Below are 53,908 nucleotides of genomic sequence, written 5' to 3'. Positions count from 1 at the left end.
TCGCGTGCAGGAGGTGGTCGCTGATGCTTGTTTGCTGCGTGCACCGCAGCTCGGCAGTTGGCTCAAGGTGCTCAATGTCGTGCGGAACACCTGTGCTCACCACGGACGTTTCTTCAACAGGGTGCACGCCATCACCCCGAAGCTGCCGGCGGCGGGAGGACATCCGGACCTCGACGCCGTGCGTGCAGACTACAACCGCACCTTTGGCCTCCTCACGCTGATCCAGTTCCTGCTCGATCGTCTCGGTGTGGGCTCAGGCGATCTGCTCCCTGACGTGGTTGCCGCCTACCCTGACGTCCCGGCCATCCCGATCACGCACATGGGAGCACCTGGTGAATGGCGCGGAAGCAGCCGGTTGTGGAACGGCGGTCATTCGCCGGAAGTCTGACCGTGAAGAGTGGCTGCTCAAGTGACCGATCCAGTGGTGGAGCGGCGTGGTTGACCGGGCTCACGCGGCTTGCGATCCCTCCATCTGTGCTTTGACCAGCGGAGATGCTGCTCGCAGTGCCCCTATCGCGTGATGGCCGTATCCATCGGAACGCGGTGGAATTCCGCTTCAATAATTAGTTGACTAGGGATTTCAGATGCCTATCGTTGTCTCGTGGACCATCTGAACTTCGTCGAGTCGACGCTGCCGCTGGACGGGAATCGGCCTCGTTCCCAGTATCTCGACCTCGTCGTGAACGGCTCATCCCTGCGCGCTTCGATCGGTGAAGATTTGCTGGGGTGGACTTCCACTCCGTTGCGGTCTGGATGGGATCTGGAAGCCGGGATTGGCTGGATAGCGTCCTTGTCCCTAGGGCTACAGGACAGTCTTCCTGGTGGCCGGGTGGAGCTGTACGTGTGTCGCGAGTGCGGCGACCTGGGCTGTGGGGCGCTGACGGTCAACATCGAACGATCCGGGTCAGTGGTGCGATGGAGCGAGTTTGGATGGGATGACAGCCTCAGTGATGAGCCGTACGACGCCATCGGGGACCCCTTGGAACTCACCTTCCAAGCGGCGTCCTATGACGAGACACTCCGCGCCGTGGGGGAGCGGCTGCTCGCGAGGCAACGTCCGCCAGCTCCGACCGGGCCTCAGTGGCGGCGTGACCCAGGCTTCGTTGCGATCGATCTGTGACGCCTATTCCCAACGCAATGAGGTCGAATGGAGATTCAATTTGTAGAAGAGCTGGTCAGAGCTGTTGGGCGCGAGCTGGTCGGGCGGCATGGGGGAGTGTTCGCGTCAACAACTGGCCTCGCGCTTGGGTTGGGGCATGACGCCGGACTCCGGGGTGCGGAAGATCTGCCCTGTCGCGGGGAGACCCTCGACCGTCTCTGCGACAGGTTTCTTCGGAGCCCAGTGGGGATCGGGATCCGGCTCGATCGTGAGCGGGGACCACCGGAACGGCAGGCCGGCGGCCATGGCCGCTTGGGGCCGGTCCATCAGCTGGAAGTGGAGATGGGGTTCGCTGGTATTCCCGGTGTTCCCGACCGCTCCCAGGACATCGCCGGCCCGGACTTTCTGCCCGACGCACACGGCTGCAGATCCGTGCTTGAGGTGGGCGTACATGCTGAACGTGCCGTCGCTATGGTCGAGGATCACGTGATTGCCGATGATGGAGCGGTGCCCGGCCAACTCTCGACCGAAGGCCTCGAGCGACATCATGTAGATCAGGCCGGGCCAGGTGTTCCGGGCGCGATGGTCACGCTTGCCGTCATGGGCAGCGATCACGGTGCCGGAGCCCGCTGCCAGGACAGGCTCCCCGAAGCTTGGGAACTCCTGGGGCTCGGCCTGTCTCCATTGCCAGCCGGGGGCGCTTTCGCGGGGAGAGTCTGATGCCTGCAGGATGTCGACTGCGAATGCCTGACCGAGCGTGCGAACGCCGTGGCTGGGGACCTTCGTCGCCGGGCTGTTGATGGCGACCCAGCGGCCCGTCACGGGAGCATGCATGGTCTGGGGAGACTCGTCGTCTGCACGTGGAGAAGGGACTGCGATCGCCAGGCCCAGCGGCGCGAACACGAGCCACACGGGGACCTCGATGACGAAGCTCAGCGCCACGAGCAGGACGAAGGCTCGAAGGAGCCAGGGGGAAGCCGCCTTGAGCATGCGCATCATCGGCGCGCCCCCAGAAGGGTGGTGAGCAGGGGGACGACTCGTTCGGCCGGCACCGTGTGTCTGCCCCCGGAGCCCGGCCTCAACCACCCGGCCGAGGTGAGGGCGCGAAGGTGGTGATAGACCTGCCCGGTCGACCCCATGGACTCCAGTTCTGCAAGTTCGCGTGCGGTGCTGTTCTCCCCGGTGAGCACCTCTTTGAGGATGCGCAGGCGGATGGGGTGCGCCAGTGCGTCCAGCACAGCAGTGACCGTGTCCCACTCGTCGGAAAGGAGCTCGTCGGCGTGCGCTCCGATCTGCCAGGAGACGGGGCCGCTGCCCGGAAGCTCGACGGAGCCCACGAGCATGACGGTGCCGCCCTCGCTGTCATCCTCGTACTGCTTCAGGCCGCGAAGGGCCCAGAGGTGATCTTGTGTGCTTGGTGAACTGCCTTGCGCGCCGTTCGTATTTCCAGTGTCACCAGCGGCGGGGGTGGCGTGTGCCTCGACCGCGACCATCCGCTTCTCGAGTGCAGCTACTCGACTGGCCAGTGAGTCAGGTGCGTCCGGTGTCGTCATGGATACATAGTTCCAGAATTACGGAATACTGTAAAATCGCACTACGGACCTGCCGCGGGGGCGAGTAGGCGACCTCTGGGTGACGGATTTCGGTGGAGTCCGCTTCAACGTGCGAAGGTGCCTCTGCGCCCCAGGGCGGGCATGAAGGGCGAGGACGTTCTCGTAGGCAGTGCTTGACCGGGATTTCGCTCCCGCGCATTGCTGGCCTGGGTCATGGCGGTGATCCACAGGGGGTCTGTCGGGTCGGCCTTGCGGGCGGCGGGGAAACTCGTGAAGAGCTGCGAACCGCGATCATCACCTGGATCGAGCGGACCTACCGACGCCGCCGGCGGGCCCGCCTGGGTCGGTTGGCCCATCGAGTACGAGCCCCTCATGAACCCGAGCCTCAACCTAGTGGCCTAGACCCAGCTGCGCCTGCCCGTTCATTGGTCCCGTCGCGCCGATGTGCACCCAGATGGTTCTATCCATCGGAACGCGGTGGAGTTCCGGTTCAATAACTAACCTTTGGAGTTGGAATCGCATTCTGCAGGGATGCTCAATTCAAAGGCCACGAGGTCAATGCTGTCCTCCATCTCGAGGCCGGGGTAGTGCATGTCGAGGGCTTCGTGCAGGTCAGCTAATGAGGCGAAGCCGTCCCGTTGTGCATGTTCCTCAGTGAGGTCGCAGCGGCGTGTGGCAAGCACGGAGGTGACCTTCGCATCGACGGTAATGACCTCGCCGCTCTCCTTCTCGAAGACGAGCTGTGCTGGCCCAGGTCGGAAGGGGTCGTCGACGCGGATGGTCTGGCGCTTGGACCCATCTCTGATGGCCGACTCGTAGCCTTCCCACATGAAAACCTTTTGTGGGAGTTCCATGGCGCACCAGTCATAGGCATGGGGAAGGAGCTCGGAGACGCTCAGCGCTTCGAGGCCGTTGCTGCCGCGGACGACACATTGGATGGCGGGGTCGGTGTCGAACAACACTTGACGACATTTTCCGCACGGAGAAATCACTTGGCCTGTCGGGCCGTACACCGCGACGATGGCGTCGATGGGGTCTTCTGGACACGTGGCCGCGTGGTTGGCGAGGGCGGAGATCTCGCCGCATGGGCCGCCGAGGAAGTGGAAGGCGTTCAAGCCAAGCACGGTCTGGCCTGATTTGGTCAGCAATGCTGCGGCGACTGTGTGGTTGTTGTCATCATTGCACTGCTTTGCGTGGGCAGTAGCGGTCTGCACGAGCTGTCTGAGTGCGGCGGTGATCATGTCTCGACGGTATCAACCGGAGAGCAAGCCACGCCGAAGCCGGCGAATCCGTGCTTACGGGCGTGCGCCCTAGAGGTTTGGTACGTGCCTCAACCCGGTCGAGTTCAGGTTCAATGTGTAAAACCGCTGGTCAGGCGGTAGTTGCTGGGTTGGGGTGGGGGGACTCGAGTTCCGGTTCAACATCTGGTTGAGGCTGATCGGATCGACTCTCCATGTGCCGGTGAACCTTCAACGCGGCACGTGTTAGCCTAGGGCTACTAGATCCCCCACGCCTCTCCATGGAAGCGCACTTGGGGGATTTTTCTACCCAGAGGAGTGCGGATGGGGCGTCGAGTCCCACGTCAGCGGGGCGTCGGTGTCTACGACAAGTCGCCACTTGGCCACGCTGCTCTCGTGGCGCGCATGCAGGATCGTGGTTTGCTCATCCCCGATGTGGAGCGTGCGGAGCGATACGTCCGCAGCATCGGCTACTACCGGCTGTCGCCCTACATGATCCCGTTCCGGCGTGCGGGGTCGGATGACTTTCGGTCGGGCGTGGCTTTCGACGACGTCCTGGATCTCTATGTCTTTGACCGCAAGCTCCGGCTGCTGGTGCTCGATGCCTTGGAGCGTGTTGAAGTGGCGGTGCGGTCTGCATTGACCGATCACATGGCGCAGGCTCACGGGGCCTTCTGGTACGGAGATTCGATCCACTTTCGGGATGCACGGAGGCATCGAGGCTTCGTGGCGGCGGTTCGCGATGACTGTTCTCGTCAGTTGCTCGCCAAGCCCGAGCAGACGGATGGTGCACTGGTTCATCGGTCTGCGTTGGAGCACTACTTGCTGACGTACGGCAAGCCCGAGCTCCCGCCGTCGTGGATTGTCATGGAGCGTCTCACCTTGGGGCAGGTCGAGCACCTGATCGGCAACCTGAAGCGGCGCTCGGATCGGACGGCGATCGCCAAGTCTCTGGGAATCAATGAGCCACTGCTCTTGTCCTGGATGCGGACCTTCGTGCGTGTCCGGAACATCTGCGCCCACCATGGTCGGTTGTGGAACGCAGTCCTGGGCGTATCCCCGGCGCTGCCCACGTCGCTGTCGGTGACGTGGCTGGCTGATCCTACTGCGATCGCAGACAGCGCAGCGCGACGAGCACGGCTGTACCCCGTCCTGGTGGCACTGCAGTCCCTGCTGTCGACGCTGTCACCAGGCAGTAGCTGGGCGTGGCGACTGAAGGCGTTGTTCGATGAGCATCCAGACGTTCCACTCACAGCCATGGGGATGCCGCCCGGCTGGTCCGACGATCCGTTCTGGGCGCGGCGCATCGAGGCGAGGTCGCCTGGGGGGCCTGCATCCAGGTAGGGATCGCGTGGTCGGGTGGCCACCAGACGGAATCGCGTCATCGTTCGATGCGTGGGTATGCGGTGGAGTTCCGGTTCAATGTGTAGGTCTGGGTGCCCTTGGAACGGTGACAGCAGCTTCCTCTCACCTTCGAGGGGCCAGCCAATCCCGTGCGGTGTTGATGACGACGCCCAGCTGGTCCTCGAGCTCTTGGGCATGTCTGCGATACAGCACGATATCCTCGCTCGCGTGGTGTGCGGTGGCGGCACTGTGCTCTGAGTCGTGTTTCTTGACCAGCGCATCGAGGGCTTGCACGGAGGGGCCGAGTTCCCCCAGTTGTGGCAGCAGCAGTTGCAGGCGAACCAAGGCCAACCTAAGCTCTTGGGTCCGGTCGGTCTGGGGCCCGTCTTCGGTGTAGGGGTTGACGGCGATTCGGTGTAGTTCGTCCTGCATAAGCCGCATCGCCGCCTCGATACTGGATTCTCCGCGGGGGACATCAAGGGGGTCGAGGACATGCTCGGGGTGCTCCAAGAAGCGGGCGGCTGTCCTGCCAGTGATGATGAGGTCTTGCGCCATGAGGATCACTTGCTCAAGCGCGAGACGAACCTCCGTGCGCGCCGAGTCCACTCGCTGTCGTCGTGTTGCGCTGCGTTGGGACAGTGATCCGAAGGCGAAGGTCAACGTGGCGCCAATGACGACGCCGAGATAAGGCTTCAGGGCCGAGCCAGCGTCGCGAATTAGCTGCCAATCCATGGTTCAAGTGTGCCTTACATCAGTGCTTCGCAAGGTACTGTTTGACGCGCCGAAAGCCGCGCCGACCCGTAGGCAGAGTGGGTTTGCTTTGGCCGCGCGGTGGGACAACTGAGCCACGCCCAGCAAAGCTAGCCGTCAGGCCTATGTGCAAGCTAATGCGGTGGAGCTCCGATTTAACGTCTGACCCGCCATCCAGGATCGACAGCCGCTCCACGAGTAGGCAGTGATGGGATACGGGTCCCATGACTGTCACTGCTGGCGTTGACCTCGACGCGATCCGACGCGCCGCCTAGCGTCATGGGGTGGCGGAGTTGGCGCTGTTTGGATCTGTCATCACCGGGGACTTCGACGCGGACAGCGACGTCGACTTCCTTGTCGACTTCTTCCCCGGTCGGCCGGATCCGTTCGAGGACTTCTGCGCGCTGCGCGATGACCTTCGGGGAATTGTGGATCGCGATGTCGATCTCGTCGTGAAGCGAGCGATCCGCAATCCCTACTTTCGCGAGTCGGCGCTCAGCCAGGCAGAGACCGTCTATGCTGCCGACATCTAAGGCCCATCTGTGGGACGCCCATCAGGCATGCCTGACGTGGGCGCCGAGACGCTGACCGTTGCTGCTGTTTTGAGTTCCTCGGCCCGAGCCGAGTCCTCGACTGGACCAAGAACAACCTCGACGGATGCTGAGTATGGCCGGCTGCCGGTGTGGTCGGCCGTCGAGGTGTGGTCCTTCGGGGCGCTGTCCAAAGTCATCGAACGTGGGTAGCCTGCTCGCATGCCCGTCCGCACCGTGACTCTGGAGGCTCTCGCCATGCGTGAGCTTATCGAGTCGCGCCGCGACGATCTCGAGCGTCTGCTCGCGAAGTACGGTGTGACAAACCCGATGCTGTTCGGCTCCGTGGCTCGGGGCGATGCGCGTCCCGACAGTGACATTGACATACTCGTGGAGATGGATCCCGCAGACGGCAATCTGCTGATGCGCGCCTCCGGCCTCATGGAGGAAATTCGACTGCTCCTCGGCACCGATGCGGTGGACATCTTTCCGGTGCAGCTGCTGAAACGGCAGGTTTCGCAGACAGCGCTGGACGACGCGGTGCCGCTGTGAGCTGTACGTCGCCGCTCGCCGAGGCGCTGCGGGCCCACACTGCTGACGACTGACCGCCCTTCGGCGCAGCCTGCGGCTCCCTCCCCAGATGGTTCTATTCGCCGGAGCGCGGTGGAGCTCAGGTACGTGGATGTCTGCGTCCGGCTGACCGAGAGTGCTTGGATCGTGTCACAGATCCAACAACAGTCCCAGCACTTCGCGCACCTCGGCGAGCGTCACGGGTCCCACGTTGCCTTGCTTCGTCGTGAGCCGCGCGACGGAAACTGAGCGTATGTGCTGACACTGGGCTGCCGACGGGGCGCTGAGTTGATTGTCGTCATCCGGCTCGATGTAGACCTCCGCGCCGCTGGACCGGATGGTTCGAGTCAGGGGGACGACCTGCACCACGGTGGGGTCACCTCGCAGTACGCCGATGGCGGTGACGACAACGGCTGGCCGCCGCGGGACCGCCTCGCTGCCGATCGGTGTGCCGAGATCGACCTCGACGATGTCACCCGAGCTCAGCATTGAGCCAGGTCTTTTCCTCGTCGGTGAGCTTGTCGCTCAGCTCGCGCCCCATTGACAGCTGACGCAACGCACGCAGGGCCCGATCGACCGTCTGGTTGATGGTCTCGTGGCGCTGCTGGGCCAATCGCGTGACGCGGCTGTGCGTCTCCCGATTGACTCGAATGGTGGTTGTCTGGCTCATGGCTTCCCGCGCACGGCCTGCCACTGCTCCCAGGCGAGTTCGGGATCGATGTCCTCATAGCCCCTGGCGGCGGCCATGGCCTGGGCATCGGCGCGCGGTAGCGCGATCGTCACCGCATCATCGCGAATCGCCGTCACTTCAGCCTCGGTGAGTGGACGCCCGCGTGTGGTTTCAGCTGCCGTCAGCAGAGCCACGAGAGCAGGGATGAAGACCAGTACCAGGTCGTCACTCATCGCGTTGCCCGGCGCTCGGCTCACCTTCACCCACGAGGTGAAACGACGCCTCGGCTCCGAGCTTCGCAGCCGCCTCGGTCAAGGTCTGGTTGATCGACCAGCTCAGCGAATCGAGCACATCCTCGCCCCCACTGACCAGCTCGATGCTGTCGCTGTCCAGGCGGTGCAGCGCGGTACCACCGTCCAGCAGCACCTCGCCCTGCGAGGTCAGCTCTTCTGCCATGAGTCGCCACAGCTCATCGCGCAAGCCCGGCGGCTCGACGGCGACGCGCACGCCGTAGACCTGACCCTTGCGCGTTGCTCTGCGTGCCTTGTCGGACGGCTGCCACAGCTCGGCGGCCCAAGGGAATGTCATAGCCGAACCATAACCAACCGCCGTCGCATTGACCGCCCGGGGATCGGTCAGCCCACGCCCTGTGGACCACATGATCTACAATCCGGCTGATTGGCTGATGGGTATTCGGGGGCGAACCTGGTGCTGGCTCAGTCGCCCCGTCGCTCGTCGCGCAGGCCGGCCGCCGCCGCGGCCAGACCCGGGCGGTCGTCGCTGATGGTGGCCAACAGCAGGGCGCCGTCCACCTCTGGTGCGGTGGCACCCCGCAGCACGGTGGCGGCCCGTCCGGCCAGCTCGGATCCGGCCCGCCGCTCGGCGCTCGAGTAGCGCGTCGGGTCTGCGAAGGCCGTCAACACCTCCGCGGCGTGCGATCGGACCGCCGGCGAGTCACTGCTCAGGGCCTGCTCCAGAGCGTCGACGCTGGGGGCGCCGAACTCCAACAGGGCGCGCGTCAGGCCGTGGCGCAGCTCGGCGCGTTCCGAGCCCAGCTGGGAGATCAGCACGTCGAGCCCCTCCGCGGCGGCGATCCGACCCAAGGCCCACCAGGCCTTCGCGGCGACCACCGGATCGGCGTCCTCGGCAAAGGCCAGGATGGCGGGGACCGTCGCCGGATCGCCCACCTTGCTCAGCGCGTGCAGCACCGGCTCCTTCGGCAGGGCGTGCCCCAGCGCCGAGACCAGGGCGGGCGCGGCAGCCGTCGGGCGCGCGACCACGGCCCAGATCAGCGTCTCGCGCACGAAGTCATCGTCCTCCAGGGCCATCAGCGCGACGAGTTCCGGCATCACCTCCGTGGTGTCCAGCGTCCCCAGCCGCAGGGCGGCCTTCTGCCGGTCCGCAGGGTTACCGCGGTGCAGCAGGTCCAGCAGGCGGGGCAGGGCGTCGGAGGTCATGCTGTCTGAACTCCGGGCAGGGCGCGGCTATTCCGCGAGGGTTTATCCGCCTCCCGCAACTGGCGGCTGTATCCGCGAGAGACCAGTTTCGTGCGCCAGGCGGTCTGGGCGCGCGAACCGACACCTGGCTGCTGAACTCTTTGGACGCCCGGTGTCGGTTTTCGACGCCAGGCTGGCCTGGCGCGGGAAACTGGCGGGTTCCGGACCTGAGACCCAGACTCCCGAACCCAGACTCTCGGCCCGGGCCACGCCGCAAGGGTCAATGGCCCCGGCGGACCTTCTTGGGCTTCGGCTTGCGGGCCCGCGGGCGGGCCTTGGCGGGCTCGTGGCCGGTGGCGGCCCGCTGCTGCTGGGTGCGGGAGCTGTTGGCGCTGCGGCCGCGGACCACGCCGACGAACTCGTCGAGCAGCGGATTCTGGTCGTCCATTCGCCAGGCCAGGGCGACGGGGGAGGTCTCGGCGTCGGTGATGGGGCGGTACACCAGGTCTTTGCGGCTGGCCCCGCGCGCGACCGACATCGGCACCACCAACACCGCACCGGCCAGGACCCGGTCAATCGCGACGGCGTCCAGTTCGGTCAGGACGGTCTCCTCCTCGGCCAGGTCCGCCTGGGAGATCTCGTCGGCAGCGGCAAACAGGTGCTCCTTGGAGACCCAGGCCACCAGCTGCTCCTCGTAGAGCGGGATGGCGTGCAGCCCGTCGCGATCAATCGGCAGCCGGACGAAGCACATGTCCAGACTGCCGTCGCGCAGCCCGGCCAGCTGCTCGGCGTCGGGCACCTCGGTGATTTGCAGCGGGTGACGGAAACGTTCCTCCCAGGTGCGCTGCCACTTGTGCAGGACGACGCCGCGGACATGCCCGATCCGCAGGCCGGTCAGTGTCGACGGGTTCTGGCTCACGGTTGCAGGCTAGCGGTTCGACGGCCCTCACCGATTGTTCGACGGCGTCCCGGGCCACTGCGCGCCACGTCCCCGCCTCCACCTCGGCTACGCTCGCGTCGTGAGCCAAACCATGAAGCCGTCCACCGCCGCCCAGAAGCTGGGCATCCTGCTGTCCGCCGCGCCGGAGGACTTCCAGCAGAACCCGATCACCCGCGACGAGCTGGATGAACTACGCGAGAACCCGCCGGCCTGGTTGGTTGATCTGCGCAAGAACGGTCCCTTCCCGCGCGACGTGATTGCGGCCAAGCTTGGGGTGTCCAATTCCGGGCTGGCGCGCGGGGGAGTCACCGAGCCCCTGAACGCAGACCAGGTGGGTGAGCTGCTGGCCGATCCGCCGGCCTGGTTGGAGCATGAGCGGCGGGTGCACCGTCAGGTGCTGGCCGAGAACGAGCGGTTGAAGGCCCAGAAGGCCCGCGACGAGCGCTGACTGGTTCGGCTCCCCGCCGTGTGAGTTGAGTCGTGTTGTTTCCGTCTCCCAGCTGGGGTGATCACACCGCGTACCGCTCCAGATGCTTGGCGTAGGCCCTCAGATCGGCCTCGATCGTCGGGTTCTTGAAGACGTCGAGGATCGCGAACTCCGGCAGGATCTCGTAGCCGCAGAAGCGGTAGGTGGCGGTGATCTCGCTCAGGGCGTCGGCGAGGCTGCGACCCTGGAAGACCGGGTTCTGGGGGTTGTCGAAGGCTGCTGCCGGGGCATTCCAGGTGGAGGAGACCATGAACTTGCGCCCCTGCATCTTGCCGCCGGAGCCGTAGGGCCTGGCCAGGTCGCTGCGCGTGCGGCCGTCACCCGAGAGCATCGAACCGGTGCCGAGCACGTGGTTGAAGACCTCGTCGACGTACTTCTTCCACGTCCACGGGGCGCCGAACCAGTTGGCCGGGGTCTGCAGGACCACGAGGTCGGCGGCCAGGTGCTTGGCCTCCTCCTCGGCGAGGTCATAGCCCTCGTCGACGATTGTCTCGAACACCTCGTCGCCGCGCCCGGTGAAGAAGTCCTTGGCCACCTGGTGGGCGGCTCCGTTCAGCCCTCCCTCTGACCATCCGGGGTAGCCGTGGTGGGTGTTGATCAGCAAGACCTTCATGGGGTGTCCTTCGAGGGTTGGGTGGGCGGACTGCCTACGTCATACCAACCGGTCAGTTCCGCCGGGTATTCCCGAAGGTCGTCGAGCGCCCGTCCGCGTGGATCAGGGCGCTATCGTCACGGCATGCCCATTGCCGCCGTTCTGGTCCTGCTCGCCTGTCTGTTGCACGTCTACATCTGGTACCTCGAATCCTTGGCCTGGACCACCGCGGCCCGCAAGGTGTTCGGCACCTCCGTGGAGGAGGCCGAGGCCACCCGTGAGATGGCCTTCAACCAGGGCTTCTACAACCTCTTCCTCGCCATCGCCGGGCTGGCTGGCGTCGTCGCGCTGGTGCTTGGGCACACCACGGTGGCCGTGACCCTGATGGTGACCGCGGTCGGGTCCATGGCGGCCGCGGCGCTGTTGCTGCTGCTCACCTCGCCCGAGAAACGGGGTGCGGCCGTTAAGCAGGGGTTCTTCCCGGTGCTCGCCCTCGTCGCGCTGGGGCTTGCAGCGCTGGCCTGAGCGCCTTGGCGGGGCCCTGACCCGCGTCCATCACGTGGGTGGGGCCCGGCGGCGTTGGATTGCGCGGTAGCGTCCGAGCACGCCCCCGGACTCGACGAGGAGGACTCGTGTCGCACTCCGCCAGCCCCCACACTCTCGCGCCCACCCGATGGAGCCAGGCCCTGCGGATGATCGGCCCCGGTGTCGTGCTGGCGCTGGCCAGCGTCGGGGCGTCGGACATGGTGACGACGCTGAACTCCGGCGCCCAGTACGGCCTGTCCCTGGCCTGGGTCTTCGTCGTCGGACTGGTCCTGAAGTATGCCCTGAATGAGTCGATCGCCCGGCTGCAGCTCACCGGCGACAAGTCCTTCCTGTCCCACCTGACCCAGTTCGGCGGCCGCACCTTTCCCGTCATCCTGCTGGTGGCGGAGCTGCTGATCGGGCTCTTCTTCGGGGCCGGCGTGTGTTCCATCTCCACGCTGATCCTGATGGCGCTCTTCCCCGGGCTGCCCTTCGGGCTGGCCTTCGGCGCGGTGCTGGCGTCGGCCGTCGTGATGCTGTGGCTGGGCCGCTACAGCCTGGTGGAGAAGGTGATGGTGGGTTTCGCCATCCTGATGTTCTTCGGGATCGTCTACCTGGCCGTCACCTCGGCCGGCGCGGGCGACAGCGCGGCGCAGGCCCGCCAGACCCTGGTGCCCGTGCTGCCGGCCCATTCGCTGGTCACGGTGCTGTCGCTGATCGGTGGGGTCGGGGGAGCGACGGGAATCATGGCCTACACCTACTTCGTCCGGGAGAAGGGATGGAGCGGGCGGGCGTGGCGAACCATGGTGCGCACCGATCTTGCGGTGAGCTACCTGCTGATCGTCATCTTCGCCGTCGCCATGACCGCGGTGGGCGCCTTCTGGCTGTTGGCCGGCAACCACAAGATCACCTCCAACAGCGCCGTCTTCGACGTCGGCCAGATCCTGGGCCGTGAGATCGGTCCCGTCGCCCACGGGCTGTTCCTGCTGTCCTTCTTCGCCGTGACCTACTCGTCGGTGCTGGGCGGCTTCCAGGGCATCGCCTACGTGACGGGGGATTGCCTGCGCGTCGTGCGCAAGTACCCGCACCAGGACGAACCCGGTCAGGACATGTCCGCCAAGGCCCCGGAATTCCGGGCGGCGCTGGTCTGGCTCGCGGTCTGCTCGGTGCTGATCCTGCAGACCGGCAAGCCGGTCACCCTGGTGCTGATCTATTCGGCAATCAGCTCCTTTGTGCTGCCCATCCTCTCGACAGCCCTGCTGGTGATCATGAACCGCTCAACCACGCCGGCGGAGCTGCGCAATGGCTGGCTGTCCAATGTGCTGCTCGTCGCCTGTCTGGCGCTGTTCGGCTTCCTGTGCGCGCTGCAGCTGCAGGAGAGCATTACCGGTCTGACCTGATTCGACGTCCCACTGCGCACTGCGCAGCCGTTACTTGCTGGGGCAGCTGTTGCAGCAGCTGCCCCAAGCATCAACTGCTGCGCAGTGGGGGTGGGGTGACGGGATCTCGTCGCCGGTCAGGCTGGTGGGGTGTGATGGGGCTCGTCGACCGGTCGGGCGGGTGCGGGGTGACGGGGCTCGTCGCCGCTCAGGCCGCGGAGAGGTGGTTCAGCTTCTCCGACATGACCAGCCCGAACAACGCGATCAGCAGCATCGCCCAAGGCAGCAGCCACAGGCCCAGCCAGGCACCCAGCGCTCCCACCAGCGGCGGGGCCAGCGTCGATCCGGTGTAGGCCGCCGCCATCTGGATGCCGATGATCGCCTGGGAATTGCGGGCACCGAAGTTGGTGGGGGTGGAGTGGATGATCGCCGGGTAGACCGGGGCGGCGCCCAGGCCGGCGATCACCAGCCCGGCCAGCGCCAACACGTCGGTCTGAACGGGCAGGGCCATCAGCGCCACGCCGACGGCGATGGTGGTGAAGCCGCCGCGGATCAGCAGCTTGTCGCCGATCCGGTCGGCGAAGAAGCCGGCCAGGAAACGGCCGGCCGTGATGCCCATCAGGAAGAGCGACGCGAAGCGGGCGGCCGTCGCCACCGCGACGCCGCGGCCGCTGACCAGATAGGTGGAGGCCCACAGGATCGCGGTGGTCTCCACCGCGCAGTAGGCGAAGAAGGCGGCCAGCACGAAGGGCACACCGGGGATCCGCAGTGCCGTCGCCAGCGGCACGTGGCCCACCGACGCGTGCTCCGGATCCTGATGGTCCAGCTCGGAGTGCGCGCTGGGGCCCGAGGCGGCCGCCCGGCCCCACAGCGGCAGGCTGACCAGCAACGCCACGGTCAGCCCCGCCTGGATCAACCCCACCTGGCGATAGGCGCTGCCCCAACCCTGGCCGCTGCCCAGCGCATGACCCATGATGAAGGGGCTGATCGAGGCGCCCACGCCCCAGAAGCTGTGCAGCCAGTTCATGTGCCGCGCCGCATAGTGCAGGGCGACGTAGTTGTTCAGCGCCGCATCCACCGCACCGGCCCCCAGACCGTAGGGAACCGCCCACAGGCAGAGCAGCCAGAAGTGGTGCGACGTGGAGAAGCCGAACAGGGCCGCCGCGGTCATGGCGACGCTGGCCGCGGTCACCACCCCCGCTCCCAGCCGCCGGGTCAACCGCTCGGAGGCCAGGCTGGACACGATGGTCCCCAGGGCAATGATGACGGTGATGAAGCCGGCGTAGGCCACCGGGACGTCCAGGTCCCGGTGCATCGTCGGCCAGCCAGCTCCGACCAGCGAGTCGGGCAGGCCGAGGCTGATGAAGGCGAGGTAAATGATCGCCAGGAGGAGGGAGTACACGACGGGCCTTTCGGGTGGGATTGAGCGAACTCAGCCTAACTGAAACTGACCGATGTGTAAGAAGTGGGGCCGGGGTGGTTGCCGGGTCGGATGGTCTTGGGTGGTCCGGGCTGGCTTGCCGGGGCAGGCGTGGCGTCGCGACGCCGGGGTGGTTGCCCCGGGCGCTCGGCGCCCACGATCCACTGCGCAGCCGCTCCTTGTTGGGGCAGCTGCTGCAACAGCTGCCCCAGACATCAACGGCTGCGCAGTGGAGGGGGGGGGGTCAGCGCGCGCCCCGGTCGGGCAGGATACCGACGCTCAGTGGTCCGCGGCTGCTCGCAGGTTGTCCTCGGCCGCGGGGGCCCCGGCCGGCGCCACGTCCAGCAGGTCCAGCGGCACCGGCTTGACCCGGGCGCCGGTGATCGGGTCCTCGTCGGGGTGCTCGGCCGCCCAGCGCGGCGGCACGTAGCTGCACGTCGGGTCCGACGCCAGCATGTCCCGGGTCACCGCGAAGGCGTGCGAGCGGGAACCGCCGCAGACCTGGTTGAAGGGGCAAACCCCGCACTTGCCGTGGAAGGCGTCGGGTCGGCGCAGCGAGAGCATGATCGGGGAATTGCGGTAGATCCCGCGGAAGGACTCGTCCTTCACATTGCCGCACCGGTAGGGCAGGAAGCCCGACGGGTAGACGTCGCCCACATGATCGATGAAGACGAAGCCGCGGCCGGAATTGGTGGCCAGTGGCGGGCGCGGGCGGCGGTTCACCAGGTCCTCGGCGCTGACCAGCTCCAGGGTGCGGGCCATCAGTCGGTCATAGAGCTCGCCATGCGGTGGGGCATCGTTGGTGGCGCGCTGCATGGCCACTCGTCGATAGGCCTGCGCCTCGGTGGTCTTGATGGCGATGTAGCCGCTGACGTCGTGCGCCCACTGCAGCACGTCCTCGTTCTCCTCGGCGGTCAGGGCCTGCAGCGCCTGACCGCGGCCCGTCGGCACCAGGAAGAAGAGGGACCACAGGTGCGCGCCCAGCCCCTTGACCTGCACCATCAGGTCCGGCAGCTCGGTCACGGTGCGACGGGTCACCGTCGAGTTGATCTGCAGCCGGAAACCGGCGTCGGTGGTGATCCTGGCGGCCGCCAGGGTCTTGTCATAGGTGCCCTGGAAGCCACGGAAGGCGTCGTGGGTCTCGGCGCGACAGCCGTCCATGGACAGCGAGACCGCCTTGCCACCCGCCTCACGCAGCGACGCGAGACGCTCCGGGGTGAAGTTGGCGGTGACCGAGGGGGAGAGCGCCACCGAAAGGCCGAGCCCGGTGCCGTGGGCGACGAGATCCTCCAGGTCCGTGCGCTCAAAGGGGTCCCCGCCGGTCAGGATGACAATCGGGGTGGGCTTCCCGAACTGCGCGATGTCGTCCAGCAGCGCCTTGCCATGCTCCAGGGTGAGCTGGTCCGGGTGGAAACGCTGCTGCGCGTCGGCCCGGCAGTGGGCGCAGGCCAGCTGGCAGGCGCGGGTGACCTCCCAGATCACGATGAAGGGGCGATCGTCCGGGTCATGCCGCAGCTCGCGCACCGCGGCGCGCTGCTGGCGGATCTCGGCGGGCACGTGGTCCGGGCGGTGGTGACCCGCGTCGGTGAGATCGGGGCGGGTACCAGGTTCGGTGAGCATTGCGTGGGGCTCCTGGGTAGTGCTTGCGGCGGTCAGTGGAAGGCGACGGGGATGGCCGGGGTGGCGGCCAGTGCGGTGGTGAGGGTGGCCCTGGCCTGGCTCCAGGCGTCGTGCAGCGCACAGGTCTGGCCCTGGCCGCAGGGCAGGTGGTGGGCGACGCACTGGCCATTGGCGGTGGGGCCGTCGACGGCCTCGATCACCTGCAGCACACTGACCCGGTGGGCTTCGGGGGTCAGGGTGTAGCCGCCCGTCGGGCCTGGGATGGAGGCCACCCATCCGGCCTTGACCAGCGGGCCCACCACCTGCGGCACGAATCCCCGGGTGGCCTGCAGGGCGTCGGCCAGTTCGGGTGCCTTGAGCCGCTTGCCGACGGGTGCCAGCAGGGCCATGGCCTGCACGGCCAGCTCCGCCCGACGGGTAACCTCAAGTCGCATAGTGGGAGACTACACGATTTGGCCTGCGGGATTGCGCGGGACGCCCGCTCTGGCTACTGCCGGGGGTCAGGGTGCGCGTCGGCCGCCAGGGGAGCGTGCTGGAGTGCGGGCCCGTGCCTGGCTGACATGCGGAGTGGATCGCCGCCAGATCAATCTCCGGACAGGGGGCTCGTACTGCGCTTCGATGACCGGGCCACCCGTCACTACGCCGATGTGGTCGCCACCCGCACCCGGCTGGAGCTGCCCATCACCACTCCTGACGGCCAGATCCCCGCGATCTGTCGGGCGCAGGCGTGACGTTGGTCACCCGCAATGTCCGCGACTTCGACGGGTGGGCGGGGTCGATGATGTGCAGGTGCGCGTCGAAGAGCCGCGGGCGGGCGCCCTCGGTGCCCGTGATTGGGCTCACTGCTTGGCTTCCCGGCCGGCCAGCTTGCCCTCGAACCGCTCCTTGTTGACGACGCCCCGCTGGTGGGTGCCGGTGCTGATGGTGGCGTGCTCGTCGCGGGCCTCGACGTCGAAGCTCAGCGCCCGGCCCTCGACGCCGGTCAGGGTGACCTGGATGGTCACCGTCGAGCCCGGCGTGGTGGGCGCGTCATGGGACAGGTCGACGTGGGTGCCCAGGCTGACCTCGCCGTCATCCAGGTGGGACTGGACCGCCTGCATGCAGGCCCACTCGATGATCCCCACCATGTAGCCGGTGGCTAGCACCTGCGGCATCACCGTGAACTCCGGCGCCTCGGGCAGCAGGTTGGGCACGGTTCGCTCGGCCGGCACCTGGTAGTGCATGGTGTGGGTCAGGCCGGGGGTCAGGGTGTCCTTCACGAGGTGCTCCTTCGGTGTCTGCGGCGACGAATTGTGAGAAATCTAACACCCAATGATCGCCTGCGGGCACTCAGACGCCGATCGACCAGGTCTCCAGCAGGCCCCGCGCATAGGCGGCCTGGCCCAGGTGCACCGCCGCGTCGTCGATGATGCTGACCAGCCGCACGCCCCGGCTGACCGGCGGATCCCAGGAGTCGTCGATGATCTGGTCCAGGTCCTCTTCCGAGAGGGTCTGGAGGTATCCGACGAAGGCGTCGATGCAGGCGGCCAGATGGGCCTGCAGCAGGTCCGGATCCGTCACCCGCAGCGCGGCGACGGCGTCCGGGCTGTCGCCCAGGCCGAAGTCATCGGCTCCGCGGTTGATGCCCAGCTTCTCGGCCCAGCCGTCGCGCTCCCAGACGGTGGGCTGGCCGGTGAGATCCGCCAGCTGGACGTCCATCTGGCGGGCGGCGTGCCAGACCAGCCAGGCGATCGAGTTGGCGCTGCCCGCGGGCTGGGCGTTCAGGTGCTCCGCGTCCAGGCCCCGCAGCACGACGGCGGCGGTGTCCAGCGGACGCTTGGCGGCGTCGGTCAAGAGGTCACGATGATCCATGCGCCCAGTCTGCCTCGCCCGGCCAGCGTCGGCGGTTAACTCGCCCGGCCGGCGTCAGCGGTTGAGGGAAGCGGGTGCGGTGCCTTCAGCCCCCCGGAGGCCGAAGAGCTTGCCAAAGTTGGCAGCCTGGTGGACACAGAAAATTCTTGGCAGGTTCAAGACGTCAAATTGCTGCCAACTTTGGCGAGCCTTCCGGGGCCCAGGCCGTCATCACGGGCTCCGAGCGTTGGGCCGCCGATTGGTTCCGCCGCCCGCCCATCGGAGGGGTCCCGCCGCCCGCCCATTGGACGGCTCGCGTAGCCAGGCTCAGCCATCTGAAGGCCGGGCCCTGTGCAGCTCCTCGCCATTCGGGGCAAGAAGTGTGTGTATGGGGGTGTGTATGCACACCGAATGTGAGCGGTGTCTCCAGGAGGAATCCGCCCAGGGCCTGGACAAGCTCGGCCGCCGTGGCCGGGTCGGGCTTGGCCGCCGCGGTTGGGTTGGGCACTCACAGCGGCTTGTCGGCGGCTTCGTCTTCTCGAGTCAGTGGTAGCTTGCTCTCACGTGGAGTTCGGGGCGCCGTGAACACTCGCCCTTGAAGGATCCACCCATGAAGAAGTTTCTCGCCGGGATGACGGCGACCCTCCTGGTGTTTGCTGCGGTCTTGCTTGGCCTGCCGCGACTGGGAGTGAACCCCCTTGGCTTCACGGCCAGCCGTCGCAATGTCCAGGTGATCGATGCCGTCACCAAGGAGGAACAGGTTGTCCTGTTGAGCCTGGGGATCCAGGGGATCATCTCTGAGGAGTCCAAGGCAAAGATCTTGGGCGTCGAGGTCCCCGGCACGGGACGCGCCCAGTTCGTCCAGTACAGCTACGCCGCAAACTTGGCATCGACGCCCAGCAGGTGAAGATCAAGCAGACTACGCCGACGTCATATGTGATCACGCTGCCGGAGTTCATCTTCATCGGTCACGACAAGGAAGAATTCAAGCTCGCTGTTGAGAAGAACGGGATCCTGAGCTGGGTGAGCCCTGATGTTGACACAGCTGACTTGATCACCGAAGTCTTGGGCGCCGATGCGCAGCAGGAGCAGATTTCCCGGAACCGGCAGGCGCTGGAGGAGCAGGCAAGGGCCTTCTATGTCGGCATCGTCAAGGGCGTCCAGCCCGATGCCACGGTGGAGCTTCGGTTCTCACCGTCGGCCTAGATCTAACCGCTGCGGGCCTCGACAAGCTGGGGTGTCGTGGTCGAGCGGGGTTGGGTGTCGCGGTGTGGTGGTCAGTCCCGATGGGGTGGGGCTGGGCCGCTGTGGCTGGGTGGGCACAATGGGCGCATGAGGATTCTGGTGACCGGCTTCGACCCCTTCGGCGGGGAAAACATCAATCCAGCGTGGGAAGCGGTGCGGGCGCTTCCCGACCAGATCGCCCGGGCCCAGATCCGCACCCTCCAGGTGCCGACGGTCTTCGGGGACGCGGTGCGCGTGGTGGGGGAAGCCATTGACCAGCACCAGCCCGACGCCGTGCTGTGCGTCGGTCAGGCGGGCGGCCGGAGCGCCATCACGGTGGAGCGGGTGGCCATCAACGTCGACGACGCCAGCATCGCGGACAATGCCGGCAACCGGCCCATCGACGAACCCGTCGTCCCCGATGGCCCCGACGCCTACCTCGCCACCCTGCCGATCAAGGCCATGGTGCAGGCCATCCGGGAGGCCGGTCTGCCGGCCTCGGTCTCCAACAGCGCGGGCACCTTTGTCTGCAACCACCTGATGTACGGCGTGCTGCACCACCTGGCCAGCCGGGGCACGTCAGCCCGGGGTGGTTTCATCCACGTCCCCTACATCCCGCAGCAGACCACGGACAAGCCCGGCATGCCGTCGATGTCGGCGACGGACATCACGCGCGCCCTGACCGCCGCCCTGGAGGCGATGGTCACCCATGACGCGGACATTCGGTTGGGCGACGGCGCCACCCACTGAACCTGAGGCTCACACCAGGGCATTGCCTGGATCGTCGGTCACCGGGTCCATTGTGGCCAAGCCCAAGTCATGGCTCACGGCCTGCATGGTTCGGTCATGAGTGCAGATGATGACGCCGTCCCTGCCGCTGCGTAGCGCCGAAGCAAGATGGATCGCGTCGAGTGTCTTGATGTGCGGCAGGATGGCTTCCGCCTCCTGGAGAACTGCGTGGTCCAACGCGATCGTGCCGACGTGGGAAAGTACTTCGTGACGCCTTTCGATGGGTGCCTCCAGGCGACGCAAGACCCGAGTCATCTCCGTTCCCAGGAGACGGGAGGACAGGATCTCGTCGTTGGAAGCAGTGGTGTCGTCAAACCAGTGAGCCGCAGCTGGCGAATGTCCGAGCAGGATCCGCATCGCGACCGAACTGTCCAGATAGTAGGTGGTCATCGGTCCCCGGCCATCTCGTCCAGCAGGCCCTCGATGCTGAGCCCTGCAGGAAGCTCAATTCGGGGCAGTTCGGCCGTCCGGGCCTGCCCTTGGACTCGGGGAGCCACCACACTGGCCGAGGAGTTGATTGGCGAGATCTGCGCGATCTCCTGATGATGTCGGGTGACGCGGTAGGTCTCGCCCGAGGCCACGGCCTCCAACATGGGTGACGGGTTCTGGCGAAGTTCACCCACCGAGATGGTCTTCATGGAGCCAGTCTAGAAGAATTGTCTACGGAGAGCTACGACGATTGAGGGTTCGGGAAGCGATTCAGGCCGACGCCCGCTTCGCCCGGCGGATTGCCTTGCCGGCCTCGTCATGGGCGTCGTCCTGGTGGGCCAGCTGTCGGCCGTACAGCACGCCATAGGTGAAGGTCGGCTCGTCGGCGGCGTGGGCCACGTCGGCCAGTTCCAGCAGCCGCTCCCGGGCCACGACGGTGTCCTGAGCCACGCCCAGCGTCTCGGTGACCTGCTTCCACGCGCGGGCAGCGTCCTTGCCGTGGGCGAAGGCGGGGGAGACCGCCTCCCAGGCGTAGCGCGCCGCCTTGGCCTTCTTGCGGGCCTCGTGCGCCAACTCGGTCTGTTCCGCGCCGACGGCCTCCTGTGAGGCGGCCCAGCGACGGGTGACCCGACGGGTGGTCTTGCGCATCAGCGGGGCCAGCACCTCGGCGGCCGGCCCGTCCGCCGCCGGCAGGAAGGGCGGTTCGGTGACCAGCGCCGTCAGCATCTGGTACAGATCGCGGTAGCGCTCCGAGTCCAGCGCCGCCACCAGCTCCCGGTGGGTCTGGGCATGCCGGGCGTCCAGTTCTGCGGTCAGGCGCTCCCGCACCGGGCCCACCACCGCCTCCGGTGGAAGCTCGTCCAGGGCGGCCGAGAGCCGGGCCTTGAGCACCTCCGCGTCCCGCGGCCCGCCCAGCATCTCCCCAAGCCAGCGCACCTCGGCCCGCAGTGGCTCGGTGCGCTCGGCCGCCAGCAGCTCCCGGAAGACCCGCAGCGTGCTGCGCAGCCGTCGGGTGGCCACCCGCATCTGGTGCACCGCATCCGGGGCGTCGACGCGGACCTCGGCCTCCCTGGCCTGGATCATCCTCACCTGGGCAGCCAGGTAGGCACCCACTACCCGGGCCGCGCTCGGCTCGCCGTCGGGGGTGGCGGCCAGCAGATCGCCCAGGGCCTGCACCAGCTTGGAGGTGGCCGGCTGGGCCTCGGCGCCCTGGGCCACCAACTCGGCGGAGATCTCCGCCAGGTCCAGCGGGGCCCCGTCGGCGGTCAGTTCCACCTCCACCTCGCGCCACTGTTGCGGCTCCGCACCGATCCTGTGCACCGTCACCTGGTCTTCGCAGAGCAGGGCCACCGCGCGTCCGTCGGGCACCACCAGGTCGGTCTCCCGACGTTCGGTGTCCAACTGGGCAATCGGCACCAGCGGCGCGTCACCCACCAGTGCTTGCACGTGGCAGCGCAGGGCATCCGGGACCTGCAGTGGGCTGCTGTCGGGCAGGATCTGGGCGCCCAGTTCCTCCCTGGCATGCCCCTCGCCGGGCAGCTTCAGGTGCCAGCCCTCGTCGTGGCCGCCAGTGCGCCGGCGCAGCGTGATGCCCTTACGGGCCAGGGTGAGGCCGGGCGTGTCGAAGTAGGTGGCGCGCAGCTGCCATTCATGGGCGTCGCCCAGGCTGGCCACCTTCCCCAGACCGGTGATCCGGCCGTCCTGGGGAAGCCGGAACTTGCGCTCGATCTCGGTGGCCATGGTCTGGGTCTCCCGTCCCTGGTTTCGCCTGTGGTGGTTCGCCCGCATTGGCCGCCCATTCTACCGGGGACGTGCGGCCCACCCGGGGTGGATGCCCGTCGAATGACCGGTGGCCGGCGGCCGAGCCCGGTAACGTTCCGGACAATAGAAGGAAGGACAATCCATGGGTCACGACGACGTGCTCCTGGGCGGCCTGCGGGTGGTCACCATCGCCATCAACCTCCCCGGACCCGCCGCCGCCCGACGCCTGGCGCAACTGGGCGCCGACGTGATCAAGGTGGAACCCCCGGCGGGGGACCAGATGGAGCTGCTCAGCGCGCCCTACTACCAAGAACTGCTGGCGGGACAGCAAGTCATCCGGCTGGACCTGAAGACCGACGAGGGACGCGACGAGCTGTGGCGGCTGCTGGAGACCGCGGACCTGTTCCTCACCTCGAACCGGCCGTCCGCCCTGGCCCGGCTCGGCCTGGACTGGGAATCCCTCCACGCCCGGCTGCCCAGGCTGAGCCAGGTGGCAATCGTCGGCTATCCGGGGGAGAAGGCCGAAATGCCCGGGCATGACCTGACCTACCAGGCCTCGGTGGGCACGCTGAATCCACCGAACATGCCCCGGGTGCTGCTGGCCGATCTCACCAGTGCCGAGCGTGCAGTCGGCGACGGACTGGCGGCGGTGCTGGCCGCCGGGCGCACCGGGCAGGGCAGCTACCGGGAGGTGGCGCTCAGCAGCCTGGCGGAGATGATGGGCGACCCGGCCCGGCACGGGCTGACCACCACCGACGGGATCCTGGGCGGTGCCCTGCCGGAGTACAACCTCTACCGGGCGGCCGACGGCTACCTGGTGCTCGCCGCGCTGGAGCCGCACTTCTGGGCCCGCACCCGTCAGGTGCTGGAGCTGACGGCCACCGGCCCCGAGCAGAGTGCGGCGGAGCTGGCGGCCATCTTCGCCACCCGCACCGCCGCTGAATGGGAGGCCTGGGGCGAGGAGAACGACATCCCGGTGGCCGCCGTCCGGGAGTGAACAGGCCCGCTCGACCAGAACAGATGCAGGGCGGGTGGGCAGCGCAACTACTGCGTTGCGTACCCCCTCCTGCGTCTGTTCTCAGTGGGCACTCGCGTCCCCGGACGGCTCCGGCGGGACTCAGCGTCTCAGCAATTCGGTGGGTGCGGAATAGCTTGGTACCACCCGGTAGAATTCATCACGACGCCGTCTGTGGACCCGCCGTGGACGACGCCCCCGGGAGATGATTGATGCTGACGGTTCTGGCCCTGCATGCCATCGCGACCGTCATTGCCCCCCTGGTGATCCGTTGGTTGGGCCCCCGCGGCTTCTGGCTGCTGGGCCTGCCGTCGCTGGCCACCGCAGTGCTGGCCGCCAACCACCTGCCCGGCGTGCTGCGCGGCGAGGTCCCGCAGTGGAGCCGCCCCTGGGTGCCCACCCTCGACCTGGCGCTCGGCCTGCGGATGGACGCGCTGGCGCTGCTGATGTGCCTGGTGGTGGGCGGGATCGGCGCCGTGGTGCTGGCCTACTGCACTGCCTACTTCGAGCGTGACGAGCCGGCCCTGGGCCGGCTGGCGGCCCACCTGACCGGCTTCGCGGGGGCCATGACCGGCCTGGTGCTGGCCGACGACCTGCTGCTGCTGTACCTGTTCTGGGAGCTGACCACCGTCCTGTCCTACCTGCTGGTGGGGCACAACACCCGCTCCGAGGACAGCCGCAATGCCGCCACCCAGGCCCTGGTGGTCACCACCGCGGGCGGTCTGGCGATGCTGGGCGGCTTCATCATGCTGGCCGTCGCCGCCGGCACCTCCAGCCTGACCGCGCTGCTGGACAATCCGCCCAATGGCACCGTCACCAGCGTCGCGATCGTGCTGGTGCTGCTGGGCGCCCTGACCAAGTCCGCCCAGGTGCCCTTCCACTTCTGGCTGCCCGGCGCCATGGCCGCGCCCACCCCGGTCTCGGCCTACCTGCACGCCGCGGCCATGGTGAAGGCCGGCGTCTATCTGGTGGCCCGGCTGGCCCCCGGCTTTGCCGGCCACGAGGTGTGGCGGCCCACCATCCTGGTGCTGGGCGGGCTGACCATGCTGGTGGGTGGCTACCGGGCGCTGCGCCAGGTGGACCTCAAACTGATCCTGGCCTACGGCACCGTCAGCCAGCTGGGTTTCCTGGTGGTGCTGGTGGGCACCGGCAGCCACGACGCCGCCCTGGCCGGGCTCACGCTCCTGGTGGCGCACGCCATCTTCAAGGCGGGCCTGTTCCTCTCGGTGGGCACCATCGACCACGCCACCGGCACCCGGGACGTGCGTCGGCTCACCGGAATGGCCCGCAGGATGCCCTGGCTGGTGGCCGCGACGGGGCTGTGCGCGGCCTCCATGGCCGGCCTGCCCCCGATGCTCGGCTTCGTGGGCAAGGAGGCCGTCTACGAGGCCTACCTGCACGCCCCCCAGGGCTGGGCGCTCCCGGTGCTGGCCACTCTGGTGCTGGGTTCGGTGCTGACCGTCGCCTACAGCGGGCGTTTCCTGTGGGGCGCGTGGGCCAGCAAGTCCGGCGTCGACCCGCTGGAGGTGCACGAGCCGGGCCGGGTGGCGGTGGGGATCCCCCTGCTGTTGGGCCTGGTCAGCCTGGCCTCCGCCCCCTTCACACCCCGGCTGGAGACCCTGGTCACCGGCTACCGGGAGAGCTTCCCGGCCGGTGAGCACCCGATCCACCTGGCCCTGTGGCACGGTCTGGGCACCCCGCTCTACCTCAGCCTGGTCACCCTGACGGCCGGCGCCGTGCTGGTCTGGCTGCGTCGCCCCGTGGCCCGCCTGCAGGGCGCCCTGCCGCACCCGCCGGCCGCCGTGTCCGCCTACCGCCTGGTGATGCGCGGCCTGGACCGCAGCTCGCTGGAGGTGACCGGCTTCCTGCAACGCGGGTCGCTGCCGCTCAGCCTGGGCCTGGTGCTGCTGGTCTTCATCGCCATGGCCGCCAATGGGCTGCTGGGCACCCACCTGCCGTCGAATGTCCGGATCTTCGACGAGCCGGCCCAGCTCTCGGTGGCGGTGGTGGCCATGCTGGCCGCCATCGGCGCCGTCCGTTCCCGGCGACGCCTGCGCGCCGTCGTGCTGGTCAGCGTCACCGGCTATGCGTGTGCGCTGGCCTTCCTGCTCCATGGCGCGCCCGATCTGGCGCTGACCCAGATCCTGGCCGAGACGGTGTCCATCGTGGTCTTCGTGCTGGTGCTGCGTCGCTTCACCGGCCACTTCAACGAGGACCCGTCGCGCACCGAACGAATGGTCCGGATCCTGCTGGGCACCCTGTCCGGGCTCCTGGTCACCGGCATCACGCTGGCCGCGGCGGCGGCCCGCACCTCGGACCCTGCGGCCGTGGGCTGGCCCAAGGGGGCCACCGGTTTCGGCGGGGGCAGCAACATCGTCAATGTCGCGCTGGTGGACATCCGGGCCTGGGACACTATGGGCGAGATCTCGGTGGTGCTGGTGGCGGCCACGGGCATCGCCAGCCTGGTCTTCCGCAAGCGTCACCGGGTGGAGGCCAATCGCCGTCGGCTGGAGGACATGCGGGCCGGCCGGGGCGTCGGGCGGGGAGCCCCGTCGGCCAGCGGATCCTCCTGGCTGGTCACCGTGCACTCCTTCGACGACGAACGCAGCTCCCTGATCCTGGCCGTGGTCACCCGGCTGGTCTTCCACACCATCCTGCTGTGGTCGGTCTACCTGCTGTTCACCGGCCACAATGCCCCCGGCGGTGGCTTCGCGGCCGGGATCGTCGCCGGGCTGGCGCTGGTGGTGCGCTACCTGGCCGGTGGCGCGGAGGAATTGCGCGTCACCCTGCCGGTGATGCCCGGTGCGCTGCTGGGCAGCGGCCTGTTCCTGTCCGCGGGCTTCGGGCTGGTCTCCATGCTGGCCGGCGGCGACGTGCTGCAGAGCTGGACCTTTGATGCCCACCTACCGCTGCTGGGTGACCTGCACCTGGTCACGTCGGTCTTCTTCGACATCGGCGTCTACCTGGTGGTGATCGGGCTGGTGCTGGACATCCTGCGCAGCCTGGGTTCCGGTCTCGACGACCAGATTGCGGAGGCCAAGCGATGAGCCCCAACCTGACCCTCGCCGTCCTGGCCGGTGTGTTGTTCGGCACCGGCATCTCCCTGCTGCTCTCCCGCAGCCTCACCCGGGCCCTGCTGGGGGTGCTGCTGGTGAGCAATGGGGTCAACGTCGCCTTCCTGGTGGCCTCCGGCCCGCCCGGCAAGCCACCGATCGTGGACAAGGCCGAGGCCGCCGCCACGGTGATCGGGGGCGACGGGATCAGTGACCCGCTGCCCCAGGCCATGACCCTGACCGCGATCGTGATCACCCTGGCCGTGACGGGATTCGTGTTGGCCCTGGCCCACCGGCAGTGGCAGCTGGCCGGCGCCGACGACGTCGAGGACGACGCCGAGGACGCACGCATCCAGGAGCTGGCCCACAGCAATGACCTGGCCGGCTCCGACTACACCGACACGGCGGACCCGCATGCGCTGGCCGACGACGAGGAGGATGCCCCGCCGCCGGATCCCGTCGGCCAGGCCGACCACGAGCAGATCGTCCCCGAGGAGCTGGACCCGGACCCCGCTGGCGAAGAGTCCCCTGGGGCCGAGCCCGTCGAAGCCACGCATTCCGCGGAGGCCGAGCCGGCCGGGGCCACTCCCGATTCCACGGTGGCCGAGCCCGTCGACGCCCCTTCCGCTGACCCTGCCCCGGACCGGGAGGTGCCCCGATGAACTTCACCAGCGCAGACCTGGTGCCCTTGCCCGTCGTGCTGCCCCTGATCGGTGCCGGGCTGACTGTCGTCGCCGGGCGACGCACCCACCTGCAGCGCGGGATCACCTTCCTGGTGCTGGGCGCCGTGGTGGTGGTGGGCGCGCTGCTGCTGGGGATTGCCAGCAGCGGTGAGCGGCTGGCGGTCGGCGTGGGCGGGTGGAGCCCGGTGGACGGGATCGTGCTGGTGGTTGACCGGCTGAGCGCCCTGATGCTGCTGGTCTCCTCCCTGGTCACCTTCGGCGTGATGCTCTATGCCATCGGCGAGGGCCGGGCCTCCGACGACGTCGACGACGGGGGAGCGCCGCTGCCGATCTTCCACCCGACCCTGCTGGTGCTCTCGGCGGGGGTGTCCACCACCTTCCTGTCGGGCGACCTGTTCCACATCTACGTCGGCTTCGAGATGCTGCTGTTCGCCAGCTTCGTGCTGCTCACTCTGGGCGCGACGGAATCCCGGGTGCGGGCGGGCGCCAACTATGTGGTGGTCAACCTGCTGAGCTCGCTGATCTTCCTGCTGGCCATCGCGTTGATCTACGGCGCCACCGGCACCGTGGACCTGGCCCAGCTGGCCGGCCGGCTGGACGTGCTCAACCCCGACGTCGCGCACCTGCTGCAAGGCATCCTGCTGGTGGGATTCTGCATCAAGGCCGCCGTCTTCCCGATGTCCGGCTGGCTGCCCGACTCCTACCCGACGGCCCCGGCCCCGGTCACCGCCGTCTTCGCCGGGCTGCTCACCAAGGTGGGCGTCTACGCGCTGATCCGCACGCAGACCCTGCTGTTCGGCGACGACGGCTACAACCAGCTGTTGCTGTGGGCGGCGCTGCTCACCATGCTGGTGGGCATCCTGGGGGCCGTGGCGCAGGACGACATCAAGCGTCTGCTCTCCTTCACCCTGGTCAGCCACATCGGCTACCTGGTCTACGGCGTGGCCCTGGGCAACCAGCTGGGGTTGTCCGCGGCCATCTTCTACGCCGCGCACCACATCACCATCCAGACCTGCCTCTTCCTGGTGACCGGGCTGATCGAGCACCGCGGCGGCAGCACCTCCCTGACCCATCTGGGCGGATTCCTGCGGATGACACCCGGGTTGGCCCTGCTCTTCTTCATTCCCGCGCTCAACCTGGCCGGTATCCCGCCGCTGTCGGGCTTCCTGGGCAAGGTGGGGTTGTTGCGGGCCGGCGCCGAGGCCGGCACCGGCCTGGCCTACCTGCTGATCGGCGGTTCGCTGGTGACCAGCCTGCTGACCCTGTATGCCATCAGCCGGGTCTGGGGCCGGGCCTTCTGGCGGGCGCCACGGGCCGCCGACGTGGACGACGACGGGGAGCTGTTCGACGTCACCGGTGAGGAGGCGGAGCGGCTGGTGGCCAGCCGTCCGCTGGGCCGCGGGGTGCTGTGGCCCACCTGGGGTCTGGTGGCCATCTCCTGCCTGTTCACCGTCGTGGCCGGCCCGCTGTTCGGCTATACCGACGACACCGCCGCCCAGCTGGCCGACCGCGCGGGCTATGTCACCGACGTGCTGGGGGTTGGTGGCCGATGATCCGACGTCTGCGACCCCTGCCGGTGCTGGGCCTGACCGCCGTCTGGCTGATGCTGATGGGCCAGTTCACCTGGGCCAATCTGGTCTTCGGGCTGGTGGTGGCCGCCGCCATCCTGTGGACCTTCCCGATGCCGCCGATCATCTCCACCATCCGGGTGCGGCCCGTCGCGCTGCTGGTGCTGGTGGGACGCTTCCTGGCCGACCTGCTGCGAGCCAGCGGCTATGTGGCGTGGTTGGCGCTGCGCCCCCGTCCCATCAGCGCCGGATCCCTGGTGGATGTCCGCCTGCGGCTGGACGACGACCTGCGCCGCACCCTGGTGGCCGAGCTCACCTCGCTGGTGCCCGGCACCGTGGTGATCGACCTGGACCAGGGCACCGGCGTGCTCACCCTGCACGTCCTGGATGTCACCGATCCGGAGCTGCTGGCCGCCGAACGGGACCGGGTCCGGGCCCTGGAGGACCGGGTGGAGGCCGCGATCTGCGTCGCGGTGCGGCCCAGCGGCCAAGGCGCCACCGAGGCCCGGCTGGTGCACACCATGCAGGACCCCGACGAGCCGCGCGAGGAGCAGCCATGAACTGGATCTACTGGGCCAGCGGGATCATGCTCACGGTGGCGGCCTTGCTGGCATTGGTGCGGATGGTGGTGGGCCCCACGGTGCTGAACCGGGCCCTGGCCAATGACGTGCTGGTGGCGGTGATCGTCTGCGTGCTGGGCCTGGAGGCCGTGATCACCGATGACACGTCCACCCTGCCGATCCTGATCACCGTCTCCCTGCTGGGCTTCGTCTCCACCGTGGCGATCTCCCGGTTCGTGGCTCGCGACGTGGACGAGGTGCCGTGATGGCTGCCGTGCTTGATGCCGTGGCGGCGCTGCTGCTGCTGACCGGTTCCCTGCTCTGCCTGTGCGCCGCCGTCGGGCTGATCCGTTTCCCGGACCTGCTGAGCCGGATGCACGCCGCAACCAAGCCCCAGGTGCTGGGGGTGGTGCTGGTGATGCTCGGGGTTGGTCTGGGGCTGCGTTCCGGCCTCGACGTGGGGATGCTGGTGCTGGTGGCCATCTTCCAGCTGCTCACCACACCCGTCGCCTCCCACATGATGAGCCGGGCGGCCCTGCGCACCGGCCAGGGTGGCCGTCCCGAAGACCACCGTCGGGAGACCGGGGACAACCCCGGCCTCTGAGGTCGGGGGCGGGCCACTCTCCCGCGGGGAGGCCGAGTTGGTCACCGGCGGCCGATCACCGCTTGTCACCACCGGAGGCCCGGATGCGTTGGTGACCACGGTGCCGGGCCTGTCGGGGTCTTCCATTCCGAGGGGCCCGCCAAAGTTGGCGGACTTTTCGGGATTTGAACGAGCCCAATCGGTTTCTGTGTCCACCAGGCTGCCAATTGTGGCGGCAGGTGCTCGCCCCGGGGTGGCGGGTGGCGCCTGACCGGGCCGTTGGTTCGTGCTGACCAGGGCCTGGCTCCCGGGGCTGGCAGCCGGGTTCAGGCGGCCTGGGCCTGCCTGGTGCTCGCGATCACGGGCAGGTGGTCTTCGCCCACGACGGGCTCGGGCTGGGCGGTCTGGGTGGCCGGGGAATCGATGGCGGGGACGAGGTCCCGGCGTCGCTGCAGCCAGGCGGTGGTCAGCACGAAGGGCGCCAGGATGAAGGGCACGGCCGCGAACACGGCCGCGGTAACGACGAGGAGCAGGACAAGGCCGAGGATGGTGGACATGGCACCAGATTCGGTCACTCGCCAAGGGATTCTCCAGCCAGCCCCGGAGTTGTTCAGGTGATCAGAAGCCACTTCAGGAAGTCTTGAGTTGAAGATAACCCGGTGTTCACCCGGGTCCCCTTCAGGCCCGTGTCGCACGGGCTGCGCGGTGGTATCCGATGGGGGCTGGAACCTGCCCTATTTGACATCTGGACGGAGTTCTACTTGACACCTGGACGGAGATCTACTTGGCATCTGGACGAGCCGGAGCGCCACGGCAGCTCGGTGCAGTCCGGCGAACCAGCGGGAGCTCAGGCCTGGAACCGGGCGTGCACCGTGGCGCTGAGCACCATCAGGTCTGGCGCCACCTCGACGGGTTCCGACCTGGCCAGCGCGAACCGGGCGGCGCCGTCGGCTGCCTGACCAGCATCGGGACCGGCCAGCAGCCCCGGGTCGGCCAGCTCGGTCAACGTCGGATCCCCGGCGCCGACGGCGGCGGCCATCACCCGGGCGCGGCGACGCGCGTCGGCGATGGCCTCGGTGAGCACCTCGTCCTGGTAGCGGGTGCGGGTGGCTTCGGTGAGGTCCCAGGCGACGTGGCCAAGCTGGATGTCGTCGGACTCACCCCACCGGGAGGTGAAGTCACTCAGGGCGGTGGCGTCGCGGAAGGTGATCCGGACCGCGACGTCGGCCCGGTGCTGCATGCCGGTCTGGTTGCCCTGCGCGTCGGTGACCTCGAGGGTCCAGACCTGCGGCGGGTTCACCACGTGGCGCTCCACCGGCGCGGGCTGCAGGTTCTCCAGCCGCTTCACCTCGCGGAGCAGCTCGCCGGTGCGGTGCTCGACGCGACGCAGGGCGTCGGCCCGTTCGGGTTCATTGGCCAGCACCTCCAGATGCAGGGTGGCCAGCTCGGCCGGCAGCTCGATCCGGTGGTGCCCGGCTACGGTGATGATCATGCGGTCAGCCTACGCAGTGAGTCTGGCGCGGGCAGGTCAGGCGGCCAGCACGCGGGCGTCGGTGGGGTGCACGGCGGGCAGGTCGTGCACGGAGGTGCGACGCAGCTCGGCCCCTGCGGCGCGACGGGTGCGATTGCCGCCCAGACGGTCAACCACGGCCATCGCCAGCACCAGCGGCGCCATCAGCACGGGCACCAGGAACCAGATCAGAACCAGTACGGCAACCGCTGCGGCCATTCCCAGGAAAGTCATCATGACCACAGTCTTTCTGTGAAGCGGCTGTGTGCACATCGGCTGGATGGTTGGTTCTGCTTGCCACTCGCGGGGGAAGGGGGCCGGGCCGGATCATCCCGCAGTCGTAGGGGACATGACCCAAGGGTGTGCTGCGGGGTGGGGCAGCAATGGTCGACCACTGGCTGGGAGCCCGGGAAAACTGTCGGGGGCAGCACCTAGTCTTGCCCCATGCCAGCACTCCGTTCCCGCACCACCACCCACGGCCGCAACATGGCCGGCGCCCGCGCCCTGTGGCGCGCCACCGGCATGACCAATGAGGACTTCGGCAAGCCGATCGTCGCCATCGCGAACTCCTTCACCCAGTTCGTGCCCGGCCACGTGCACCTCAAGGACATGGGCCAGCTGGTGGCCGGTGCGGTCGCCGAGGCGGGCGGCATCGGCCGGGAGTTCAACACCATCGCCGTCGACGACGGGATCGCGATGGGCCATTCCGGCATGCTCTACAGCCTGCCCAGTCGCGAGGTGATCGCCGACAGCGTCGAGTACATGGTCAACGCGCACCAGGCCGACGCCTTGGTCTGCATCTCCAACTGCGACAAGATCACCCCCGGCATGCTGCTGGCCGCGCTGCGGCTCAACATCCCCGCCGTCTTCGTCTCCGGTGGCCCGATGGAGGCCGGCAAGGCCACCATCAAGGACGACGGCACCGTCACCCGGCTGGACCTGATCGACGCCATGATCAAGTCCGTCGACGACACCGTCTCCGACGCGGAGATCGGCACCATCGAGGAGAATGCCTGCCCCACCTGCGGATCCTGCTCCGGCATGTTCACCGCCAATTCGATGAACTGCCTGACCGAGGCGCTGGGGCTGTCCCTGCCCGGCAACGGCTCGACGCTGGCCACCGCCGCTGCCCGCAAGGAGCTCTTCCTGGAGGCCGGTCGGCTCGTCGTGGACCTCTGCAAGACCTATTACGAGGGCGACGACGACTCCGTGCTCCCGCGCAGCATTGCCACCAGGCCCGCCTTCGCCAATGCGATGCGGCTGGACATCGCGATGGGCGGCTCCACCAACACGATCCTGCACCTGCTGGCGGCGGCGCAGGAGGCCGGCGTCGACTTCGACCAGGACGACATCGACGCCCTGAGCCGCGTCACCCCGTGCCTGGTCAAGGTGGCGCCCAACACCAACAAGTTCTACATGGAGGACGTGCACCGGGCCGGCGGCATCCCCGCCATCCTGGGCGAGCTGCGTCGGGGTGGCATGTTCGACGACGGGGTGCGGGCCGTGCACTCCGCCAGCGTCGACGAGTGGCTGGGGGACTGGGACATCCGTTCCGGCCAGGCCACCGAGAAGGCGCTGGAGCTCTTCCACGCGGCGCCCGGGGGAGTGCGCACCACCGAGGCCTTCAGCTCCACCAATCGCTGGGAGTCGCTGGACACCGATGCCGAGAATGGCTGCATCCACTCCGTCGAGCACGCCTACACCACCGAGGGTGGCCTGGCGGTGCTCAAGGGCAACCTGGCGCCCGACGGCTGCATCGTGAAGACCGCGGGCGTGCCCGAGCACCAGTGGCAGTTCAGCGGCCCCGCAAAGGTGGCCGAATCCCAGGAGCAGGCCGTCGAGATGATCCTGGGCGGCAAGATCGTCGAGGGCGACGTGGTGGTGGTGCGCTATGAGGGCCCCAAGGGTGGCCCCGGCATGCAGGAGATGCTCTACCCCACCAGTTACCTGAAGGGTGTGGGGCTGGGCCCCAAGTGCGCGCTGATCACCGACGGCCGGTTCTCCGGCGGCTCCTCGGGCCTGAGCGTCGGGCACGTCTCCCCGGAGGCGGCCTCCGGCGGCCCGATCGGCCTGGTTCGCGACGGGGACATCATCACCTTCGACATCCCCAACCGCAGCGTCTCGGTGGACCTGTCCGACGCGGAGCTGGCCTCGCGTCGCCAGGAGCAGGACCAGGCCGGGTGGCAGCCGGTGGACCGGGACCGCCCGGTCTCCGCGGCGCTCAAGATCTTCGCGAGGTTTGCCCAGTCCGCGGACAAGGGAGCCGCCCGGACGGTGGATTGAGGGCTGGGTGGGGGAGCATGCGGTTCGCCGTCGGGGCGGCAGCCTCTGGCGCTTCGTCTCGTCGACGCTCGCTCGCTCGCGTATCCTCGCGGAACCGCGCTGCGAGGCTCCGGACCCGAAGACGAACATCCCACCACCCTCCCCGAGCGTGTCGAGGGCGTTGACACCCGGGAGTCGGGAGGGGCCTAGACAGACTCGCAGCTGATGGGAATGGCTTGCCGTCGGGCCGGCCATGACGGTGAGGCTGCCGGTCTGCCGGCCAGCCGACTACATCACTCGGAGATGGAGAAGGGGCCTCGTGCATCTGCGCACGAGGCCCCTTCGTGTCCGGCCAGGCAGTGGTGACGGATCCGGCCGATGCGCCCACGCCCTGGATCCCACCAGCCACTCGTCACCCCGCTGGTGCGCAGCGCCCCCGGCCCAGCTGTCGCCGGGGGCCACTGCGAATGGATCGTCGGATCGTGGACCATCCCGGGCCCCTTCCCCGGGGCCCGTTCCTCCATTCTTGCGCGTCGGGGGACGCGACACGCAAGCCGGGAGGTGAACAACGGGGGAGGAATTTTGCCGTCCACCACGGGGTCCACAAGCGCCCCGGCGTTTCCCACAGAACGACGGCCGCCGTCCACAGAGCCTGTGGACAACGGCCGTCGTCGGGAACTGCAGGGAGGCCTCAGAGCCGGTCGAAGGCGCTGCGTCCGGCCACCAGGGTGACGCAGACCAGGATCAGGCCGGCCGCGGCGCAGTGCCCCGCCGCCCACCACATGTCGACGCCCTTCTGCGCCATCACCTGGCCGAGCACGAACTCCAGCGCGAACAGCCCCACCAAGGTGGCCAGCACCGGGCGCAGGGTGGGCTGGTGCCAGCCCTTGCGGGCCAGCAGGAAGAGGGCCACGGCCAGGCCGGCAGCAAAGACCAGCCGGAAGACCTGCAGCCCGACGGCCACGTCCTGGCTGACGATCCGCCACATCGGCCAGCCCACGACGGCGGTGAAGGAACCCTTGCCAGCCACGACGACGCCCAGCAGGTGCAGCACCACCACGCCGGCCATGCAGCCGGTGGCCCAGCGGGACAGCGGGGTCCAGTGCCAGCGCGGGGTGCCGCGGTTGACCGACAGGGTGACCAGGGTGGTGGCCATCAACACCGTGAGGGCACCGAACAGGTCCAAGGTGGCCTGCGCCTTGGAGATGCCGCCGTTGAGCACCACCATCCGTCCGAAGACGGCGGACAGGATGGCGCCCACCACGGCGGCCCAGGGCAGGATCCGCACCATCGGACGGGCCCGGCGCAGCCAGATGCTGGTCACGGCGGCGCCCAGCAGCACGAAGCCGGTGCTGGCGGCGATGATCCGGTGGCCGAACTCGATGATGTCGTGCACCTCGGCCTCGGGGCCGAAGTGGCCCGGGTAGCAGCCGGGCCAGGTGGGGCAGGCGAAGCCGGACCCGGTGGCGGAGTTGATGCTGCCGGTGATCACGGTCGCGATGCCGAAGATGGCCGCCAGCCGCATGATCAGCCGTACGGAGGGGCTCGTCGCGCTCGCTGCTGCGTCGCCGCGGGCGGCCAGGGTCGCTGGGGAAGTCGCTGTGCTGGACATCATTTTCCTGTTTCGCTTGGGAGTACTCCCTCAGCCTATGAAGTGGCTCTTTCGCGGCCGACGGCGGGGTCGGTTTGATCGTTCATCAGCTCGCGCTGGCTAGTCTGGGCGCATGGCACACACCGAGATTCCCAGCATGCCCGGCCTCCGGGTGGACTCCCACCGGGTCGCCGTCGTCACCGGAGCCTCGTCCGGGATTGGCCGGGCCACCGCTGTGGAGTTGGCCAAGGCTGGCTTCGACGTCTGGGCCGGTGCCCGCCGGGCCCAGACAATGGCCAGCCTGGGGGAACACGGGATCAAGGTGCTGCCGCTGGATGTCACCGACGATGCCTCGATGCGTCTATTCGTCGACGCCGTGCTGGCCGGGGCCGGGCGGATCGACGTGCTGGTGAACAATGCCGGGATCGGTGGCTATGGCGCGGTGGAGGACCTGCCGTTGAGCGCCGGCCGGGAACAGTTCGAGGTGAACCTGTTTGGTCTGGCCCGGATGATCCAACTGGTGCTGCCCGGCATGCGGGAGCGCGAGTCCGGCCGGATCATCAACATCTCCTCGATGGGCGCCAAGATCTACGAACCCTTCGCGGCCTGGTACCACGCGTCGAAGTACGCGGTGGAGGGCTTCAGCGACTCCCTGCGGCTGGAGCTCAAGCCCTTCGGAATCGACGTGTGCATGGTGGAGCCCGGCCTGGTGCAGAGCGAATGGAATGCCAAGGCCCGCAAGAACCTGGTCTCGGTGAGCAAGGGCGGGGCCTATGAGAAGGGCGCCAAGCGGATGGCCCGGATGCTCGCGCTGGCGGACCGGAGGTCCGTCGGCTCCAACCCCAAGCTGGTGGCCGACGTGGTGGTGGCCGCCGCCATGGCCACCCACCCGCGCACCCGCTATGCCGTGGGCGCGGGCGCCAAGGTGGCGGTCACGGCCCGACGGGTGCTCCCGGACCGCGCCATGGACGCGGTGCTCGGCCGCCTCGGCTGACGCTTCAGCTCAGCAGCGTCGCCGAGTCCACCACCGTGATCTGCGGGGCGTAGAGCCCCATCACCTGCAGCGCCGCGGCGTGGTTCTCGTCGGAGGAGCCGGCGCAGGCGTCGGAGACCACCGTGACGGTGCAACCGGCGTCCGCGGCGGCCAGGGCGGTGGAGATCACGCAACAATCGGTGGCCACCCCCGCCAGCACCAGGTGCGGATGCTCGCCGGTGATGGCCGCCAACTCCGGCCCCCACTTGCCAAACGTGGAGACATCGACGGGTGGTCTCCGGGTCAGTCCGGCGGCGGTCTCCACCAATTCGAAGTACGGGTCGTCATCCGGCCGGTCGGCGAACTGCCACTGCTGGAAGTACGCCCCCCAGGACCCCTCCCGGTTGTGCCCGGGAAGCCACCGGGTCAGCACCACCCGCTCACCGCAGTGCGCGGCCAGCCGGGCCACCACCGGGGCGGTCTGGGCGAAACGCGGGGCGCACCACTGGCTGGCCGGGTCGGCGAAGATCCGTTGGTGGTCGATCACCACCAGCCAGGCGTCGTTGGGGATGCTCATCGTTCCTCCTGCCGCTTCACGGCGCCGGAGTTGAGCGCCAGGTAGCCCAGGAAGCCGATCAGCAGGGCGATGATGACGCCCAGGTTGGCCCAGGGCCAGGTGCCCTCCCAGCCGTCGGGCCCGTGGTGGCCAAGCTTCAGCGGCTCCAGCAGATAGCCCTGCCAGTTGTTGTAGGTGGCGTCGGAGAACTGGTTGATCACCAGCCCCCAGCCGATCACCGAGGCCACCACCATCAGCGCGATCGAGGGCCAGTTGACCGCGCCGTAGCGGCCGCGACGGTCGAACAGCGCCACTTCGTCGTAGGGGCGCTTGCGGGCCAGGATGTCGGCACACATGATCCCGGCCCAGGCGGCAAGCGGCACGCCCAGCGTGACCAGGAAGCTCTGGAAGGGGGCCAGGAAGCTGGTGGCGAAGAAGACCACGTAGATGGTGCCCAGCGTGAGGATGATCCCGTCGACGGCGGCCGCTGCCGGGCGGGGGATGGTGATCCCCAGGCTCAGCAGTGTGAGCCCCGAGGAGTAGATGCCCAGCACCGCGCCGGAGATTAGGGTGAGCACCGCTACCACCAGGAAGGGCAGCAGGATCCAGGTGGGCAGGATTCCCGCCAGCGCACCGATCGGGTCCATGGGGATGGCCGCCGCCAGCTTCTCGTCGGAACCGGCCAGCAACAGGCCGAAGACCACCAGCAGCAGGGGAGCGACCGAACCACCGAAGGTGTTCCAGAAGACGATCGCGCCATTGCTGGCGTCGCGACGCTGGTAACGGGACCAGTCGGCGGCAATGTTGATCCAGCCCAGACCGAAGCCGGTCATCACCATCACCAGCGCGCCGATGCAACTGGCCACCGATCCGGCCGGCAGGGCGCTCACGGCCGACCAGTTGATGTGGCTCACGGTCATTGCCATGAAGACCAGCGTGAAGGCGCCGGTCACCCAGGTCAGGATGGACTGCACCTTCATGATGGTGTGGTAGCCCAGCACGGAGCAGACCACGATGATGGCGGCAATCACCACGCACGCGATGATCTTGGTGGCCGTCCCGGTGCTCCACCCCAGCCGGGTGAAGACCGTCGCGGTGGCCAGGGTGGCGGTGATGGTCAGCGAGGTCTCCCAGCCGATCGACGTCAGCCAGCTGATCAGCCCCGGCACCTTCTGCCCGTCGACGCCGAAGGACGCCCGGGAGAGCACCATGGTGGGCACCGAACCGCGCTTGCCGCTGATCGCGATCACCCCGCACAGGGCGAAGCTGAGCACGATGCCCAGGATGGCCACCACGGTGGCCTGCCAGAAGGAGATCTGGAAACCGAACAGGTAGGAGCCATAGGTCAGGCCGAAGACGCTCACATTGGCGGCGAACCACGGCCAGAACAGGTCATGCGGGCGGGCCGTGCGTTCGGAATCCGGCACGACGTCGATGCCCTGCATCTCGATCAGTCGGGAGGAGGTGGCCTCGGCCACCGGCGGTGTGCTCGACATGGGCCACATCATTCCACCGGGGTCCGACAATTTCCGGGAGGCACGGTCCCCGAACAGGCCCAGGGGTCTCGCAGAACAGGAAATGACCCGCGGGGTTCACCCGCATGTTGCCCAACACCCCTAGTCTGCCCCTCATGCGTACCCCACGAATCAGCACCCCACGGCTGGCCAGCCTTGCCCTGGCCGCGACGCTGGTGGCCGGCCTCGCCGTCGCCACCGTCCCCGGCCATGCAGCCCCGCTGCCGGTCGCCAAGCAGGCCGCCAAGAAGAAGGGCACGGACCCCGACGTCCGCTTCGCCACCTTCAACGCCTCCCTGAACCGGGCCAAGCAGGGGCAGCTGGTCGCCGACCTGTCCACCCCGGACAATGCCCAGGCCCGCACCGTCGCCGAGATCATCCAGCGCGCCAATCCGGACGTCGTGCTGGTCAACGAGTTCGACTACGTGGCGGGCGGCCGGGCGGCCGAGCTCTTCCGGGACAACTACCTGGCCGTCGGCCAGAACGGTGCCGGCCCGGTGCACTACCCCTACTACTACGTCGCCCCGGTCAACACCGGTGTGCCGTCGGGCCATGACCTCAACAACGACGGCACGGTCGGCGGCCCCGACGATGCCTGGGGCTTCGGGGCCTTCCCCGGGCAGTACGGCATGGTGGTCTACTCCAAGTACCCCATCGACCAGCGCCAGGTGCGCACCTTCCAGAACTTCCGCTGGCGTGACATGCCCGGTGCGCTGCTGCCCGACGACCCGGCCACCGGCGCCAAGGGTGCCTTCTACTCCTCGGAGGAGCTGGCCGCCTTCCCGCTGAGCAGCAAGTCCCACTGGGACCTGCCGATCATGATCGGCCGCAAGCGGGTCCACCTGCTGGCCTCGCACCCCACTCCGCCGGTCTTCGACGGCCCGGAGGACCGCAATGGCCGACGCAACCACGACGAGATCCGGCTCTGGGCGGACTACATCACCGGCGGCAAGCAGGCGGCCTACCTGTACGACGACCAGGGCCGCCGCGGCGGGCTGAAGCGCGGCGAACGGTTCGTCATTGCCGGGGACCAGAACTCGGATCCGGTCGACGGGGACTCGCTGCCCGGCTCGATCGCCCAGCTGCTGGACCACCCGCGGGTGAACACGTCGGTCACCCCGGCCAGCGAGGGCGGCCCGGAGGCGGCCCGGCTGCAGGGGCAGGCCAATGCCACCCACACGGGTGATCCGCGCTTCGACACCGCGGACTTCGGGGATGCCGTCGGCAGCTCCGGCAACATCCGGGCCGACTATGTGCTGCCCAGCCGCAACCTGCCGATCCTGGGCGCCGCGGTCTTCTGGCCCACCCAGGCCGACCCGCTGTACCGGCTCACCGGCAGCTATCCCTTCCCGTCCAGCGACCACCGGCTGGTCTGGGTGGACGTGAAGCTGCCGCACCCCTCCCCGCGCTGAGCCACGTTCCGAAGTCCTCGACCGGGCTCGGGCGCCGTGGTCACGCAACCACGGTGCCCGAGTCCGCAGCCGCGGTGCTCGAGCCTGTCGAGGGCGTCGGGGCGCTGTGACTAGGCCTGTCGGGTCACCGGCGGCTCGGCGGACCAGGGGAAGACGATCCACTTGTCCGTCTTCGCCCACGCGTACTCGGGATGGATCACGGTGGTCGGCTTCTCATAGATCACCGCGCTGCGCACGTCGGCGTCGAACTCCCGCAGCAGCTTGACGACGAGTTCCAGGGTGCGCCCGGAATCCACCACGTCGTCCACCACCAGCAGCCGCTTTCCCTTGATGGACTCGGTGTCCAGCAGGGGAGCGAGCAGCACCGGGTCCGGCAGGGTCTCGTGCACGTCGGTGTAGAACTCGACGTTGATGGCATCGGTCAGCTTGGTGCCCAGGGCATAGGTCATGGCGCCGCCTGGCAGCATCCCACCACGAGCCACCGCGATCACGATCTCGGGGTCGAAGCCGGAATCCACCACCTGTTGGGCGAGCTCCCGGGTGGCATCCCCGAAGCCCTGCCAGGTGAGTACTTCCTTGTCGACGAGTGCGCTGGAATCGGCGTGATAGGCAGTCATGCGGGAAGCCTACTGGCCGCGGTTGGCCGGCTCCTGGTCGGGGAAGGTGAGCTGCATGAACAGGGCGTCCAACCAGCGGTCGAACTTGCGGCCCACCTGGCGCAGCCGGCCCACCTCCTCGAAGCCCAGCTTCTGGTGGAAGGCCACCGACGCCTCGTTGTCCGCGTCCAGCACCCCCACCATCACGTGCACCCCGTCGCCACGCGCCCGGTCGATCAACGCCAGCATCAACATCCGGCCGACGCCCAGCGCCCGCGCGCCGTCGGCCACGTAGACGCTGTGCTCCACGGTCCGGTCATAACCGGCCTTGTCCCGGAACCGGCCGTAGCAGGCATAGCCCACCACCCGGCCGTCGTCCTCGGCCACCAGCACGGGCTGGTTCAGGTTCCACCGGTGGTGCAGCCAGTCGCGACGCTCCTCGACGGTCACCGGCTCCAGGTCATAGCTGGCGGTGGTGCCCACTCCGGCGTCGTTGTAGATCTGGGTGATGGCCGCAAGATCCGCTTCGCTGGCCGGTCTGATCCGCATGCCCACCACCCTAGTGCCCGGTAGCCTTCCGCCATGACCTCGCCCTCCCGCTCCCAGCGTCTGGAGCAGCTTGACTACAACCCCGCCCACACCCGGCTGCTGGTGGGCTCGGGGATCGGCTGGGCGCTGGACGCCATGGACGTCGGCCTGATCAGCTTTGTGATGGCCGCGCTGACCGTGCAGTGGAAGCTCAGCCTGCACCAGACCAGTTGGCTGGGGTCGATCGGCTTCGTGGGGATGGCGCTGGGTGCCAGCCTGGGTGGGTTGCTGGCCGACCGGATTGGCCGACGCCAGGTCTTTGCCGCCACCCTGCTGGTCTACGGCCTGGCGACGGCCGCCTCCGCGCTGGTCACCGGGATTGCCGCGCTGATGGTGTTGCGCTTCATCGTCGGTCTGGGGCTGGGCGCGGAGCTGCCCGTGGCCTCCACCCTGGTCAGTGAGTTTGCCCCGGCCAGGATCCGCGGCCGCCTGGTGGTGGCGCTGGAGGCCTTCTGGGCGGTGGGCTGGATGATGGCCGCCCTGCTGGGCTACCTGGTGATCCCGCACAGCCACAATGGCTGGCGCTATGCCCTGGCCGTGGGCATCGTGCCCACGGTCTACGCCGCGGTGATCCGACGTCATCTGCCGGAGAGCGTGCGTTTCCTGGAGTCCAAGGGGCGCGACGCAGAGGCCGAGGCCGCGGTCCGTGGTTTTGAGGAGGCCGCCCGGCCCGGCTCCGCGGCCACCGCGCCGTCCGTGCCGGTGGTGGAGGACCTGGCGGAGCCCACCGTGCGGCAGAACATCTGGTCCCGACGGCTGCGGGGCCGCACCGCCGCCCTGTGGGTCATCTGGTTCGGCATCAACCTGAGCTACTACGGGGCCTTCATCTGGATCCCGTCGCTGCTGGTCAAGCAGGGCTTCTCCATGGTGAAGTCGTTTGAGTTCACCCTGATCATGACGCTGGCGCAGCTGCCCGGCTATGCCCTGGCGGCGTGGCTGATCGAGGTCTGGGGACGACGCGCCACCCTGGCCAGCTTCCTGTTCGGCTCGGCCCTGGCGGCCCTGGCCTATGGTCACGCCGGCAGCCATGCCGAGATCCTGGCCGCCGGTTGTGCCCTGAGCTTCGCCAACCTGGGTGCCTGGGGCGCGCTGTACGCGATTGGCCCGGAGATCTACCCGACGTCGATCCGCGGAACGGGAACCGGCGCGGCCGCCGCCTTCGGCCGGATCGCCTCGATCGCCGCGCCGCTGCTGGTGCCGGTGCTGATTGCCCGGGGCGGGAATGGGCTGGCCTTCACGGTCTTTTCGGCGGCCTTCGCGGTGGCGGCGCTGGCCTGTTTCGCGCTGCCCGAGGCCCGAAACCGCAGCCTGGGCCGGGTCTGACTGCCCCTCAGTCCCGATCCCGCACGCTCCCCGGCTCCGTAGCCCGGGGTATCCCAGCTCAAGCCAGGTGCGGAAGGGTGGGGAGGAACCGGGGGCGTGGTCCAACGGAAGGCCGGTGCCCAAGATGAATCCCGGCTGACAACTGGGCGACAACCCGCCCGGCCGCCCCGCAAGCGGGGCAGAGTGGGCTCATGGGACACATGACAGTGACGTTTCTGGGCGGCGCCGGCACCGTGACCGGCTCGAAGCACCTGGTGACCATCGGAGATCGACGGGTGCTGGTGGACGCGGGCCTCTTCCAAGGAGAGAAGAAGTGGCGGGAGCAGAACTGGGCCAAGTTCCCGGTTGATCCGGGCAGCATCTCGGACCTGGTGCTGACCCACGCCCACCTGGACCACTGCGGCTACCTCCCGGCGCTGGTCAAGAACGGGTTCACCGGCACCATCTGGGCCACCCCGGAGACCATCGACCTGGCCGAGATCGTGCTGATGGACTCGGCCCACCTGCAGGAGCAGGACGCCAAGGATGCCGCTGAGGGCGGCTGGTCCAAGCACAATCCGCCGCTGGCGCTGTACACCCAGGACGACGTGCAGCAGACCATGCGCCTGTTCCGGCCGATGGACTTCGACGTCGACACCGATCTGCGCGACGGCCTGGTGGGCCGCTTCACCCGCGCCGGGCACATCCTGGGCTCCGCCTGCCTGAACCTCACCCACAACGGCCGCAGCGTGCTGTTCAGCGGTGACCTGGGCCGGCACGACCACCCGGTGCTCAAGCCGCGGGGCATCCCGCAGGGCGCCGACTACGTGCTGATGGAGTCCACCTATGGTGACCGGGAGCACCCGGAACCGGAGGGCCTGCCGCACGAGCTGTTCGCCGAGACCATTCGCAAGACCGTCGCCCGGGGTGGTTCGGTGCTGGTGCCCGCCTTCGCGGTGGACCGGACCGAGGCGGTGCTCAAGGTGATCACCGAGATGCGCAAGGACGGCCGGATCCCGGAGGTGCCGGTCTTCGTGAACTCCCCGATGGCGCTGGCCGCGTTGAAGGTCTACCAGACCTCCGACGAGCTGCATCCCGGGCTGCGGCCGGAGGACTTCGCCGACCTGCCCAATCTGCGGGAGGTCACCAGCGTCGAGGAGTCCAAGGCGCTCAACAACCCGAGGTTCCCGTGCATCATCATCAGCTCCTCGGGGATGGCGACGGGTGGCCGGGTGGTGCACCATCTGGAGGCGATGCTGCCCAGCGAGAAGCACTCCGTCGTGCTGACCGGCTACCAGGGGGTCGGCACTCGCGGCCGCGCCCTGCTGGACGGCGCCAAGCAGCTGAAGATGCACGGCCGCTATGTGCCGGTGCGCGCCACCATCGTGCAGGACCAGGAGTTCAGCGTGCACGCCGACTGCTCCGACCTGCTGGACTGGCTGCGGGACCTGCCGCGCAAGCCGCGCACCGTCTTCCTGGTGCACGGCGAGCCGGATTCCGCCGAGGCGCTGAGGGAGCGGATCGTCACCGAGTTCGGGATCACCTGCGTGGTGCCGCAGTTCGGTGAGGTGGTCAGCGTGGAGGATGGCCAGGGCGCCACCCCGGCCCCCGAGGTGAACGCTCCGGACCAGGTGGGCAGCCCGGTGGTGGTCCCGCCGCGGCCCACGCCCGAGCTGGGCAGCCCGTCGGGCCGCGGCCTGACCCCGCTGCAGCTGGCCAATCGGCTGGCGCGCGCCCTCGAGGCCGGCGACGGCGCCGCCCTGGCCGGCCTGGTCACCGGGCAGGTGCGTCGCGCCGGTGCCCCGGTGGACCTGGGGGAGTGGGCCGGTGGACTGCGCGGTTTCGAGCTGGTTGACCTGGTGGACTCCGGCCGACGTGCCGTGGCCCGCGGCCGGGCCGGGGAGCGGGACGTGGTGCTCTTCCTGGACCTGGCGGAAGACCGGATCACCGCCGTGGAGCAGGTCGGCTGAGCCCTGGCACGTCGGGACGGCTGGTCGGATGCCATGATTGGGTGAACCCTCAACCAGCGACGGAGACCGCCGATGCCCAAGCCACACCCCGAAGCCCCCGCCAACCAGGCGGGCCATGGCGGGCGGGGAAGCCTGAGCGCCCAGCGGGCCCGGCACCAGGCCATCGCGGAGGCGGTGATCAAGCGCGGCGCCATCAAGGTGGATGACCTGGCGGCCGCCACCGGCGTGAGCATGATGACCATCTACCGCGACGTCGCCGCGCTGGAGGAGGCCGGGATCGTGCAGCGCCAGCGCGGTCAGGTGCTGGCGGTGGCCAGTTCCCTGCAGGAGGCCGCGGCGGGATTCCGGCTGGAGCAGAATGCCGAGGTCAAGGCCGCGATGGCGGCGGTGCTGGCACCGCTGGTGCGCCCGGGCAGCTCGATCATCCTGGATGACTCCACCTCCGGCGTCTGGTTGCTGCGCGCCCTGGAGGAGGTCTCCCCGCTGACCGTCGTCACCAATTCCCTGTTGGTGGCCCAGGAGGTGGAGCGACGCGATGACCTGCGGCTGATCGTGGCCGGTGGCGAGTACCAGCCGTGGGCCCAGGCGCTGATGGGGCCCACGACGGTGGCCACCATCCAGGCCGTCCACGCCGAGCTGTGCGTGCTGTCGGCCTCCGGGATTGTCGACGGGCAATGCATGCACCCCTATGAGGACGTGGTCAGCGTCAAGAAGGCGATGCTGGCCGCGGCCAGCACCAAGGTGCTGATGCTGGACCACACCAAGTTCAAGCGGCAGGCGCTGCACAGCTTCGCCCGGCTGGAGGATTTCGACATCATCGTGGTGGACGCGGAGACGCCGGTGCAGACCCGCAACTGGCTGGAGGATCTGGGCGTCACGGTGCTCGTCTCGGGAATCTGACCAGCTCTTTCGGGTGGTCCTGCACATCCATGCAGGGCGCCACACATTTCACATTTTCTGTGGGATTTGACTCAGGCCCGGTGATAGTTTCGCGACAGGTGGCCGGACCGCGCCACCGGCAGCGTTGCTGAAGGGAGACCCGATGGGCTACCGAGTGGTGGTGGGCGCCGACATTGCCGGCGTCGAGTACAAGGACCTCATCAAGGCCGATCTCGAGGCCGACGAGCGGATCGACGAGGTGATCGACGTCGGCGTGCAGGCCGGTGAGGACGTCGACTACCCACACATCGGCGTCCAGGGCGCCCGGCTGGTGGCCGAGGGGAAGGCCGATCGCGCGGTCCTGGTCTGCGGCACCGGCATGGGCATGGCGATCAGCGCCAACAAGGTCCCCGGCATTCGCGCCTGCACCGCGCACGACTCCTTCTCCGTCGAGCGCCTGGTGTTGTCCAACGACGCCCAGGTGCTCTGCCTGGGTGCCCGGGTGATCGGCCCCTACCTGGCCCGACGCCTGGCCAAGGAGTTCTTCGGCTACCAGTTCGACCAGTCCTCCGCCTCGGCCCCCAAGGTGGCCGCCATCACCGGCTACGAGCAGCAGCTCGGGGCCGACCCCAAGCCCGCCGCCCCCGGTGCGTGCTGACAGCATTTGACCCGTAACACCCATGCCGCGTCCCCGCGGCCATCACTGAAGGAACAATGATGTTCACTGCTTCACTCGGTATCTTCCTGTTCGGCCTGTTGGCCGCGGCGGCGGGGGGATACATCGGTGCCGCCATCGGCGGCAACTTCGCCTTCGTCCTGACCGGCTTCAGCGTCATCTTCGCCTGGGCCGTCTTCATGGGCACCGGTTCGGACTGGGGGTTCAACTACGTCGCCTTCGGTCCGTTCGCCGGCCCCTACGTGATGTTCGCCGGCGGTGCGGCAGCCGCCGCCTATGCCTGGCACAAGGGCTACCTTGAGTCCGGCAAGGACATCAACTCCGCCCTGGCCGGCCTGGGCAAGACCGACGTGCTGCACGTTGGTGCAGCATTTGGCGTCTTCGGTTACCTGTTCAAGGCCTTCGTCGTGGACAACATCCCGTGGTTCGGCACCCACACCGACGGCGTCGCCCTCACCGTGGTCACCTCCGCCCTACTGGCCCGCGTGCTGTTCGGCAAGCGCAAGGACGGCGTGGGCTCCAACTCCCTGATCGACGGGGACAAGTTCAACAAGAACGCGTCGGGCTTCCTGGGCAAGATCGCCCCGCGTGAGGACGCCCAGTGGCTGCCCTGGCAGGAGAAGTGGAGCTACCTGGTCAGCCTGGGCTTCTTCTTCGGTTCCGCAGCAGCGGCCGTCGCCATCGTGCTCGGCCATGCCGTCAAGGGTGGATCCGCCTTCGCCAGCAGCTTCGCCTTCGGCATCTCGGCCATCATCATCCTGTTCCTGATCATGGGCTTCAACATGCCGGTGCAGCACCACATCACCGTCGTCTCCGGTGTTGCCGCAGTGACCTTCCTGCCGATCATCGCCGGTTCCGGCTTCGACTGGAATGGCGTCTGGACCAGCAGCACCTGGACGTCCGCGGCCATCGCCGTCGTCGTCAGCGGCATCGTCGGCATCCTGACGGCCTGGCTCGTCGAGTTCTGGGCCCGCGTCTGGTATGACCGCGGCACCACCCACATCGACCCGCCGGCCTCCGGCATCTGGATCATGACCACCGCCGTCCTCGGCCTGGGCACCCTGCTCGGCTGAACACACCCCACCCCCCCCGCAGGAACATGAGGAGCACCGGGATGTCCGACGTCATCGTCAATCCGACCGCATTGCACGACGCCTATGTCTTCGACATGGACGGCACCATCTACCTGGGCGACCACCTGCTGCCCGGGGCGGCCCGGATGATCAACGAATTGCGCCGCCGGGGCATCCCGGTGCGTTTCCTCTCGAACAACCCCACCAAGGACCCGGAGCAGTATGTCGAGAAGCTCACGAAGCTGGGACTGCCCACCGACGTCGCCGACATCTCCAACACCGTGGTCACCACCACCCGCTGGCTGCAGGCCAACCACCCCGACGCCAAGCTCTTCTGCATCAGCGAGGAGCCGCTGAAGAAGGCGCTGCGCACCGCGGGTTTCACTCTCACCGAGGATCCGGAGGAGATCGACATCGTGATCGCCTCCTATGACCGGACCTTCGACTACCGCAAGCTGCAGATCGCCTTCGACGCCATCTGGTTCCACCAGCGAGCCTTCCTGATCCAGACCAACCCGGACCGCTTCTGCCCCTTCCCGGGTGGCCGCGGGGAGCCGGACTGTGCCGCGATCACGGCCGCCATCGAGGCCTGCACCAGCACGAAGTGCCAGGTCAGCCTGGGCAAGCCGTCGCCGATCATGCTCACCGAGGCTCTGGCCGGGCTGGACGTGAGGGTCGAGAACTCGGTGATGGTGGGGGACCGGCTGCAGACCGACATCCAGATGGCGCTGGACACCAACATGGTCTCCGCCCTGGTGCTGACCGGGGAGGCCACGGCCGAGGATGTCCGTGCGCTGGCGCCCGGACAGCAGCCCAGCTATGTGCTGGACCGGATCGACCGGCTCCTGCCGCAGTCCGTCTGGGACGAGCTGGGCTGGACCGAGGACAACGACCCCGACACCCCGTAGTCGCGGCGATCCCGAGCCGGTCCCACCCACGATCCCCGAGCCGGTCGAGGGTCCGAGCCGATCCCACGATCGCCGAGCCTGACCCACCCCACGAACCCCGAGCCTGTCGAGGGGTCACCAAGCACACCCGAACACGGCGCAGGGCTGCGCCGAGGAGGTCATCACCATGAGTACCAGCACCGGCCCCTACCTGATGGGCATCGACTACGGCACCGAGAGCTGCCGGGTTGCGATCTTCGACCTGCAGGGCCGCCCGGTGACCTTCGCGGCGACGGCCTACAAGACCACCCACCCGCGCCCGGGCTGGGCCGAGCAGAACCCGGAGGAGTGGTGGCAGGCGCTGCAGGCCTCCTGTCACAAGGCGATGGCCAGCGCCGGGATCCAGGCGCACGAGATTGCCGGCATCAGCTACGACGCCACCACCATGACCGTTGTCGCGATGAATGACCGTGGTGACGCGCTGCGCCCCGCGATCATGTGGATGGACGTGCGGGCCACCGAGCAGGCCGCCCGCGCCGAGCAGTCCGATTCCGTGGCGCGGCTCTACAACGGTGCCGGCACGGCCCCGGCCACCGCCGAGTGGTATCCCTTCAAGGCCGCGTGGCTGAAGGAGCACGAGCCCGAGACCTATGCCCAGGCCACCAAGCTGGTGGACGCCCCGGACTGGATCAATTTCAAGCTCACCGGCGAGTGGACCACCAACATCAACTCCGCGGCTTTGCGGATGTACTACAACCGCGCGCAGGGCGGCTGGCCGACGGACTTCTACGAGACCATCGGCTGCGGCGACGTCTTCGGCAAGATCCCGGAGAGAGTGCTGGACCTGGGCGCCCCGGTGGCCGGGCTGAGCACCGTCGCCGCCCAGCTGTTGGGGCTGCGCGCCGGCACCCCCGTCGCGCAGGGCCCCGCCGACGCCTGGGCCGGGCAGATCGGCCTGGGCGTGGTGGAGCCGGGCAAGATGGCGCTGATCACCGGCTCGTCGCACGTGCTGACCGGCCAGACCGACACCGAGATCCACGGCAAGGGCTTCTTCGGCGCCTACACCGACGGCGTGGTGAAGGGCCAGTACACCGTCGAGGGTGGCCAGGTCTCCACCGGATCGGTGCTCAAGTGGTTCAAGGACAGCTTCTGCCCGGACATCGTCACCGCCTCCGACGCCACCGGGATCAGCGCCTATGACCTGCTGTCCGCCAAGGCCAAGGACATCCCGATCGGCTCCGACGGGCTGATCGTCAACGAGTACTTCCAGGGCAACCGCACCCCGTACACCGATTCCAAGGCGCGCGGCATCATCTGGGGCCTGTCCCTGATGCACACCCCGGCGCACATCTACCACGCCATCCAGGAGGGTGTCTGCTACGGCACCGCCCACAACCTGCGGGCCATGACCGCGGCCGGCTTCGAGGTGAGCGAGATCGTGGCCTGCGGCGGCGCCACCAAGAGCCGGGAATGGATGCAGATGCACTCCGACGTCACCGGGGTGCAGATCACCCTGACCGAGGTGGGCGACGCCGTGGTGCTGGGCTCCTGCATGCTGGCGGCCGTCGGCGCCGGCCTCTACCCGGACATCCAGACCGCGGCCAAGAACATGGTGCACACCCTGGACCGGCTGGAACCGGACCGGGCCCGCCACGAGGAGTACCAGTACTACGTCGACAAGTACTGCGACACCTACCCGCAGCTGCAGGCCATGACCCACGACCTGGTGGACCACGAGGCCGCCAAGGCCTGACCCGAGCACGACCAACCGGCACGACAAGGATTTTCGAAGGGGAAGCAATGAGCAACGACAAGTACGTGGTGGGCATCGACTTCGGCACATTGAGCGGCCGCGCGGCCGTGGTCAGCGTGGCCGACGGCCAGGAGCTGGGCCACGGCGTCAAGGAGTACACCCACCAGGTGATGGACCGCGGCTTGACCGCGGGCGACGGCCAGGCGCTGCCGCCGGACTTCGCGCTGCAGGTGCCGGCCGACTACATCGAGGTGCTGCAGACCGCGGTGCCCGAAGCCGTCAAGAGCTCCGGCGTGGACCCGGCCGACATCGTCGGCATCGGGATCGACTTCACCTCCGCCACCGTCGTGGCCGCCAAGGCCGACGGCACCCCGCTGTGCGAGCTGCCCGAGTTCAAGAACCGGCCGCACGCCTACGTCAAGCTGTGGAAGCACCATGGCGCCTTCGAGCAGGCCAACCGGATCGTCGAGGTGGCCAAGCAGCGCAATGAGGGGTGGCTGGCCCGCTACGGCGGCACCCTGTCCGCCGAGATGCTGCTGCCCAAGGTGTTGGAGACCCTGGAGAAGGACGCCGAGGTCTACGCCGCCACCGAGCGCTTCTTCAATGCGCTGGACTGGATCACCTTCCGGATGACCGGCAATGAGGTCTACGCCGCCGGCGACTCGGGCTACAAGCGCAACTACCAGGACGGTGAGTACCCCAGCCGGGAGTACCTAGAGGCGCTGAACCCCGATTTCGGCGGGGTCTTCGAGGAGAAGATGCCGGGCGAGGTGCTGCCGCTGGGTGCCGAGGCCGGCAAGCTGACCGCCGAGGCGGCCGGCTGGATGGGCCTGCCCGAGGGGATCAGCGTCGCCGTCGGCAACATCGACGCGCATGTCACCGCCGCCGCGGTGCAGGCCGTCGAGGCCGGCCAGATGACGGCCATCATGGGCACCTCCAGCTGCCACATCGTCCTGGGCAATGAGCTCAAGGAGGTGCCGGGCATGTTCGGCGTCGTCGACGGCGGCATCGTCGACGGCCTGTGGGCCTTCGAGTGCGGTCAGACCGCCGTGGGCGACATCTTCGCCTGGTTCGTGAACACCAGCGTGAATGCCGACTACTATGCCGACGCCGAGAAGGCCGGCGTCAGCATCCACGACTGGCTCACTCGGCTGGCGGCCGACCAGGAGATCGGCGAGCACGGCCTGGTGGCGCTGGACTGGCACAATGGCAACCGCTCGGTGCTCAACGATCCCAACCTGTCCGCGCTGGTGGTGGGCCAGACCCTGGGCACCCGGCCCGAGGACACCTACCGCGCGCTGCTGGAGGCCACCGCCTTCGGTGCCCGCACCATCATCGAGACCTTCGCCAAGAACGGCGTCGAGATCACCGAGATCGTCGCGGCCGGTGGCCTGATCAAGAACAAGTTCCTGATGCAGATGTATGCCGACGTGTGCAAGCTGCCGATCTCGGTGGGCCTGACCACGCAGCCCGGCGCGCTGGGCTCGGCTGTCTTCGCCGCCGTCGCCGCCGGGGTCTACCCGGACGTCAAGGCCGCGTCCCTGGCCATGGGCAACCGGCAGCAGAATGCCTACCTGCCCGATCCGGAGGCCAGCGCGCTCTACGACAAGCTGTTCTACGAGTACACGCTGCTGCACGACGTCTTCGGCCGGGGCGGCAGCAGCCTGCTCTACCGGCTCAAGGACATGCGTCGCGACGGGGTGAAGCGCCGCGCCGCCAAGCACGAGGGCCGCTATGAGGCGCTGGACACCAGCCACGAGCAGATCGCGGGCGGCGGCACGGACTACTACCCGGTGGCCTGACCGAGAGGAAGAACATGCTGGTGCTCGACGAGTTTCCCGTCGAGGTGCAGGAGCAGATTGCCGCGTGCCGGGCCGAGGTCTCGGCCCTGCACGCGGAACTGCCCCGGTGGGGGCTGGTGGTGTGGACCGCCGGCAATGTCTCCGCGCGGGTGCGGTGCGCCGAACAGATCGGCACCGACCTGCTGGTGATCAAGCCGTCGGGTGTCAGCTACGACGAGCTGGCCCCCGAGGCGATGGTGGTCTGCACCCTGGACGGGGCCAAGATCGACGACGGCACCCCGGCCCGGCTCAGCCCGTCGTCGGACACCGCCGCCCACGCCCATGTGTACGCAAACATGCCCCAGGTTGGGGGAGTGGTGCACACCCACTCCACCTATGCCACCGCCTGGGCGGCCCGTCGGGAACCGATCCCGTGCGTGCTGACCATGATGGCCGACGAGTTCGGCGGGGAGATACCGGTGGGGCCGGTGGCGGTGATCGGCGACGACTCGATTGGCCGCGGTATCGTCGAGACCCTGGCCGGGCACCGCTCCCCGGCGGTCCTGATGGCCAACCACGGCCCCTTCACCATCGGCCCGGACGCCCGGTCCGCGGTGAAGGCCGCGGTGATGTGTGAGGAGGTGGCGCGCACCGTGCAGATCGCCCGCGAGGGTGAGATCCATGGCAAGAGCGTGCAAGCCCTTGAGCACTCACTCGTGGACCGGCTCTACGATCGTTACCAGAACGTCTATGGACAGCACTGACTCCCGAGAGGCAACCGTGAACAACTCCCTCAACTGGACCGAGCAGGACTCCCGCGCCGTCGATGTGGCGCGGATCCTCGCCGCTGACGCCGTGGAGAAGGTCGGCAACGGCCATCCCGGCACCGCCATCTCGCTGGCGCCCCTGGCCTATCTGCTGTACCAGAAGGTGATGAAGACCGATCCCAGCGATTCGCTGTGGCTGGGGCGGGACCGCTTCGTGCTGAGCGCCGGGCACTCGTCGCTCACCCAGTACACCCAGCTCTACCTGGCCGGCTGTGACCTGGAGCTCGACGACCTCAAGCAGCTGCGCACCTGGGGTTCCAAGACCCCCGGCCACCCCGAGTACCACCACACCAAGTTCATCGAGGCCACCACCGGCCCGCTGGGCGCCGGCATCTCGATGGCCGTCGGCATGGCGATGGCCGCCCGCAAGGAGCGTGGCCTGTTCGACCCCGAGGCCCCCGCCGGCCAGAGCCCCTTCGACCGGTTCATCTACTGCATCGCCGGCGACGGCTGCATGCAGGAGGGCGTCGCCTCCGAGGCCTCCTCGCTGGCCGCCACCCAGAACCTGGGCAACCTGGTCCTGTTCTACGACGACAACCGGATCTCCATCGAGGGCGACACCAAGATCGCCTTCAGCGAGGACGTCGCCGCCCGCTACGAGGCCTACGGCTGGCACGTGCAGCACGTCGACTTCACCAATGGCGGCACGAAGTACGAGGAGAAGATCGAGGAGCTGTACGCCGCCATCGAGGCCGCGCAGCAGGTCACCGACAAGCCCTCCTTCATCAAGGTCACCACGGTGATCGGCTGGCCGCTGCCCACCCTTCAGGGCAAGCACTCGGTGCACGGCTCCAAGATCGGTGGCGAGGAGATCTCCGCGCTGAAGAAGGAGCTGGGCTTCGAGGACACGCCGTTCGCGGTGGACCAGGCCGCCGTCGACCATGCCCGGGCCAATGCCGCCGAGCGGGGCAAGCAGGCCCGCGACGAGTGGAACCAGAAGTTCGACGCCTGGCAGGCCGCCAACCCGGACAAGGCCGAGCTGCTGGCCCGCGTCGCCGAGCGCAGGCTGCCCGAGGCGGTCGAGTTCCCCGTCTTCGAGCCCGGCAAGAAGTCCACCCGCGCCGCCTCCGGTGAGGTGCTGACCGACCTGGCCGAGCAGCTGCCCGAGCTGTGGGGTGGCTCGGCCGACCTGGCCGGCTCCAACAACACCACCATGAAGGGCCAGCCCTCCTTCCTGCCCGCCGAGCGCAGCTCGGAGGAGTTCACGGGCAATCCCTACGGCCGCACCCTGCACTTCGGCATCCGCGAGCACGCCATGGGTGGCGTCGTGAACGGGATCAACCTGTCCGGGCTGACCCGCGCCTACGGCGGCACCTTCTTCGTCTTCGCCGACTACATGCGCCCGCCGGTCCGGCTGGCCGCCCTGATGGGCGTGCCCAGCATCTTCGTCTGGACGCACGACTCGGTCGGTGTGGGTGAGGACGGCCCCACCCACCAGCCGATCGAGCACCTGGCCGCCTACCGCGCCATCCCGAACCTGGCGATCGTGCGGCCGGCCGATGCCAACGAGACCAGCTATGCCTGGCAGGGCGCGCTGCAGCACACCGACCAGCCGAGTGGCGTGGTGCTCAGCCGCCAGGACCTGCCGATCCTGGACCGCTCCGAGTACGCCTCGGCCGAGGGCACCCTGAAGGGCGCCTACGTGCTGAAGGACGCCGCCAACGGTGAGCCGCAGCTGATCCTGATTGCCACCGGCTCCGAGGTCTCGCTGGCCGTCGAGGCGCAGAAGACCCTGGAGGAGCAGGGGGTGGCCACCCGCGTCGTGTCCATGCCCTGCCAGGAGTGGTTCGACGCCCAGGACGAGGCCTACCGCGAGTCCGTGCTGCCCAAGGCCGTCACCAAGCGGGTCTCGGTGGAGGCCGGGATTGCGCAGGGCTGGAGCAAGTACGTCGGCTTCGAGGGCGCCTCGGTGTCCATCGAGACCTTCGGCGCCTCGGCCAGCGGCAATGTCATGTTCGAGAAGCTCGGGATCACGGCCGACGCGGTGGTGGAGGCCGCCAAGAAGGTCCTCGGCTGAACCCGCCCGCGGGCCGCGCCACCCTGGCAGTGGCTGGGCCCGCGGAGGTCACGGCGGGCCATCCTCAGAGTGGGCTTGTCCGGGGAAGGGAAG

58 protein-coding genes and 1 pseudogene (1 of these 59 cut by a window edge) are annotated in these 53,908 nt (G+C 68.4%); 32 read left to right on the top strand and 27 right to left on the bottom strand.

Annotation, left to right across the window (positions count from 1 at the left end):
• Together AAEX60_RS13570 and AAEX60_RS13565 are read left to right on the top strand one after the other, a co-directional pair.
• A protein-coding gene (locus AAEX60_RS13570; RefSeq protein ID WP_342104098.1) for an Abi family protein crosses the window boundary here: on the top strand, positions 1-388 show its final stretch. 542 nt of this gene lie to the left of the window's left edge; the window shows 388 of its 930 coding nt (coding positions 543-930); its start codon lies off the left edge, out of view; it ends in the stop codon at positions 386-388.
• Positions 389-601: 213 nt separating this feature from the next.
• A complete protein-coding gene (locus tag AAEX60_RS13565) occupies positions 602-1,120 on the top strand; it encodes a hypothetical protein (RefSeq protein WP_342104097.1) in 519 nt (172 codons plus the stop codon).
• Positions 1,121-1,225: 105 nt separating this feature from the next.
• On the opposite strand, the gene AAEX60_RS13560 is transcribed toward AAEX60_RS13565, so the two are convergent.
• Positions 1,226-2,098, bottom strand: a complete 873-nt coding sequence (locus AAEX60_RS13560) for a M23 family metallopeptidase (protein ID WP_123575316.1) — start codon at positions 2,096-2,098, stop codon at positions 1,226-1,228.
• A complete protein-coding gene (locus AAEX60_RS13555; protein ID WP_013161556.1) occupies positions 2,095-2,652 on the bottom strand; it encodes a winged helix-turn-helix domain-containing protein in 558 nt (185 codons plus the stop codon). Before AAEX60_RS13555 ends, AAEX60_RS13560 begins: the two co-directional genes overlap by 4 nt.
• Before the next feature lie 266 nt (positions 2,653-2,918).
• On the opposite strand from AAEX60_RS13555, the pseudogene AAEX60_RS13550 reads away from it, so the two are divergent.
• Positions 2,919-3,054, top strand: a pseudogene (locus AAEX60_RS13550) (IS3 family transposase); the annotation flags it as partial.
• Positions 3,055-3,149: 95 nt separating this feature from the next.
• On the opposite strand, the gene AAEX60_RS13545 reads toward AAEX60_RS13550, so the two are convergent.
• Positions 3,150-3,893 (bottom strand): ASCH domain-containing protein, encoded by a 744-nt coding sequence (locus AAEX60_RS13545; RefSeq protein WP_342104096.1) that lies wholly within the window; start codon positions 3,891-3,893, stop codon positions 3,150-3,152.
• Positions 3,894-4,295: 402 nt separating this feature from the next.
• On the opposite strand from AAEX60_RS13545, the gene AAEX60_RS13540 reads away from it, so the two are divergent.
• Positions 4,296-5,234 carry an Abi family protein gene (locus AAEX60_RS13540; protein ID WP_342104106.1) on the top strand — a complete coding sequence of 313 codons (939 nt, stop codon included), beginning with the start codon at positions 4,296-4,298 and terminating at the stop codon, positions 5,232-5,234.
• Between the two features lie 123 nt (positions 5,235-5,357).
• On the opposite strand, the gene AAEX60_RS13535 is transcribed toward AAEX60_RS13540, so the two are convergent.
• On the bottom strand, positions 5,358-5,966 hold the full coding sequence (locus tag AAEX60_RS13535; protein ID WP_342104095.1) for a hypothetical protein: 609 nt from the start codon (positions 5,964-5,966) through the stop codon (positions 5,358-5,360).
• A gap of 302 nt (positions 5,967-6,268) precedes the next feature.
• Here AAEX60_RS13535 and AAEX60_RS13530 point away from each other — a divergent pair, with 302 nt between their 5' ends.
• Positions 6,269-6,517, top strand: a complete 249-nt coding sequence (locus AAEX60_RS13530; RefSeq protein WP_342104094.1) for a nucleotidyltransferase family protein — start codon at positions 6,269-6,271, stop codon at positions 6,515-6,517.
• A 219-nt stretch (positions 6,518-6,736) separates the two neighbouring features.
• Entirely contained in the window at positions 6,737-7,066 is a 330-nt protein-coding gene (locus AAEX60_RS13525; protein WP_342104093.1) for a nucleotidyltransferase family protein, read from the top strand.
• Positions 7,067-7,234: 168 nt separating this feature from the next.
• On the opposite strand, the gene AAEX60_RS13520 is transcribed toward AAEX60_RS13525, so the two are convergent.
• The 6 genes from AAEX60_RS13520 to AAEX60_RS13495 all read right to left on the bottom strand — a co-directional run bounded on the left by AAEX60_RS13520 (position 7,235) and on the right by AAEX60_RS13495 (position 10,109).
• On the bottom strand, positions 7,235-7,573 hold the full coding sequence (locus AAEX60_RS13520; protein ID WP_342104092.1) for a type II toxin-antitoxin system PemK/MazF family toxin: 339 nt from the start codon (positions 7,571-7,573) through the stop codon (positions 7,235-7,237).
• Complete coding sequence (locus tag AAEX60_RS13515) at positions 7,557-7,754, bottom strand: hypothetical protein (RefSeq protein ID WP_342104091.1); 198 nt, start codon at positions 7,752-7,754, stop codon at positions 7,557-7,559. The genes AAEX60_RS13520 and AAEX60_RS13515 overlap by 17 nt, the downstream gene beginning before the upstream one ends.
• Positions 7,751-7,987, bottom strand: a complete 237-nt coding sequence (locus AAEX60_RS13510; protein ID WP_342104090.1) for a hypothetical protein — start codon at positions 7,985-7,987, stop codon at positions 7,751-7,753. Before AAEX60_RS13510 ends, AAEX60_RS13515 begins: the two co-directional genes overlap by 4 nt.
• Positions 7,980-8,342: a hypothetical protein gene (locus AAEX60_RS13505; protein ID WP_342104089.1), complete on the bottom strand. Its 363-nt coding sequence runs from the start codon at positions 8,340-8,342 to the stop codon at positions 7,980-7,982. The genes AAEX60_RS13510 and AAEX60_RS13505 overlap by 8 nt, the downstream gene beginning before the upstream one ends.
• Before the next feature lie 128 nt (positions 8,343-8,470).
• Positions 8,471-9,211: a HEAT repeat domain-containing protein gene (locus tag AAEX60_RS13500; protein ID WP_342104088.1), complete on the bottom strand. Its 741-nt coding sequence runs from the start codon at positions 9,209-9,211 to the stop codon at positions 8,471-8,473.
• Positions 9,212-9,470: 259 nt separating this feature from the next.
• Positions 9,471-10,109, bottom strand: a complete 639-nt coding sequence (locus tag AAEX60_RS13495) for a LysR family substrate-binding domain-containing protein (RefSeq protein WP_342104087.1) — start codon at positions 10,107-10,109, stop codon at positions 9,471-9,473.
• A 100-nt stretch (positions 10,110-10,209) separates the two neighbouring features.
• Between AAEX60_RS13495 and AAEX60_RS13490 the strand changes: the two genes are divergently transcribed.
• Positions 10,210-10,578 (top strand): DUF5997 family protein, encoded by a 369-nt coding sequence (locus tag AAEX60_RS13490; RefSeq protein WP_342104086.1) that lies wholly within the window; start codon positions 10,210-10,212, stop codon positions 10,576-10,578.
• Between the two features lie 61 nt (positions 10,579-10,639).
• Here AAEX60_RS13490 and AAEX60_RS13485 read toward each other — a convergent pair whose 3' ends face one another.
• Positions 10,640-11,230, bottom strand: a complete 591-nt coding sequence (locus tag AAEX60_RS13485; protein WP_342104085.1) for an NAD(P)H-dependent oxidoreductase — start codon at positions 11,228-11,230, stop codon at positions 10,640-10,642.
• A 123-nt stretch (positions 11,231-11,353) separates the two neighbouring features.
• On the opposite strand from AAEX60_RS13485, the gene AAEX60_RS13480 reads away from it, so the two are divergent.
• Both AAEX60_RS13480 and AAEX60_RS13475 read left to right on the top strand, forming a co-directional pair.
• Positions 11,354-11,734 (top strand): DUF1304 domain-containing protein, encoded by a 381-nt coding sequence (locus AAEX60_RS13480; protein ID WP_342104084.1) that lies wholly within the window; start codon positions 11,354-11,356, stop codon positions 11,732-11,734.
• A gap of 107 nt (positions 11,735-11,841) precedes the next feature.
• Positions 11,842-13,134 (top strand): Nramp family divalent metal transporter, encoded by a 1,293-nt coding sequence (locus AAEX60_RS13475; protein WP_342104083.1) that lies wholly within the window; start codon positions 11,842-11,844, stop codon positions 13,132-13,134.
• Positions 13,135-13,321: 187 nt separating this feature from the next.
• Here AAEX60_RS13475 and AAEX60_RS13470 read toward each other — a convergent pair whose 3' ends face one another.
• From AAEX60_RS13470 to AAEX60_RS13450, 5 genes are all read right to left on the bottom strand, one after another.
• Entirely contained in the window at positions 13,322-14,515 is a 1,194-nt protein-coding gene (locus tag AAEX60_RS13470; RefSeq protein WP_342104082.1) for an MFS transporter, read from the bottom strand.
• Between the two features lie 297 nt (positions 14,516-14,812).
• Complete coding sequence (locus AAEX60_RS13465) at positions 14,813-16,153, bottom strand: TIGR04053 family radical SAM/SPASM domain-containing protein (protein WP_342104081.1); 1,341 nt, start codon at positions 16,151-16,153, stop codon at positions 14,813-14,815.
• A gap of 32 nt (positions 16,154-16,185) precedes the next feature.
• A complete protein-coding gene (locus AAEX60_RS13460; RefSeq protein WP_342104080.1) occupies positions 16,186-16,587 on the bottom strand; it encodes an RrF2 family transcriptional regulator in 402 nt (133 codons plus the stop codon).
• Positions 16,588-16,992: 405 nt separating this feature from the next.
• Positions 16,993-17,412, bottom strand: a complete 420-nt coding sequence (locus AAEX60_RS13455) for a thioesterase family protein (protein WP_342104079.1) — start codon at positions 17,410-17,412, stop codon at positions 16,993-16,995.
• A 70-nt stretch (positions 17,413-17,482) separates the two neighbouring features.
• Positions 17,483-18,004, bottom strand: coding sequence for a mycothiol transferase (locus AAEX60_RS13450; RefSeq protein WP_342104078.1), 522 nt, complete (start codon positions 18,002-18,004; stop codon positions 17,483-17,485).
• 589 nt (positions 18,005-18,593) lie between these two features.
• Here AAEX60_RS13450 and AAEX60_RS13445 point away from each other — a divergent pair.
• The 3 genes from AAEX60_RS13445 to pcp all read left to right on the top strand — a co-directional run bounded on the left by AAEX60_RS13445 (position 18,594) and on the right by pcp (position 19,957).
• Positions 18,594-18,890 carry a hypothetical protein gene (locus tag AAEX60_RS13445; RefSeq protein WP_342104077.1) on the top strand — a complete coding sequence of 99 codons (297 nt, stop codon included), beginning with the start codon at positions 18,594-18,596 and terminating at the stop codon, positions 18,888-18,890.
• The gene (locus AAEX60_RS13440) at positions 18,887-19,189 is read left to right on the top strand and encodes a hypothetical protein (RefSeq protein ID WP_342104076.1); all 303 of its coding nucleotides are present in this window, start codon (positions 18,887-18,889) and stop codon (positions 19,187-19,189) included. Before AAEX60_RS13445 ends, AAEX60_RS13440 begins: the two co-directional genes overlap by 4 nt.
• A gap of 126 nt (positions 19,190-19,315) precedes the next feature.
• Positions 19,316-19,957: a pyroglutamyl-peptidase I gene (pcp, locus tag AAEX60_RS13435; RefSeq protein WP_342104075.1), complete on the top strand. Its 642-nt coding sequence runs from the start codon at positions 19,316-19,318 to the stop codon at positions 19,955-19,957.
• A 9-nt stretch (positions 19,958-19,966) separates the two neighbouring features.
• Here the strand turns inward: pcp and AAEX60_RS13430 are convergent, their stop codons facing one another.
• The 3 genes from AAEX60_RS13430 to AAEX60_RS13420 form a co-directional block, all read right to left on the bottom strand.
• A complete protein-coding gene (locus AAEX60_RS13430) occupies positions 19,967-20,386 on the bottom strand; it encodes a PIN domain-containing protein (RefSeq protein ID WP_342104074.1) in 420 nt (139 codons plus the stop codon).
• A complete protein-coding gene (locus tag AAEX60_RS13425; protein ID WP_342104073.1) occupies positions 20,383-20,634 on the bottom strand; it encodes a type II toxin-antitoxin system Phd/YefM family antitoxin in 252 nt (83 codons plus the stop codon). The genes AAEX60_RS13430 and AAEX60_RS13425 overlap by 4 nt, the downstream gene beginning before the upstream one ends.
• A gap of 61 nt (positions 20,635-20,695) precedes the next feature.
• Positions 20,696-22,165, bottom strand: coding sequence for a CYTH and CHAD domain-containing protein (locus AAEX60_RS13420; RefSeq protein WP_342104072.1), 1,470 nt, complete (start codon positions 22,163-22,165; stop codon positions 20,696-20,698).
• A 163-nt stretch (positions 22,166-22,328) separates the two neighbouring features.
• On the opposite strand from AAEX60_RS13420, the gene AAEX60_RS13415 reads away from it, so the two are divergent.
• From AAEX60_RS13415 to mnhG, 7 genes are all read left to right on the top strand, one after another.
• A complete protein-coding gene (locus AAEX60_RS13415) occupies positions 22,329-23,183 on the top strand; it encodes a CoA transferase (protein WP_342104071.1) in 855 nt (284 codons plus the stop codon).
• Positions 23,184-23,413: 230 nt separating this feature from the next.
• Complete coding sequence (locus AAEX60_RS13410; RefSeq protein WP_342104070.1) at positions 23,414-26,248, top strand: Na+/H+ antiporter subunit A; 2,835 nt, start codon at positions 23,414-23,416, stop codon at positions 26,246-26,248.
• Positions 26,245-26,916 carry a Na(+)/H(+) antiporter subunit C gene (locus AAEX60_RS13405; protein ID WP_342104069.1) on the top strand — a complete coding sequence of 224 codons (672 nt, stop codon included), beginning with the start codon at positions 26,245-26,247 and terminating at the stop codon, positions 26,914-26,916. Before AAEX60_RS13410 ends, AAEX60_RS13405 begins: the two co-directional genes overlap by 4 nt.
• Positions 26,913-28,490 (top strand): Na+/H+ antiporter subunit D, encoded by a 1,578-nt coding sequence (locus AAEX60_RS13400; protein ID WP_342104068.1) that lies wholly within the window; start codon positions 26,913-26,915, stop codon positions 28,488-28,490. Before AAEX60_RS13405 ends, AAEX60_RS13400 begins: the two co-directional genes overlap by 4 nt.
• Positions 28,487-29,065, top strand: a complete 579-nt coding sequence (locus AAEX60_RS13395) for a Na+/H+ antiporter subunit E (RefSeq protein ID WP_342104067.1) — start codon at positions 28,487-28,489, stop codon at positions 29,063-29,065. Before AAEX60_RS13400 ends, AAEX60_RS13395 begins: the two co-directional genes overlap by 4 nt.
• Positions 29,062-29,331, top strand: a complete 270-nt coding sequence (locus AAEX60_RS13390) for a monovalent cation/H+ antiporter complex subunit F (protein ID WP_342104066.1) — start codon at positions 29,062-29,064, stop codon at positions 29,329-29,331. Before AAEX60_RS13395 ends, AAEX60_RS13390 begins: the two co-directional genes overlap by 4 nt.
• Positions 29,331-29,669 (top strand): monovalent cation/H(+) antiporter subunit G, encoded by a 339-nt coding sequence (gene mnhG / locus AAEX60_RS13385; protein ID WP_342104065.1) that lies wholly within the window; start codon positions 29,331-29,333, stop codon positions 29,667-29,669. The genes AAEX60_RS13390 and mnhG overlap by 1 nt, the downstream gene beginning before the upstream one ends.
• A gap of 305 nt (positions 29,670-29,974) precedes the next feature.
• On the opposite strand, the gene AAEX60_RS13380 is transcribed toward mnhG, so the two are convergent.
• The 3 genes from AAEX60_RS13380 to AAEX60_RS13370 form a co-directional block, all read right to left on the bottom strand.
• The gene (locus tag AAEX60_RS13380) at positions 29,975-30,205 is read right to left on the bottom strand and encodes a hypothetical protein (protein ID WP_342104064.1); all 231 of its coding nucleotides are present in this window, start codon (positions 30,203-30,205) and stop codon (positions 29,975-29,977) included.
• Between the two features lie 290 nt (positions 30,206-30,495).
• Positions 30,496-31,140, bottom strand: a complete 645-nt coding sequence (locus AAEX60_RS13375; RefSeq protein ID WP_342104063.1) for an SIMPL domain-containing protein — start codon at positions 31,138-31,140, stop codon at positions 30,496-30,498.
• Between the two features lie 36 nt (positions 31,141-31,176).
• Positions 31,177-31,395: a hypothetical protein gene (locus tag AAEX60_RS13370; RefSeq protein WP_342104062.1), complete on the bottom strand. Its 219-nt coding sequence runs from the start codon at positions 31,393-31,395 to the stop codon at positions 31,177-31,179.
• Between the two features lie 207 nt (positions 31,396-31,602).
• Between AAEX60_RS13370 and ilvD the strand changes: the two genes are divergently transcribed.
• Positions 31,603-33,441, top strand: a complete 1,839-nt coding sequence (gene ilvD / locus AAEX60_RS13365; protein ID WP_342104061.1) for a dihydroxy-acid dehydratase — start codon at positions 31,603-31,605, stop codon at positions 33,439-33,441.
• A gap of 670 nt (positions 33,442-34,111) precedes the next feature.
• Here the strand turns inward: ilvD and AAEX60_RS13360 are convergent.
• The gene (locus AAEX60_RS13360) at positions 34,112-35,032 is read right to left on the bottom strand and encodes a COX15/CtaA family protein (RefSeq protein ID WP_342104060.1); all 921 of its coding nucleotides are present in this window, start codon (positions 35,030-35,032) and stop codon (positions 34,112-34,114) included.
• A 112-nt stretch (positions 35,033-35,144) separates the two neighbouring features.
• On the opposite strand from AAEX60_RS13360, the gene AAEX60_RS13355 reads away from it, so the two are divergent.
• Positions 35,145-36,005, top strand: a complete 861-nt coding sequence (locus AAEX60_RS13355; RefSeq protein WP_342104059.1) for an oxidoreductase — start codon at positions 35,145-35,147, stop codon at positions 36,003-36,005.
• Positions 36,006-36,009: 4 nt separating this feature from the next.
• Here the strand turns inward: AAEX60_RS13355 and AAEX60_RS13350 are convergent, their stop codons facing one another.
• Both AAEX60_RS13350 and AAEX60_RS13345 read right to left on the bottom strand, forming a co-directional pair.
• Positions 36,010-36,561: a cysteine hydrolase family protein gene (locus AAEX60_RS13350; protein WP_342104058.1), complete on the bottom strand. Its 552-nt coding sequence runs from the start codon at positions 36,559-36,561 to the stop codon at positions 36,010-36,012.
• Positions 36,558-38,036 carry a purine-cytosine permease family protein gene (locus AAEX60_RS13345; protein WP_342104057.1) on the bottom strand — a complete coding sequence of 493 codons (1,479 nt, stop codon included), beginning with the start codon at positions 38,034-38,036 and terminating at the stop codon, positions 36,558-36,560. Before AAEX60_RS13345 ends, AAEX60_RS13350 begins: the two co-directional genes overlap by 4 nt.
• A gap of 134 nt (positions 38,037-38,170) precedes the next feature.
• On the opposite strand from AAEX60_RS13345, the gene AAEX60_RS13340 reads away from it, so the two are divergent.
• Positions 38,171-39,466 carry an endonuclease/exonuclease/phosphatase family protein gene (locus AAEX60_RS13340; RefSeq protein ID WP_342104056.1) on the top strand — a complete coding sequence of 432 codons (1,296 nt, stop codon included), beginning with the start codon at positions 38,171-38,173 and terminating at the stop codon, positions 39,464-39,466.
• A gap of 110 nt (positions 39,467-39,576) precedes the next feature.
• Here the strand turns inward: AAEX60_RS13340 and AAEX60_RS13335 are convergent, their stop codons facing one another.
• Both AAEX60_RS13335 and AAEX60_RS13330 read right to left on the bottom strand, forming a co-directional pair.
• Positions 39,577-40,083, bottom strand: coding sequence for a phosphoribosyltransferase (locus AAEX60_RS13335; RefSeq protein ID WP_342104055.1), 507 nt, complete (start codon positions 40,081-40,083; stop codon positions 39,577-39,579).
• A 9-nt stretch (positions 40,084-40,092) separates the two neighbouring features.
• Positions 40,093-40,611 (bottom strand): GNAT family N-acetyltransferase, encoded by a 519-nt coding sequence (locus AAEX60_RS13330; protein ID WP_342104054.1) that lies wholly within the window; start codon positions 40,609-40,611, stop codon positions 40,093-40,095.
• Between the two features lie 33 nt (positions 40,612-40,644).
• On the opposite strand from AAEX60_RS13330, the gene AAEX60_RS13325 reads away from it, so the two are divergent.
• The 10 genes from AAEX60_RS13325 (at position 40,645) to tkt (ending at position 53,815) form a co-directional block, all read left to right on the top strand.
• Positions 40,645-41,973 carry an MFS transporter gene (locus AAEX60_RS13325; RefSeq protein WP_342104053.1) on the top strand — a complete coding sequence of 443 codons (1,329 nt, stop codon included), beginning with the start codon at positions 40,645-40,647 and terminating at the stop codon, positions 41,971-41,973.
• 191 nt (positions 41,974-42,164) lie between these two features.
• Positions 42,165-43,922: an MBL fold metallo-hydrolase gene (locus tag AAEX60_RS13320; RefSeq protein WP_342104052.1), complete on the top strand. Its 1,758-nt coding sequence runs from the start codon at positions 42,165-42,167 to the stop codon at positions 43,920-43,922.
• A gap of 72 nt (positions 43,923-43,994) precedes the next feature.
• A complete protein-coding gene (locus AAEX60_RS13315) occupies positions 43,995-44,822 on the top strand; it encodes a DeoR/GlpR family DNA-binding transcription regulator (protein WP_342104051.1) in 828 nt (275 codons plus the stop codon).
• A 142-nt stretch (positions 44,823-44,964) separates the two neighbouring features.
• Complete coding sequence (locus AAEX60_RS13310) at positions 44,965-45,459, top strand: ribose-5-phosphate isomerase (RefSeq protein WP_342104050.1); 495 nt, start codon at positions 44,965-44,967, stop codon at positions 45,457-45,459.
• Between the two features lie 59 nt (positions 45,460-45,518).
• On the top strand, positions 45,519-46,550 hold the full coding sequence (locus AAEX60_RS13305) for a hypothetical protein (protein ID WP_342104049.1): 1,032 nt from the start codon (positions 45,519-45,521) through the stop codon (positions 46,548-46,550).
• A 41-nt stretch (positions 46,551-46,591) separates the two neighbouring features.
• On the top strand, positions 46,592-47,458 hold the full coding sequence (locus tag AAEX60_RS13300) for an HAD-IIA family hydrolase (RefSeq protein ID WP_342104048.1): 867 nt from the start codon (positions 46,592-46,594) through the stop codon (positions 47,456-47,458).
• Between the two features lie 166 nt (positions 47,459-47,624).
• The gene (locus AAEX60_RS13295) at positions 47,625-49,190 is read left to right on the top strand and encodes an FGGY-family carbohydrate kinase (RefSeq protein ID WP_342104047.1); all 1,566 of its coding nucleotides are present in this window, start codon (positions 47,625-47,627) and stop codon (positions 49,188-49,190) included.
• Between the two features lie 47 nt (positions 49,191-49,237).
• Complete coding sequence (locus tag AAEX60_RS13290) at positions 49,238-50,992, top strand: ribulokinase (protein ID WP_342104046.1); 1,755 nt, start codon at positions 49,238-49,240, stop codon at positions 50,990-50,992.
• 14 nt (positions 50,993-51,006) lie between these two features.
• Entirely contained in the window at positions 51,007-51,735 is a 729-nt protein-coding gene (locus AAEX60_RS13285; protein ID WP_342104045.1) for an L-ribulose-5-phosphate 4-epimerase, read from the top strand.
• 16 nt (positions 51,736-51,751) lie between these two features.
• Complete coding sequence (gene tkt / locus AAEX60_RS13280) at positions 51,752-53,815, top strand: transketolase (protein ID WP_342104044.1); 2,064 nt, start codon at positions 51,752-51,754, stop codon at positions 53,813-53,815.
• Positions 53,816-53,908 lie beyond the last annotated feature (93 nt).

Origin of the sequence: Luteococcus sp. H101, from assembly GCF_038433155.1 — a bacterium.
GTDB lineage: Bacteria > Actinomycetota > Actinomycetes > Propionibacteriales > Propionibacteriaceae > Luteococcus.
The sequence above is the reverse complement of the archived record's forward strand: the minus strand, read 5'-3'. Positions and strand labels throughout refer to the sequence as shown.

What these genes read in the sequence shown, in the direction of transcription:
- AAEX60_RS13560 (WP_123575316.1), bottom strand. Translation starts at nt 2,098, where the DNA reads ATGATGCGCATGCTCAAGGCGGCTTCCCCCTGGCTCCTTCGAGCCTTC.
- AAEX60_RS13555 (WP_013161556.1), bottom strand. Translation starts at nt 2,652, where the DNA reads ATGACGACACCGGACGCACCTGACTCACTGGCCAGTCGAGTAGCTGCA.
- AAEX60_RS13545 (WP_342104096.1), bottom strand. Translation starts at nt 3,893, where the DNA reads ATGATCACCGCCGCACTCAGACAGCTCGTGCAGACCGCTACTGCCCAC.
- AAEX60_RS13540 (WP_342104106.1), top strand. Translation starts at nt 4,296, where the DNA reads ATGCAGGATCGTGGTTTGCTCATCCCCGATGTGGAGCGTGCGGAGCGA.
- AAEX60_RS13535 (WP_342104095.1), bottom strand. Translation starts at nt 5,966, where the DNA reads ATGGATTGGCAGCTAATTCGCGACGCTGGCTCGGCCCTGAAGCCTTAT.
- AAEX60_RS13525 (WP_342104093.1), top strand. Translation starts at nt 6,737, where the DNA reads ATGCCCGTCCGCACCGTGACTCTGGAGGCTCTCGCCATGCGTGAGCTT.
- AAEX60_RS13520 (WP_342104092.1), bottom strand. Translation starts at nt 7,573, where the DNA reads ATGCTGAGCTCGGGTGACATCGTCGAGGTCGATCTCGGCACACCGATC.
- AAEX60_RS13515 (WP_342104091.1), bottom strand. Translation starts at nt 7,754, where the DNA reads ATGAGCCAGACAACCACCATTCGAGTCAATCGGGAGACGCACAGCCGC.
- AAEX60_RS13510 (WP_342104090.1), bottom strand. Translation starts at nt 7,987, where the DNA reads ATGAGTGACGACCTGGTACTGGTCTTCATCCCTGCTCTCGTGGCTCTG.
- AAEX60_RS13505 (WP_342104089.1), bottom strand. Translation starts at nt 8,342, where the DNA reads ATGACATTCCCTTGGGCCGCCGAGCTGTGGCAGCCGTCCGACAAGGCA.
- AAEX60_RS13500 (WP_342104088.1), bottom strand. Translation starts at nt 9,211, where the DNA reads ATGACCTCCGACGCCCTGCCCCGCCTGCTGGACCTGCTGCACCGCGGT.
- AAEX60_RS13485 (WP_342104085.1), bottom strand. Translation starts at nt 11,230, where the DNA reads ATGAAGGTCTTGCTGATCAACACCCACCACGGCTACCCCGGATGGTCA.
- AAEX60_RS13480 (WP_342104084.1), top strand. Translation starts at nt 11,354, where the DNA reads ATGCCCATTGCCGCCGTTCTGGTCCTGCTCGCCTGTCTGTTGCACGTC.
- AAEX60_RS13465 (WP_342104081.1), bottom strand. Translation starts at nt 16,153, where the DNA reads ATGCTCACCGAACCTGGTACCCGCCCCGATCTCACCGACGCGGGTCAC.
- AAEX60_RS13460 (WP_342104080.1), bottom strand. Translation starts at nt 16,587, where the DNA reads ATGCGACTTGAGGTTACCCGTCGGGCGGAGCTGGCCGTGCAGGCCATG.
- AAEX60_RS13450 (WP_342104078.1), bottom strand. Translation starts at nt 18,004, where the DNA reads ATGGATCATCGTGACCTCTTGACCGACGCCGCCAAGCGTCCGCTGGAC.
- AAEX60_RS13445 (WP_342104077.1), top strand. Translation starts at nt 18,594, where the DNA reads ATGAAGAAGTTTCTCGCCGGGATGACGGCGACCCTCCTGGTGTTTGCT.
- pcp (WP_342104075.1), top strand. Translation starts at nt 19,316, where the DNA reads ATGAGGATTCTGGTGACCGGCTTCGACCCCTTCGGCGGGGAAAACATC.
- AAEX60_RS13430 (WP_342104074.1), bottom strand. Translation starts at nt 20,386, where the DNA reads ATGACCACCTACTATCTGGACAGTTCGGTCGCGATGCGGATCCTGCTC.
- AAEX60_RS13425 (WP_342104073.1), bottom strand. Translation starts at nt 20,634, where the DNA reads ATGAAGACCATCTCGGTGGGTGAACTTCGCCAGAACCCGTCACCCATG.
- AAEX60_RS13420 (WP_342104072.1), bottom strand. Translation starts at nt 22,165, where the DNA reads ATGGCCACCGAGATCGAGCGCAAGTTCCGGCTTCCCCAGGACGGCCGG.
- AAEX60_RS13415 (WP_342104071.1), top strand. Translation starts at nt 22,329, where the DNA reads ATGGGTCACGACGACGTGCTCCTGGGCGGCCTGCGGGTGGTCACCATC.
- AAEX60_RS13410 (WP_342104070.1), top strand. Translation starts at nt 23,414, where the DNA reads ATGCTGACGGTTCTGGCCCTGCATGCCATCGCGACCGTCATTGCCCCC.
- AAEX60_RS13405 (WP_342104069.1), top strand. Translation starts at nt 26,245, where the DNA reads ATGAGCCCCAACCTGACCCTCGCCGTCCTGGCCGGTGTGTTGTTCGGC.
- AAEX60_RS13400 (WP_342104068.1), top strand. Translation starts at nt 26,913, where the DNA reads ATGAACTTCACCAGCGCAGACCTGGTGCCCTTGCCCGTCGTGCTGCCC.
- AAEX60_RS13395 (WP_342104067.1), top strand. Translation starts at nt 28,487, where the DNA reads ATGATCCGACGTCTGCGACCCCTGCCGGTGCTGGGCCTGACCGCCGTC.
- AAEX60_RS13390 (WP_342104066.1), top strand. Translation starts at nt 29,062, where the DNA reads ATGAACTGGATCTACTGGGCCAGCGGGATCATGCTCACGGTGGCGGCC.
- mnhG (WP_342104065.1), top strand. Translation starts at nt 29,331, where the DNA reads ATGGCTGCCGTGCTTGATGCCGTGGCGGCGCTGCTGCTGCTGACCGGT.
- AAEX60_RS13380 (WP_342104064.1), bottom strand. Translation starts at nt 30,205, where the DNA reads ATGTCCACCATCCTCGGCCTTGTCCTGCTCCTCGTCGTTACCGCGGCC.
- AAEX60_RS13375 (WP_342104063.1), bottom strand. Translation starts at nt 31,140, where the DNA reads ATGATCATCACCGTAGCCGGGCACCACCGGATCGAGCTGCCGGCCGAG.
- AAEX60_RS13370 (WP_342104062.1), bottom strand. Translation starts at nt 31,395, where the DNA reads ATGATGACTTTCCTGGGAATGGCCGCAGCGGTTGCCGTACTGGTTCTG.
- ilvD (WP_342104061.1), top strand. Translation starts at nt 31,603, where the DNA reads ATGCCAGCACTCCGTTCCCGCACCACCACCCACGGCCGCAACATGGCC.
- AAEX60_RS13360 (WP_342104060.1), bottom strand. Translation starts at nt 35,032, where the DNA reads ATGTCCAGCACAGCGACTTCCCCAGCGACCCTGGCCGCCCGCGGCGAC.
- AAEX60_RS13355 (WP_342104059.1), top strand. Translation starts at nt 35,145, where the DNA reads ATGGCACACACCGAGATTCCCAGCATGCCCGGCCTCCGGGTGGACTCC.
- AAEX60_RS13350 (WP_342104058.1), bottom strand. Translation starts at nt 36,561, where the DNA reads ATGAGCATCCCCAACGACGCCTGGCTGGTGGTGATCGACCACCAACGG.
- AAEX60_RS13345 (WP_342104057.1), bottom strand. Translation starts at nt 38,036, where the DNA reads ATGTCGAGCACACCGCCGGTGGCCGAGGCCACCTCCTCCCGACTGATC.
- AAEX60_RS13340 (WP_342104056.1), top strand. Translation starts at nt 38,171, where the DNA reads ATGCGTACCCCACGAATCAGCACCCCACGGCTGGCCAGCCTTGCCCTG.
- AAEX60_RS13335 (WP_342104055.1), bottom strand. Translation starts at nt 40,083, where the DNA reads ATGACTGCCTATCACGCCGATTCCAGCGCACTCGTCGACAAGGAAGTA.
- AAEX60_RS13330 (WP_342104054.1), bottom strand. Translation starts at nt 40,611, where the DNA reads ATGCGGATCAGACCGGCCAGCGAAGCGGATCTTGCGGCCATCACCCAG.
- AAEX60_RS13325 (WP_342104053.1), top strand. Translation starts at nt 40,645, where the DNA reads ATGACCTCGCCCTCCCGCTCCCAGCGTCTGGAGCAGCTTGACTACAAC.
- AAEX60_RS13320 (WP_342104052.1), top strand. Translation starts at nt 42,165, where the DNA reads ATGGGACACATGACAGTGACGTTTCTGGGCGGCGCCGGCACCGTGACC.
- AAEX60_RS13315 (WP_342104051.1), top strand. Translation starts at nt 43,995, where the DNA reads ATGCCCAAGCCACACCCCGAAGCCCCCGCCAACCAGGCGGGCCATGGC.
- AAEX60_RS13310 (WP_342104050.1), top strand. Translation starts at nt 44,965, where the DNA reads ATGGGCTACCGAGTGGTGGTGGGCGCCGACATTGCCGGCGTCGAGTAC.
- AAEX60_RS13305 (WP_342104049.1), top strand. Translation starts at nt 45,519, where the DNA reads ATGTTCACTGCTTCACTCGGTATCTTCCTGTTCGGCCTGTTGGCCGCG.
- AAEX60_RS13300 (WP_342104048.1), top strand. Translation starts at nt 46,592, where the DNA reads ATGTCCGACGTCATCGTCAATCCGACCGCATTGCACGACGCCTATGTC.
- AAEX60_RS13295 (WP_342104047.1), top strand. Translation starts at nt 47,625, where the DNA reads ATGAGTACCAGCACCGGCCCCTACCTGATGGGCATCGACTACGGCACC.
- AAEX60_RS13290 (WP_342104046.1), top strand. Translation starts at nt 49,238, where the DNA reads ATGAGCAACGACAAGTACGTGGTGGGCATCGACTTCGGCACATTGAGC.
- AAEX60_RS13285 (WP_342104045.1), top strand. Translation starts at nt 51,007, where the DNA reads ATGCTGGTGCTCGACGAGTTTCCCGTCGAGGTGCAGGAGCAGATTGCC.